This window comes from Amphritea balenae, assembly GCF_003858655.1.
GTDB lineage: Bacteria > Pseudomonadota > Gammaproteobacteria > Pseudomonadales > Balneatricaceae > Amphritea > Amphritea balenae.
This window is the reverse complement of sequence record NZ_RQXV01000001.1, coordinates 460,038-517,375: the sequence shown is the minus strand read 5'-3', so window position 1 is coordinate 517,375 and position 57,338 is coordinate 460,038. Positions and strand designations below refer to the sequence as shown.

At 46.9% G+C, this 57,338-nt stretch carries 53 protein-coding genes (2 of these 53 cut by a window edge); 28 read left to right on the top strand and 25 right to left on the bottom strand.

The annotated features are described in order from the left end of the window. Both EHS89_RS02375 and EHS89_RS02370 read right to left on the bottom strand, forming a co-directional pair. Positions 1 to 363, bottom strand: partial view of a hypothetical protein gene (locus tag EHS89_RS02375; protein ID WP_124924498.1) — the 5' portion only. It extends 78 nt beyond the left edge of the window; 363 of the gene's 441 nt are visible here — the first part of the coding sequence; it begins with the start codon at positions 361 to 363; the stop codon falls past the left edge of the window. A 234-nt stretch (positions 364 to 597) separates the two neighbouring features. After that, the gene (locus EHS89_RS02370) at positions 598 to 987 is read right to left on the bottom strand and encodes a YbaN family protein (RefSeq protein WP_124924497.1); all 390 of its coding nucleotides are present in this window, start codon (positions 985 to 987) and stop codon (positions 598 to 600) included. Positions 988 to 1,196: 209 nt separating this feature from the next. Here EHS89_RS02370 and EHS89_RS02365 point away from each other — a divergent pair, with 209 nt between their 5' ends. From EHS89_RS02365 to EHS89_RS02345, 5 genes are all read left to right on the top strand, one after another. Beyond that, positions 1,197 to 1,757: a recombinase family protein gene (locus EHS89_RS02365; RefSeq protein ID WP_170167388.1), complete on the top strand. Its 561-nt coding sequence runs from the start codon at positions 1,197 to 1,199 to the stop codon at positions 1,755 to 1,757. Between the two features lie 783 nt (positions 1,758 to 2,540). Beyond that, the gene (locus EHS89_RS02360) at positions 2,541 to 3,728 is read left to right on the top strand and encodes an acyl-CoA dehydrogenase (protein WP_124924496.1); all 1,188 of its coding nucleotides are present in this window, start codon (positions 2,541 to 2,543) and stop codon (positions 3,726 to 3,728) included. After that, the gene (locus EHS89_RS02355; RefSeq protein WP_124924495.1) at positions 3,728 to 4,936 is read left to right on the top strand and encodes a CaiB/BaiF CoA transferase family protein; all 1,209 of its coding nucleotides are present in this window, start codon (positions 3,728 to 3,730) and stop codon (positions 4,934 to 4,936) included. The genes EHS89_RS02360 and EHS89_RS02355 overlap by 1 nt, the downstream gene beginning before the upstream one ends. 106 nt (positions 4,937 to 5,042) lie before the next feature. After that, complete coding sequence (locus tag EHS89_RS02350) at positions 5,043 to 6,500, top strand: NAD-dependent succinate-semialdehyde dehydrogenase (protein ID WP_124924494.1); 1,458 nt, start codon at positions 5,043 to 5,045, stop codon at positions 6,498 to 6,500. Between the two features lie 259 nt (positions 6,501 to 6,759). Continuing rightward, positions 6,760 to 7,302 (top strand): cupin domain-containing protein, encoded by a 543-nt coding sequence (locus EHS89_RS02345; protein ID WP_124924493.1) that lies wholly within the window; start codon positions 6,760 to 6,762, stop codon positions 7,300 to 7,302. Between the two features lie 174 nt (positions 7,303 to 7,476). Here the strand turns inward: EHS89_RS02345 and aptA are convergent, their stop codons facing one another. Continuing rightward, positions 7,477 to 8,796, bottom strand: a complete 1,320-nt coding sequence (aptA, locus tag EHS89_RS02340; RefSeq protein ID WP_124924492.1) for an omega-aminotransferase AptA — start codon at positions 8,794 to 8,796, stop codon at positions 7,477 to 7,479. Between the two features lie 186 nt (positions 8,797 to 8,982). Here aptA and EHS89_RS02335 point away from each other — a divergent pair, with 186 nt between their 5' ends. Beyond that, a complete protein-coding gene (locus tag EHS89_RS02335) occupies positions 8,983 to 9,927 on the top strand; it encodes a LysR family transcriptional regulator (RefSeq protein WP_124924491.1) in 945 nt (314 codons plus the stop codon). 10 nt (positions 9,928 to 9,937) lie between these two features. On the opposite strand, the gene EHS89_RS02330 is transcribed toward EHS89_RS02335, so the two are convergent. The 4 genes from EHS89_RS02330 to EHS89_RS02315 all read right to left on the bottom strand — a co-directional run bounded on the left by EHS89_RS02330 (position 9,938) and on the right by EHS89_RS02315 (position 14,080). Next, positions 9,938 to 10,591: a DsbA family protein gene (locus EHS89_RS02330; RefSeq protein ID WP_124924490.1), complete on the bottom strand. Its 654-nt coding sequence runs from the start codon at positions 10,589 to 10,591 to the stop codon at positions 9,938 to 9,940. A 117-nt stretch (positions 10,592 to 10,708) separates the two neighbouring features. Further along, complete coding sequence (locus tag EHS89_RS02325; protein ID WP_124924489.1) at positions 10,709 to 11,038, bottom strand: hypothetical protein; 330 nt, start codon at positions 11,036 to 11,038, stop codon at positions 10,709 to 10,711. A gap of 161 nt (positions 11,039 to 11,199) precedes the next feature. Next, complete coding sequence (locus EHS89_RS02320; RefSeq protein WP_124924488.1) at positions 11,200 to 12,552, bottom strand: alanine/glycine:cation symporter family protein; 1,353 nt, start codon at positions 12,550 to 12,552, stop codon at positions 11,200 to 11,202. A 205-nt stretch (positions 12,553 to 12,757) separates the two neighbouring features. Continuing rightward, positions 12,758 to 14,080 carry a D-serine ammonia-lyase gene (locus EHS89_RS02315; protein ID WP_124924487.1) on the bottom strand — a complete coding sequence of 441 codons (1,323 nt, stop codon included), beginning with the start codon at positions 14,078 to 14,080 and terminating at the stop codon, positions 12,758 to 12,760. A gap of 145 nt (positions 14,081 to 14,225) precedes the next feature. Between EHS89_RS02315 and EHS89_RS02310 the strand changes: the two genes are divergently transcribed. Beyond that, the gene (locus EHS89_RS02310) at positions 14,226 to 15,128 is read left to right on the top strand and encodes a LysR substrate-binding domain-containing protein (RefSeq protein WP_124924486.1); all 903 of its coding nucleotides are present in this window, start codon (positions 14,226 to 14,228) and stop codon (positions 15,126 to 15,128) included. 11 nt (positions 15,129 to 15,139) lie between these two features. On the opposite strand, the gene EHS89_RS02305 is transcribed toward EHS89_RS02310, so the two are convergent. Then, on the bottom strand, positions 15,140 to 15,637 hold the full coding sequence (locus EHS89_RS02305; protein WP_124924485.1) for an Lrp/AsnC ligand binding domain-containing protein: 498 nt from the start codon (positions 15,635 to 15,637) through the stop codon (positions 15,140 to 15,142). A gap of 160 nt (positions 15,638 to 15,797) precedes the next feature. On the opposite strand from EHS89_RS02305, the gene EHS89_RS02300 reads away from it, so the two are divergent. The 5 genes from EHS89_RS02300 (at position 15,798) to EHS89_RS02280 (ending at position 22,238) form a co-directional block, all read left to right on the top strand. Continuing rightward, a complete protein-coding gene (locus EHS89_RS02300) occupies positions 15,798 to 17,057 on the top strand; it encodes a D-amino acid dehydrogenase (protein WP_124924484.1) in 1,260 nt (419 codons plus the stop codon). Positions 17,058 to 17,308: 251 nt separating this feature from the next. Continuing rightward, a complete protein-coding gene (locus tag EHS89_RS02295) occupies positions 17,309 to 17,695 on the top strand; it encodes a RidA family protein (RefSeq protein ID WP_124924483.1) in 387 nt (128 codons plus the stop codon). 11 nt (positions 17,696 to 17,706) lie between these two features. Next, on the top strand, positions 17,707 to 18,789 hold the full coding sequence (gene alr / locus EHS89_RS02290; protein ID WP_124924482.1) for an alanine racemase: 1,083 nt from the start codon (positions 17,707 to 17,709) through the stop codon (positions 18,787 to 18,789). A 386-nt stretch (positions 18,790 to 19,175) separates the two neighbouring features. Further along, complete coding sequence (locus tag EHS89_RS02285; RefSeq protein WP_170167387.1) at positions 19,176 to 21,335, top strand: ABC transporter substrate-binding protein; 2,160 nt, start codon at positions 19,176 to 19,178, stop codon at positions 21,333 to 21,335. An 18-nt stretch (positions 21,336 to 21,353) separates the two neighbouring features. Next, positions 21,354 to 22,238, top strand: a complete 885-nt coding sequence (locus EHS89_RS02280; protein WP_124924480.1) for a TraB/GumN family protein — start codon at positions 21,354 to 21,356, stop codon at positions 22,236 to 22,238. Between the two features lie 7 nt (positions 22,239 to 22,245). Here EHS89_RS02280 and EHS89_RS02275 read toward each other — a convergent pair whose 3' ends face one another. The 6 genes from EHS89_RS02275 to EHS89_RS02250 form a co-directional block, all read right to left on the bottom strand. Continuing rightward, positions 22,246 to 25,683 (bottom strand): autotransporter outer membrane beta-barrel domain-containing protein, encoded by a 3,438-nt coding sequence (locus EHS89_RS02275; protein WP_124924479.1) that lies wholly within the window; start codon positions 25,681 to 25,683, stop codon positions 22,246 to 22,248. 360 nt (positions 25,684 to 26,043) lie between these two features. Beyond that, positions 26,044 to 26,988: a homoserine kinase gene (locus EHS89_RS02270; RefSeq protein WP_124924478.1), complete on the bottom strand. Its 945-nt coding sequence runs from the start codon at positions 26,986 to 26,988 to the stop codon at positions 26,044 to 26,046. 56 nt (positions 26,989 to 27,044) lie between these two features. Further along, positions 27,045 to 28,013 (bottom strand): lipoyl synthase, encoded by a 969-nt coding sequence (lipA, locus tag EHS89_RS02265; protein WP_124924477.1) that lies wholly within the window; start codon positions 28,011 to 28,013, stop codon positions 27,045 to 27,047. 136 nt (positions 28,014 to 28,149) lie between these two features. Next, entirely contained in the window at positions 28,150 to 29,265 is a 1,116-nt protein-coding gene (gene gcvT / locus EHS89_RS02260; protein ID WP_124924476.1) for a glycine cleavage system aminomethyltransferase GcvT, read from the bottom strand. Positions 29,266 to 29,529: 264 nt separating this feature from the next. Then, entirely contained in the window at positions 29,530 to 30,915 is a 1,386-nt protein-coding gene (locus EHS89_RS02255; protein WP_124924475.1) for an alanine/glycine:cation symporter family protein, read from the bottom strand. Positions 30,916 to 31,518: 603 nt separating this feature from the next. After that, the gene (locus EHS89_RS02250) at positions 31,519 to 32,154 is read right to left on the bottom strand and encodes a helix-turn-helix domain-containing protein (protein WP_124924474.1); all 636 of its coding nucleotides are present in this window, start codon (positions 32,152 to 32,154) and stop codon (positions 31,519 to 31,521) included. 508 nt (positions 32,155 to 32,662) lie between these two features. Here EHS89_RS02250 and EHS89_RS02245 point away from each other — a divergent pair. The 4 genes from EHS89_RS02245 (at position 32,663) to gcvP (ending at position 38,938) form a co-directional block, all read left to right on the top strand. Beyond that, positions 32,663 to 34,042 (top strand): L-serine ammonia-lyase, encoded by a 1,380-nt coding sequence (locus EHS89_RS02245; RefSeq protein WP_124924473.1) that lies wholly within the window; start codon positions 32,663 to 32,665, stop codon positions 34,040 to 34,042. Between the two features lie 59 nt (positions 34,043 to 34,101). Continuing rightward, positions 34,102 to 35,406, top strand: a complete 1,305-nt coding sequence (locus EHS89_RS02240; protein ID WP_124924472.1) for a serine hydroxymethyltransferase — start codon at positions 34,102 to 34,104, stop codon at positions 35,404 to 35,406. 91 nt (positions 35,407 to 35,497) lie between these two features. Then, positions 35,498 to 35,887: a glycine cleavage system protein GcvH gene (gene gcvH, locus EHS89_RS02235; RefSeq protein ID WP_124924471.1), complete on the top strand. Its 390-nt coding sequence runs from the start codon at positions 35,498 to 35,500 to the stop codon at positions 35,885 to 35,887. 156 nt (positions 35,888 to 36,043) lie between these two features. Next, the gene (gene gcvP, locus EHS89_RS02230; RefSeq protein ID WP_124924470.1) at positions 36,044 to 38,938 is read left to right on the top strand and encodes an aminomethyl-transferring glycine dehydrogenase; all 2,895 of its coding nucleotides are present in this window, start codon (positions 36,044 to 36,046) and stop codon (positions 38,936 to 38,938) included. A gap of 416 nt (positions 38,939 to 39,354) precedes the next feature. Here gcvP and EHS89_RS02225 read toward each other — a convergent pair whose 3' ends face one another. Further along, on the bottom strand, positions 39,355 to 40,329 hold the full coding sequence (locus tag EHS89_RS02225) for an alpha/beta hydrolase (RefSeq protein WP_124924469.1): 975 nt from the start codon (positions 40,327 to 40,329) through the stop codon (positions 39,355 to 39,357). A 238-nt stretch (positions 40,330 to 40,567) separates the two neighbouring features. On the opposite strand from EHS89_RS02225, the gene EHS89_RS02220 reads away from it, so the two are divergent. Then, entirely contained in the window at positions 40,568 to 41,008 is a 441-nt protein-coding gene (locus tag EHS89_RS02220) for a DMT family transporter (RefSeq protein ID WP_124924468.1), read from the top strand. A 1,117-nt stretch (positions 41,009 to 42,125) separates the two neighbouring features. Here the strand turns inward: EHS89_RS02220 and EHS89_RS02215 are convergent. Then, positions 42,126 to 42,329, bottom strand: coding sequence for a hypothetical protein (locus EHS89_RS02215; protein WP_124924467.1), 204 nt, complete (start codon positions 42,327 to 42,329; stop codon positions 42,126 to 42,128). 340 nt (positions 42,330 to 42,669) lie between these two features. On the opposite strand from EHS89_RS02215, the gene EHS89_RS02210 reads away from it, so the two are divergent. After that, positions 42,670 to 43,251 carry an NADPH-dependent FMN reductase gene (locus EHS89_RS02210; RefSeq protein ID WP_124924466.1) on the top strand — a complete coding sequence of 194 codons (582 nt, stop codon included), beginning with the start codon at positions 42,670 to 42,672 and terminating at the stop codon, positions 43,249 to 43,251. A gap of 85 nt (positions 43,252 to 43,336) precedes the next feature. Next, complete coding sequence (locus EHS89_RS02205) at positions 43,337 to 43,936, top strand: DUF938 domain-containing protein (protein ID WP_124924465.1); 600 nt, start codon at positions 43,337 to 43,339, stop codon at positions 43,934 to 43,936. Between the two features lie 58 nt (positions 43,937 to 43,994). Here the strand turns inward: EHS89_RS02205 and EHS89_RS02200 are convergent, their stop codons facing one another. Continuing rightward, positions 43,995 to 44,201 carry a cold-shock protein gene (locus EHS89_RS02200; RefSeq protein ID WP_124924464.1) on the bottom strand — a complete coding sequence of 69 codons (207 nt, stop codon included), beginning with the start codon at positions 44,199 to 44,201 and terminating at the stop codon, positions 43,995 to 43,997. A gap of 550 nt (positions 44,202 to 44,751) precedes the next feature. Next, entirely contained in the window at positions 44,752 to 45,309 is a 558-nt protein-coding gene (locus EHS89_RS02195) for a DUF2058 domain-containing protein (RefSeq protein WP_124924463.1), read from the bottom strand. 534 nt (positions 45,310 to 45,843) lie between these two features. Here EHS89_RS02195 and EHS89_RS02190 point away from each other — a divergent pair. The 3 genes from EHS89_RS02190 to EHS89_RS02180 all read left to right on the top strand — a co-directional run bounded on the left by EHS89_RS02190 (position 45,844) and on the right by EHS89_RS02180 (position 47,326). Beyond that, positions 45,844 to 46,059, top strand: coding sequence for a cold-shock protein (locus EHS89_RS02190; protein WP_124924462.1), 216 nt, complete (start codon positions 45,844 to 45,846; stop codon positions 46,057 to 46,059). 167 nt (positions 46,060 to 46,226) lie between these two features. Beyond that, positions 46,227 to 46,775, top strand: a complete 549-nt coding sequence (locus EHS89_RS02185; RefSeq protein WP_124924461.1) for an LOG family protein — start codon at positions 46,227 to 46,229, stop codon at positions 46,773 to 46,775. A gap of 167 nt (positions 46,776 to 46,942) precedes the next feature. After that, the gene (locus EHS89_RS02180) at positions 46,943 to 47,326 is read left to right on the top strand and encodes an acyl-CoA thioesterase (protein WP_124924460.1); all 384 of its coding nucleotides are present in this window, start codon (positions 46,943 to 46,945) and stop codon (positions 47,324 to 47,326) included. A 99-nt stretch (positions 47,327 to 47,425) separates the two neighbouring features. Here EHS89_RS02180 and EHS89_RS02175 read toward each other — a convergent pair whose 3' ends face one another. From EHS89_RS02175 to EHS89_RS02165, 3 genes are all read right to left on the bottom strand, one after another. After that, complete coding sequence (locus tag EHS89_RS02175; protein WP_124924459.1) at positions 47,426 to 48,013, bottom strand: YceI family protein; 588 nt, start codon at positions 48,011 to 48,013, stop codon at positions 47,426 to 47,428. Beyond that, the gene (locus tag EHS89_RS02170; protein WP_124924458.1) at positions 48,010 to 48,576 is read right to left on the bottom strand and encodes a cytochrome b; all 567 of its coding nucleotides are present in this window, start codon (positions 48,574 to 48,576) and stop codon (positions 48,010 to 48,012) included. Before EHS89_RS02170 ends, EHS89_RS02175 begins: the two co-directional genes overlap by 4 nt. Before the next feature lie 105 nt (positions 48,577 to 48,681). Then, positions 48,682 to 49,260: a flavodoxin family protein gene (locus EHS89_RS02165; RefSeq protein ID WP_229753495.1), complete on the bottom strand. Its 579-nt coding sequence runs from the start codon at positions 49,258 to 49,260 to the stop codon at positions 48,682 to 48,684. 118 nt (positions 49,261 to 49,378) lie between these two features. On the opposite strand from EHS89_RS02165, the gene EHS89_RS02160 reads away from it, so the two are divergent. Both EHS89_RS02160 and EHS89_RS02155 read left to right on the top strand, forming a co-directional pair. After that, positions 49,379 to 50,290: a LysR family transcriptional regulator gene (locus EHS89_RS02160; protein WP_124924457.1), complete on the top strand. Its 912-nt coding sequence runs from the start codon at positions 49,379 to 49,381 to the stop codon at positions 50,288 to 50,290. A 92-nt stretch (positions 50,291 to 50,382) separates the two neighbouring features. Further along, complete coding sequence (locus EHS89_RS02155) at positions 50,383 to 52,509, top strand: NosR/NirI family protein (protein WP_124924456.1); 2,127 nt, start codon at positions 50,383 to 50,385, stop codon at positions 52,507 to 52,509. 8 nt (positions 52,510 to 52,517) lie between these two features. Here the strand turns inward: EHS89_RS02155 and EHS89_RS02150 are convergent, their stop codons facing one another. Together EHS89_RS02150 and EHS89_RS02145 are read right to left on the bottom strand one after the other, a co-directional pair. Beyond that, positions 52,518 to 53,117 (bottom strand): LysE family translocator, encoded by a 600-nt coding sequence (locus EHS89_RS02150; RefSeq protein WP_124924455.1) that lies wholly within the window; start codon positions 53,115 to 53,117, stop codon positions 52,518 to 52,520. 133 nt (positions 53,118 to 53,250) lie between these two features. Next, positions 53,251 to 54,159, bottom strand: coding sequence for a LysR family transcriptional regulator (locus EHS89_RS02145; RefSeq protein WP_124924454.1), 909 nt, complete (start codon positions 54,157 to 54,159; stop codon positions 53,251 to 53,253). A gap of 63 nt (positions 54,160 to 54,222) precedes the next feature. Here EHS89_RS02145 and EHS89_RS02140 point away from each other — a divergent pair, with 63 nt between their 5' ends. Beyond that, entirely contained in the window at positions 54,223 to 54,549 is a 327-nt protein-coding gene (locus EHS89_RS02140; protein ID WP_124924453.1) for a hypothetical protein, read from the top strand. A gap of 99 nt (positions 54,550 to 54,648) precedes the next feature. Beyond that, positions 54,649 to 54,930 carry a peptidylprolyl isomerase gene (locus EHS89_RS02135; RefSeq protein WP_124924452.1) on the top strand — a complete coding sequence of 94 codons (282 nt, stop codon included), beginning with the start codon at positions 54,649 to 54,651 and terminating at the stop codon, positions 54,928 to 54,930. Between the two features lie 300 nt (positions 54,931 to 55,230). Here EHS89_RS02135 and EHS89_RS02130 read toward each other — a convergent pair whose 3' ends face one another. Continuing rightward, positions 55,231 to 56,214: a ChaN family lipoprotein gene (locus tag EHS89_RS02130; RefSeq protein WP_124924451.1), complete on the bottom strand. Its 984-nt coding sequence runs from the start codon at positions 56,212 to 56,214 to the stop codon at positions 55,231 to 55,233. A 77-nt stretch (positions 56,215 to 56,291) separates the two neighbouring features. Here EHS89_RS02130 and EHS89_RS02125 point away from each other — a divergent pair, with 77 nt between their 5' ends. Further along, complete coding sequence (locus EHS89_RS02125) at positions 56,292 to 56,534, top strand: hypothetical protein (RefSeq protein WP_124924450.1); 243 nt, start codon at positions 56,292 to 56,294, stop codon at positions 56,532 to 56,534. Positions 56,535 to 56,537: 3 nt separating this feature from the next. Here EHS89_RS02125 and EHS89_RS02120 read toward each other — a convergent pair whose 3' ends face one another. Beyond that, on the bottom strand, positions 56,538 to 56,960 hold the full coding sequence (locus EHS89_RS02120) for a PilZ domain-containing protein (RefSeq protein ID WP_124924449.1): 423 nt from the start codon (positions 56,958 to 56,960) through the stop codon (positions 56,538 to 56,540). Positions 56,961 to 57,252: 292 nt separating this feature from the next. Here EHS89_RS02120 and EHS89_RS02115 point away from each other — a divergent pair, with 292 nt between their 5' ends. After that, positions 57,253 to 57,338 carry the beginning of an MBL fold metallo-hydrolase gene (locus EHS89_RS02115; protein ID WP_188885232.1) on the top strand. 886 nt of this gene lie beyond the right edge of the window, so the window shows 86 of its 972 coding nt (coding positions 1-86); it begins with the start codon at positions 57,253 to 57,255; its stop codon lies beyond the right edge, outside the window.

Here is a 57,338-nt window from a genome sequence, read left to right as displayed (position 1 = left end):
TTCACCCAGATCGTCAAGGCCTTCACGTTTTGCTTTTGCCAGATCATCTGGATGGTAAACACCCTTTCGGCAAAATAGTATGGTAACAAAGAACATTCCTGTAACGGCTAAAAAAATATGTAAGGTGTAGGTAAATGCCTTAAGTGATTCCGGGGTATTTACCTGTGTTGCGCTCATACCAAGAATTGCAGCGCAGGTCATCATGGCGACGGCAAAAATATTAATGGGTGTTTTGGCCCGGCTAACGACTTCCCAAGCGTTGCTGTGTTTATGTCGTGTGTTAAGTGGATGACCACAATTTATGCATGCCACCGAAAGATCGGAGATCTCATGCGTACAGTTTTCACAGTTAGTCATAGCCATAACTGGCTCCTGAATGATGTCCTTATCAGCGATCACTTATCAGCTGATGCTCCCACAAGCTCATGTGTTATTTTTATTCAAATGCATTCTACAGACTAGCTAACTCCTGAAGAATAAGGAAACGGATTGAGTTATCTGAGGTTCAAACGCAGTAGATATTGTCCGGCGATTGTAAGTTGCATCTATATAACTGTATTTACAGAGTGGGGGATCTGAAATTTTTTGCTGCTGTATTTATTTATCGGATAAAGGTCGTTCTGAAGGTCTGGACCAGACAAACCAGACGGCGAAAATAACCGTGGCTGCAGCAAAGGTTTTCAGACCCGGGTGAAAGGATTTGAAGATTAACGGATAGCTCACCATCAATAGCATCATGCTGGTGCCGATAATTTTTGCTTTAAGGGGGATAACACTGTGTTCTTCCCAATCTCGGATAAAGTGGCCGAACCAGGGGTGGTTCAGCAGGTACTGGTGTAATTGTTCAGAGCTGCGAGAAAAGCAGAAGGCAGCAACCAGTAAAAAAGGTGTTGTGGGCACCAGGGGCAGTATCACGCCTATCAGGCCCAGCAAAACAAAAAAGATACCGGCAGTGAGGTAAAGGGCTCGGATCAGGGTTTGGCGCACATTGTTTCCTTTAGGGTCTCTATCGGTACATCCTAACAGATGTTAATCCTTTTTAAGTACCGTAATTAATAGGGTTATGTTGTTGCACAATTAATGTACACAAAACAGGTAGTCTGATTCTTGCACAATAACTTATCACTGATTATTTTGAGGGGGTTAGTTTTAAACTTGTATGTCATAGAGCTAAATATGACGGAATGAGGTTAGGTATGACAGATATTGCTTATCTACGGGTGCCTCCGGTGGAACAGGATGTTGCCCCTCAGCTGGAAGTGATCGGCCAGCAGATGAAAAGAACGTTTATAGATAAATGCCGCAGTGGGCATACTGATCGCCCCGCATTACGAAAGCTACGTGCATACGTGCGCAAAGGTGATGTGCTGCATGTCAGTGCGATCGATCGACTGGCGCGTAACTTGTATGATCTGCGTGATCTGGTACGGGAATTTAACAGTAAAGGCGTTACTGTTCAGTTTCATAACGAGGGACTGACTTTCAATCCGGCGGATCGGGAAGGCAGCGGCAAAATGCTGAAGCTGGTCGAAGCGCTGACCGGTTTTGAAAAAGCGCTGGTGAAAGAAAAGCAGAGCGAAGGCATTGAAAAGGCCAAAGAGCGTAATGCCTATAAAGGTAGAAAGCCTACCCACAGTGTTGAGCGTATTCAGGCCGCACTGGATCGTAATGACGGTAATAAAACGGCGGCTGCCCGGGAACTGGGTGTTTCATACCGCACTATACTGCGTACCTGTCAGAAAGCCGGTATCGACTAAGCGCGTTTATAGCTCTGACTATTATTTTACACAGGAGGCTTAGGCCTCCTGTTTTGTTTATGCCCGCTTTTATTTTTTGTTAATAATTTTATACGTGCAGTCAAATTTCAGACGATCCTGCGTTGATCCCTGTTTTCACTAGTAGCCAGAATGACTAAATTGCTGCTCTCATCTCCTAGCCGCCCGCAACCCTTATTATTGTTTGTGATAGCGTTATCTTAGCAGTCATGATCTTTTTGTTAGTTTGTAATAACTATTTGTTTTTATGGATAAAAATGTAATTTAAATTGTTGTTTTGATCGCTTTAAATATTGAACTCCCCTAAGAGGGGCATATACCACTTGAAGGGTAGGAAGGTAGTATGACTCTCGGACGAAGTTGGGTATTTCCTGATTATGCCGGGATACTTGATTTTGTAAAAAATAATGAACATTATGCTGTTATTGTTCCAAGGAACCTGTGAATAAGTTCCAGACTTTCTCAGTGGACAGTAAATTGACTAATTGCGCGAAAGGCAGTGCAGTGGAATGGCGAGTCATTTCCAAGCTGTCTGACAAAGCAAGAAGTCGATTTAATGTCCACCCAGAGGGGCTTACAGAGCAATTCAATTTCTGTGTTAACGGTTTTCGCCAGGCAACAAGCATGCCTGTAACCGTTGCCTTAAACTTGAACCGCTCTGTAAGCCTGAGGCGTTTGGGACTTGTTCACAGGTTCCTCTAATTCAGTGGTTATCGCTACTGACAGCGGTAACTGCGTATAACTACAAAGCAAGAGGCGTGTTGCATGAGCAAATCTTCTACGAAGCCTGCATTTAACTGGGAAGATCCATTCTCACTTGATACTCAACTGACTGAAGAAGAACGTATGGTCCGCGATGCGGCGTACGAATACTGTCAGGGTCAGCTGTTGCCACGGGTACTGGAAGCAAACCGTAATGAAGTATTCCACACTGAAATCATGCAAGAGCTGGGCGAGCTGGGCTTCCTGGGTTCTACTCTGCCTGAGCAGTATGGTGGTGCTGAAGTAAACCACGTTTGTTACGGTCTGGTTGCCCGTGAAGTTGAGCGTGTAGACAGCGGTTACCGTTCAGCGATGTCGGTACAGTCTTCTCTGGTTATGCACCCTATTTACGCATACGGTACTGAAGAGCAGCGTATGAAGTACCTGCCTAAGCTGGCGTCTGGTGAGTGGATCGGTTGTTTCGGTCTGACTGAGCCGGATGTTGGTTCTGATCCAAACAACATGAAGACGCGCGCAACTAAAGTTGACGGTGGTTACATCGTTAAAGGCGCGAAGATGTGGATCACTAACTCTCCAGTATCTGACGTATTCGTTGTTTGGGCGAAGCTGGACGGCGTAGTTCGTGGTTTCGTTCTGGAAAAAGGCATGAAAGGCCTGAGCGCACCTAAGATTGAAGGTAAGTTCTCTCTGCGTGCATCCATTACTGGCGAGATCGTAATGGAAGATGTATTTGTTCCTGAAGAAAACCTGCTACCAGGAGTTCAGGGTCTGGCGGGTCCGTTTGGCTGTCTGAACAAGGCACGTTACGGTATCGCATGGGGTGCTCTGGGTGCGGCTGAATACTGCTGGACTTCTGCGCGTCAGTACACTCTGGATCGTATTCAGTTCCAGCGTCCACTGGCAGCTAACCAGCTGATCCAGAAGAAACTGGCTGATATGCAGACTGAAATCGGTCTGGGTCTGCAGGGTTGTCTGCAGATGGGTCGTCTGATGGATGAGAAGCAGTGTCCGGTTGAGCTTATCTCTCTGATGAAGCGTAATAACTGTGGCAAATCACTGGATATCGCTCGCGTTGCCCGTGATATGCACGGTGGTAACGGTATCTCTGATGAGTTCGGTGTAATCCGTCACGTGATGAACCTGGAAGCGGTTAACACCTATGAAGGTACTCACGACATTCACGCCCTGATTCTGGGTCGTGCAATGACTGGCATTCAGGCGTTCTTCTGATGCCAGCTGCCCTGTCCCATATTCGGGTACTGGATCTGAGTCGCATTCTGGCTGGCCCCTGGGCCGGTCAGATGCTGGCTGATTTTGGTGCTGAGGTAATTAAGGTGGAGCGTCCAGGTTGTGGTGATGATACCCGCGGCTGGGGACCTCCGTTTATTAAAGACCAGGATGGTAACCCAGGTGATGCAGCTTATTTTCAATCTGCAAACCGGGGCAAGCAATCTATTGCCATCGATATGACTGCACCCGAGGGGCAGGCACTTATTAAACGTCTGGCTACTGAAGTAGACGTTGTTATTGAGAATTATAAAGTTGGCGGCCTGAAAAAATATGGTCTCGATTATGAGAGCCTGAAGGCGGTCAACCCTAAACTGATTTATTGTTCTGTTACTGGTTTTGGTCAGGACGGTCCTTACAGTAGCCGTGCTGGTTATGATTTTATGATTCAGGCTATGGGTGGCCTGATGAGTGTGACCGGCGATCCGGATGGCCAACCGATGAAAGTGGGTGTCGCACTTGCTGATGTCATGACAGGCTTGTATGCCTGTAATGCCGTTCAGGCCGCGTTGTTACATCGTAATGAGACCGGTGTAGGTCAGCACATCGATATGGCATTGCTGGATGTTCAGGTAGCTACCCTGGCCAATCAGGCGATGAATTTCCTTGTTGGTGGTAAAGCACCCTCCCGGTTAGGCAATGCACATCCTAACATTGTGCCTTATGAAGCCTTTCCGACCAGTGATGGTCATATTATTCTGGCGGTGGGTAACGATGGTCAGTTTGCTAAGTTCTGCGAGCTGGCAGGTGCACCTGATTTAGCCACAAATCCGGCCTTTTTAACCAACTCCCTTCGGGTAGAAAATCGTGCAGATCTGACCCCCGTGGTTGCTGAACTGATGCGTACCCGACCGAGTGATTGGTGGTTAGAGAATCTGTCCGCGAAAGGTGTTCCTTGCGGGCCGATAAATACACTGGATAAAGTATTTGAAGATGAGCAGGTTAAGCATCGCAAGATGCAGGTCGAACTGGATCACCCTGTTGCCGGCAAGGTTCCGGCTGTCGCCAATCCGGTAAAGTTTTCTGAAACACCGATTGAATATCATTCAGCTCCTCCGATATTAGGTCAGCATACCGATAAGGTTCTGGCTGGGATGGGGCTGAGTGAAGAAGAGATCACACAACTGAAGGCTCAGAAGGTGGTAGCTTAAGTTTTAAACTACCTTTAGTGCCAGTAAAAATAACTTACAGTTCTGTCAAATTTTGTCGTCCCGCTATAGTCGCAGCAGGGCGGCAATTTTGTTTTTGGAGTCGCTCATGATTACCCTGAAAGATCCATCTCTGCTTAAGCAGCAAGCTTATGTTAACGGTCAGTGGATTGATGCCCTGAACGGCGAGACCAACCCTGTACTGAATCCTGCAACCGGTGAGCAGATTGCCACTGTTCCGGATCTGGGTACAGAAGAGACTGAGGCGGCAATTGCTGCAGCTGAAGTAGCCTTCAAAAGCTGGAAGAAGAAAACGGCGAAAGAGCGTTCAGCGTTGTTGCGCAAGTGGTTCGACCTGATCGTTGCCAATAAGGATGATCTGGCGATACTGATGACTGCAGAACAGGGTAAGCCTGTTGCTGAGTCTGCCGGCGAAGTTATGTACGGTGCTTCGTTTATCGAATGGTATGCTGAAGAAGGTAAGCGTGCTTATGGTGATGTGATCCCGACCCATGCTGCTGATAAGCGTATCATTGTTACTAAAGAGCCTATTGGTGTAACCGCTGCAATCACGCCCTGGAACTTTCCTAATGCGATGATTACCCGTAAGTGTGCGCCTGCACTGGCGGTGGGTTGTACTATGATCATCAAGCCTGCTGAAGATACACCGTTGTCTGCTCTGGCTCTGATGGAGCTGGCTGATCGCGCGGGTATCCCTGCTGGCGTTATTAGTGTGGTAACCACTAAGCGTCCGATTGAAGTTGGTAAGACGCTGACCGACAGTTCTGTGGTACGTAAGCTGTCCTTTACCGGATCTACACCGGTTGGTAAGCAACTGATTCGTCAGTGTGCAGATACGGTTAAGAAAACATCCATGGAATTGGGTGGTAATGCTCCGCTGATTATCTTTGATGACGCTGATCTGGATAAGGTTATTCCGGCTGCTATTGCATCTAAGTATCGTAATTCGGGTCAGACCTGTGTTTGTGCAAACCGTCTGCTGATTCAGAGCGGTATCTATGAAGAGTTTGCCAAGCGCTATGCTGCTGAAGTTGCCAAGATGCAGGTAGGTAACTGTCTGGAAGGTGAATATCAGCAAGGACCTATGATTAACCGTGCTGCTGTTGAAAAAGTAACTGCAATGGTTGATGACGCTGTCGCTAAGGGTGCCCGTATTATTGCCGGTGGTAAACCGCATGAACTGGGTGGTAACTTCTATGAGCCAACGATTGTGGCCGATGTTACCCCAGATATGCGCATGGCGAGTGAAGAGATCTTTGGCCCTGTCGCACCGTTATTCCGTTTCGAAACGGAAGAGCAGGCGGTTCAGATGGCGAATGATACCGAGTTTGGCCTGGCTGCTTACTTCTTTACCCGGGACTATGCCCGTGTGTTCCGTGTATCTGAAGCACTGGAGTATGGCATGGTTGCGGTTAACGAAGGTATTTTGTCTACTGAAGTCGCGCCTTTTGGTGGTGTTAAAGAATCCGGTACTGGCCGCGAAGGCTCCAAGTACGGTATGGATGACTACCTTGAGATTAAGTACACCCTGGTGGGTGGCTTATAATCACTTTTGACTAAGTACTCTTCAACCGATCCACTTCGGTAAAAAAAGGCCTGTTTTACAGGCCTTTTTTGTTTCTATAAAATATTTTACACGCAAACTGATTGGCATCAGCTCTTGAGCAGGTTTAGGCGTGTCTTGTAGCACAGATATTGCAGTATATGACAAATATGCCAGAATAGGCCTCGACTAAGGTCAGGGCCAGAGCTTCACTGGTAACCAGATAGTCATTTATACCACTAAAATAAAAAAGGCAGCTGCAGTGGACGTTGGTGAACGCTTAAAAACAATACGCAAAATGAAAGGTCTCTCGCAACGGGAGCTGGCTAAACGCGTAGGTGTGACGAATAGTACAATCTCAATGATCGAGAAGAATGGCGTGAGTCCTTCGGTCAGTTCTCTGAAAAAAGTCCTGTCAGGTATACCTATCTCTATAGGTGATTTTTTTACCCTTGAGATCGAAGAGATGGAACCTGAGAGTGTGGTCTACAAGCCTGAAGAGATGCCTGATATAGGTTCTAATAATGTTAACCTGTTTCTGGTTGGTGTTAGAAACAAAGGCCGTTCTATGGACCTGCTTAAAGAAAGGTATGAGCCAGGTTCAGATACGGGCCCTGAGATGTTACAGCATCCGGGTGAAGAGGGCGGCATTGTTATCAGCGGTGAGATAGAGCTAACCGTGGGCTTTCAAATACACCATTTGAAAGCGGGAGATGGGTACTACTTTAACAGCAACCGACCACACCGTTTCCGAAATGTATCCGATGAAGTGTGTGAAATTTTCAGCGCTAATCCATCGATATAAAACTGAATGGCTAGTCCAGAATTTGACTAATGGCTTAGTATAATCGATTGGGAGTTTATCGTGCTGGCGTTTTGCATATAAAAGAAAAAAACGGACCCTAAGGTCCGTATAAAGCTGGCCGGGTGCGCTGGGAGCGGCCCGGGACAGGCAGGTTAAACTGGTAAAAGCCATGGCTTAGCCGAACATCTCTTCCGCAGTTTCACGGATCGCATTAACAAGGCGATCAATGTGATTAGCTTCAATAGTCAGTGGTGGCGAGAAGGCAACGATGTTACCCATGGTGCGAACCATTACGCCACGCTTGTAACAGCCTTTCTGGAAGTCCAGACCGATAGGGCCGTTAGCAGCAACAGAGGCATCAAATTGAACAGCACCCACCAGGCCATAGTTACGCACATCGATTGCTTTCGGAGCGCTCTTCAAGCTATGCAGTGCTTTTTCGAAATGCGTACCGATCTCGCCGCCAGCTCGGGTAAGCAAACCTTCTTGCTCGAAGATATCCAGTGTTGCGATACCTGCAGCACAGGCAACCGGGTGCGCAGAGTAGGTGTAGCCGTGATAAAACTCGATACCACCGACTGCAACGTTGTTAACGATCTGATCGTGAATTTCGTCTTTAGCGAATACCGCGCCCAGAGGAATAACACCGTTAGTAATACCTTTTGCAGAGGTAATCATATCCGGTACAACGTCAAATTCTTCTGCGGCAAAAGCAGAGCCCAAACGTCCCCAACCTGTGATAACTTCATCAAAGATTAGCAGGATGTCATACTGATCACAGATCTCACGCATGCGCTTCAGGTAGCCCTGAGGAGGCATGATAACACCGCCAGCACCGCTCATTGGCTCGATGATGACTGCGGCAATACTGTCTGCGCCGTGGAAGTGGATCAGTTGTTCCAGGGCTTCAGCTTTATCAGCACCGTTTTCTGGCAGGCCTTTGCTGAATGCATTATTAGCAATATCCAGTGTGTGCGGCAGGTGGTCAACCGGTAATAGCGGTCCGAAACCTGTGCGGTTAGGGGTCAGGCCACCAACAGATATACCGCCAAAGTTCACACCGTGATATGCCATTTCACGGCCCAGCAGTTTAGTTTTGCCTGCTTTACCCCGGGATTTCTGGTACGTCAGGGCGATCTTCAGAGCTGTCTCTACGGCTTCAGAACCGGAGTTAGTGAAGAATACTTTATTGAGCGGATCAGGCGTGTGCTTAATCAAACGGTTTGCAAATTCAAAACCGATCTCGTGGCCGAAATTAAATGGTGAAGCGTAATCCAGATTAAGTAACTGCTTGTGAACGGCATCAGCTATCTGAGTACGGCCATGACCGGCGTTGACACACCACAAGCCAGCGGTTGCATCGAGAATCTCTTCGCCAGAATCGGTGTAATACATAACACCTTCGGCACGGTCAATAATACGAGGGTCGTTTTTGAAGTCCCGGTTAGCCGTAAAGGGCATCCAGAACGCATCCATATTGATGTTTGTGCTCATGCGAGAACCTTGTCTAAGTTTGCGTTTATTAGTATTGACCAGTTGTTATGCGTCGATTAATAGCAATATCGGGCGGAAAAAGTGGCCTTATGATGGAGACATAGTAGCGTCAGTGTTAAAGTCTTATAAATTACAAACATTAAATACTTACTTTAATGTTTATCAAACTAAATTTTGAGTGGTTTTATGGTCAGTAACGCGCTGCAGAGTATGGGTAAGGTAGGGGATTACGAGATCCGCCTGCTGAGGGTTTTTAAGACAGTGGTTGAATGCGGAGGGTTCTCTGCTGCTGAGGTAGAACTGAATATCAGCCGTTCCACTATTTCCGTGCATATGTCGAATCTGGAAAGTCGGCTTAAGCTAAAGCTCTGTAACCGTGGACGTTCAGGTTTTTCTCTTACGGAAGAGGGATTAACTATCTACAACGCGACTAAACAGTTGTTTTCCCGGTTGGCAGAGTTTCGTTCAACGGTTAATGCTCTGCATCAACAGATGACCGGAGAGGTGCGTATACTCACCTCAGATACCATCAGTCTTGATGAGCGTTGTGGGCTGGATCAGGTGCTGGCAGAGTTTGCCGCTCAGGCTCCGGATGTTTATATCAGCTTTGATACAGCGCCTCTGGGTGAGATTGAACGGCGGGTGATTAACGGTGATGCTGATGTGGGTTTTATTCCACATCATAGAGAGCTTGAAGGGTTAGATTTTCTGTTGATGTATCAGGATAAATCTTTGCTCTATTGTGGCGACCGGCATCCATTATTTAGCGAGCAGGATCAGAGCCTGATTGAAGCGTCGCTTAAAGACTGCAAGCTTGTACATGCCGGGGTACAGACTAACCCGCAAGCCAGTATGCAGCTGGCCGAGATGAATAAGGCTGCCGAGGCCTATTATTATGAAACCCGGGCCACCATGATTCTATCGGGTGTCTATGTTGGATTTATGGCCGAAAAATTTGCCCAGCAATGGGTTGATCGGGGTCGGATGAGAGCGTTGCTTCCTGAGCAACGCTATTATCAATTACAGATCGCTGCTATCAGCCGTCGTTCCGGTCAGTTGAACAAACCCAGGGATCTGTTTATGGATCTGTTAGCCAGGCACATTGAAGGGCTGGGAAGTGAGCTGGTTTAGCCCATGTATGCTAGTCCGTTATGTCCAAAAGCTGTTCTACCAGTCCCTGCGGGTTGTTCAGAAAGGGCTCGTGATGAATACGCATAATATGGTCACCTTGTTGCAGTAATAAGCAGGGTACACCATTAACCACGACCTGATTCATTAGTGCTATTGCCTTTCGTTGTTCGTCGCGGGCTTCTTTATCAATATCTGGATCATAGTGAAAATTCTTATGGAATTGATCTGCCTGTAAACCAATGGATTCTGCCAACTGGCAAAGCACTGAAGCATCAGTAATTACTTTTCCGTCTATAAATCGGGCCCGTTGCATGGCTTCAAAAAAAGGCAGTACTTTACTCTCATCATAGCGGCGTATGATCTGCGTCGCCTTTGCAGTGGGCCATGAATCGAAGATCAGATGATTACGGTAGAACAGATTGTCCCTGTAGGCCTGCGAAAAAGTCTGCCCACTTAGCTCTTGAATTCGCTGATCAGCCTCCATGACATAATCTGAGAAGCTGCGACTCATCCAGCGCGTCATTTGGCCGGTAAACAGCCCACGATGCAAAAGTTTAATATTGGGCAGATCTGGGCTTGCCGCTAAGGTTTTAATAATAGGGGCGACGGCATAACACCAGCCGCATAGTGGATCAGCAATGTAGATCAGTTTGTTGGTATTCATGTTCAACAATGCTAATGAGTTTCGGGTGGCTCGACAACCGGACCTATATATCAGCAAATAATAAAAAACCGCTTAGCAGCGGTTTTACTCTTTTGATCAACAATTCTTTTAATGGGCTTAGGTACAGCCAGCATCAAAACGTTGTTCTTCCATATGTTGTTGGGCGCTTTGCAACTCATTTTCCTGGCGGGTCTGTTTAAGCATATCTATCTGTTCTTGAGTCATGCAGGCAAAGGCTTCTCGCAGAGCGATAGTGAGCAAATCGGCAGCGATACAGTCGGCATCTTTACCGTGCATAGCCGCCAGTGTATGCAAGTCGTCGTAAAGATCGGTTGCTACTGCGGCTTTAAATTGCTGCACAGAGGAACTGGTAAGATCGCAGCTGGAAGGGTAATCGCTTTCATTGGCGCAAATTTTTGCCATCAATTGGCTTATTTCGTTGTTCATAGTTAGCTCCTGATTTTAGGGCAGGGAGTCTTTTGCTGGTTACTTAGTTATAGACAGTGAAGGCGGTTCGGTAAAGTGACGCTGGAATACAGTAGAGAGGAAAAACAAAAAAGGAGGCTGTTAAAGCCTCCTTTTAATTTACTTAAATTGCTTATGTATTCTTAAGCTTTGTCAGCAAAAAACTCTTTGGTCAGTTTGAACACTATAGGGCTCAACAGCGCCAGTGCAATCAGGTTAGGAATCGCCATCATAGCATTCAGGGTATCTGCTACCAGCCAGATGAAATCCAGACTCACACCTGCACCTACTGGTACAGCAATGATCCAGAGTACGCGGTATGGTGCAATAGCTTTAACCCCGAACAGGAATTCAACACAACGTTCGCCGTAGAAAGACCAGCCGATAATGGTAGTGAAGGCGAAGATTGCCAGAGATATAGCGACCAGGTAGTTACCGACGCCTGGCAGGGCCTGTGCGAATGCCGCAGATGTCAGGGCTGCACCGGATACACCCGAAGTCCACTCGCCGGAGGTAATGATTACCAAACCAGTGATAGAGCAGATGATCAGGGTATCGATGAATGTACCCAACATAGCGACCAGCCCCTGACGGACAGGGTTTTTAGTCTGTGCGGCTGCGTGAGCGATAGGTGCAGAACCCAGACCTGCTTCGTTAGAGAATACACCACGGGCTACACCGAAACGGATTGCCATCCATACAGCAGCACCGGCAAAGCCGCCTTCAGCAGCTGTTGAAGTAAATGCGTGAGTGAATACCAGGTCAAGTGCAGCAGGAATCGCTTCAGCATTAATGGCCAGAACTATCAGGCCAGCTACCAGGTAAGCGATTGCCATTATAGGAACCAAAGCACCGGCAACGTGACCGATACGCTTGATACCACCGATCAGAACAGCACCAACCAGTACCATCAGGATAACGCCGGTGACCCAAACGTTAAGGCCAAAGTTAGACTGCAGTACGTCGGCAACGGAGTTGGACTGTACCGTGTTACCAATACCAAATGCAGCGGCTGCGCCGAAAATGGCAAACATCGTACCCAACCAGGCCCACTTCGAGCCCAGACCGTTTTTGATGTAGTACATCGGGCCACCAACATGGTTGCCTTCTTCATCTACTTCACGGTACTTAACAGCCAGAACGGCTTCTGAATATTTAGTTGCCATACCAACAAGGGCTGTACACCACATCCAGAACAGAGCGCCCGGGCCCCCCAGGAATACTGCGGTAGCAACACCTGCGATGTTACCTGTACCTACTGTTGCAGATAGTGCCGTCATAAGAGCATTGAAAGGTGAAATCTCGCCTTCCTTCTCTTCACCTTCTTTAGTGCTGCGACCTTCAAACAGTAACTTGAAACCTGTACCCAGCTTAAGAATCGGCATTAGTTTCAGACCCAGCATCAGGAACAGACCGACACCGAGAATCAGAACCAGCATCATCGGCCCCCAGACGATACTGTTAATCGCGCCGATAAATGACGTGATAGCTTCCATTATGAACTCCTTAATTATTGTATTTCTCCAGCCTGGCAGGCTTATGGCCTGGCGAACCCGAACCGGAGAGCTTCCGCTTGTAGCGAAATATTAAATTTGCAGGTCACAAGTGGGTGACCGACAAACCTGCTTTAGTGATTAATATAGCTCAACTAAAGCTCAACGCCTGTTTCGGAAATATGAATCCGATAGGCGATGATTGGTATCACAGCCCGGCTAGTTCAGCACCACGCTGTTGAAATTTCTTCATCTCTTGTGCTGGGACAAACAATCCACCGGTGGTCCAGACCAGATGAGTGGCCTGATTGATTACGGTATCTAAGTGCTGCTGTTGCAGATACTGTTTACCTGAGTCTGTGTTGATAAGTTGGTGTAAACCCGAAAAGCCTGCTGCTGCAGAGGGTTCGACTTCCAACCCTTCACTTTGAAACAGATCGCTCAGATTACGGAACAACTCATTATCTGTGACTGTAAAAATACCCGACAGCATAGGCTCAATGACTGAGCAGACCCAGCCTGATGCCATGCTCACAGCCAGACCATCGGCTTCGGTCGCTACTTTTAAGCCAACATCGTAGACCGATTCTGGATGTTCTTTATCATTGGCCTGCATGCCCAGCAGGACGCAAGGTGCTTGTACCGGTTCCGCAAAGAAAACGTGTACATCAGGACCAAATACCTGCTTCAGGCCAAAATTGATGCCGCCAGGTGCGCCACCTACACCACAAGGGATATAAACAAACAGAGGATGTTCTGCATCGACGATAATCTGCTGTTCTGCTAGCTGTTCCTGCAAACGCAGAGCTGCCGCAGCATAGCCGAGAAATAGTCGGGGAGAGTTTTCATCATCAATAAAATAACTGTTTGGATCAGCATCAGATGCCGCCCGTCCTGCGGCGACTGCAGCACTGTAATCATCACTATGCTCTATAACAGTGACACCACGGTTACGAAGCCGCTCCTTTTTCCACTGTTTGGCCTCCACTGACATATGTACAACGACTTTGAATCCCAGTGCGGCACTGATAATACCGATGCTCAGTCCCAGGTTACCGGTACTGCTGACAGCAATTTCATAGTTGCTGAACAGTTGTTTGGCCGCTGGATGGCCAAACTTAAGGTAGTCATCCGAGGTGCTATCGATCAGGTTATTATCCAATGCCAGCTGTTCGGCATGACACAATACTTCGTGGATACCACCACGGGCCTTGATCGAGCCGGCTACCGGTAGCGAATGATCAGCTTTTATCTTTAGCCGGCCCGGTAGTTCAGGAAAAGAGTGCTGTTGCAGGGCTGGCGCAGACAGTAGTGCAGACTCGATTATTCCGTCCGATGCTTCAAGTTCAGGAAAAAGTCGCTTTAATAAAGGGGCAAAACGGCGCAAGCGGAGATCAGCCTGCCTGATATCAGTGATACTGAGACCGTCTCGATCATTATCAGTGCTAGCCTTGTAGGCAGGGTTGAGCCATAGAAAAGGTTGAGCCTGTTGTAACTGCTGGCCCAGCGGAGTATCGATCGTTGCTGTCATATTATTATCTGCGTTTGTTGTTTTGTTAGATGCAGGAAGGAGCATTCTGTTAGGGATAGTCAGACTAAACAATCGATCATTTCTATAGTATGTTTTAGTTTAACTAAACCATAATCTTATATCATCAGTCGGTGGCCAGAATATTATGCATCTGAATAGTCAGATTTTAGCCGCATTGAAAACTTTTGAAGCGGCGGCGCGATTACGCAGTTTCAGTCAGGCTGCGGCAGAGTTATCTATTACACCCGGCGCAGTCAGTCAGCAAATTAAGAATCTGGAGACTCAGATTGGTACGGGTTTGTTTACCCGTAAGACACGTCAGGTTGAGCTGACACCCCAGGGGGCTCAGTTATATGAAACCGCACGGCCGGCTCTGCTGAGCCTGGATAGCTGTTTAGGGCGTATTAAACGTTCTGATCTGGAGGGTAGTGTCCGGTTGCGGTCTATCCCGTCATTTGTATTTAAGTGGTTAATTCCCCGGCTGGGTGGTTTTCAAAAACGCTTTCCGGATATTCGAATAGAAACCTTTGCTGAGGGCAGTTTGCTGGACCTGCGAGCGCGCGATTTTGATATAGCGATTGATTATGGCGTTGGTGATTATCCGGGGCTTAGTAGTACCTTGATGATGGACGAATATCTGTTCCCGGTGGTGAGTCCTGAATATTTCAGTGCGATTGACTGGCAGATGGACGGTGCGTTAAACCGGGTGCCTTTGCTGCATGATACTGCTCCCTGGGCTAACGCTGAGCCTGATGCGGAGTGGCGGTATTTTCTGGATGTGAATGGTATGAAGGATATCGATACCAGCAGGGGGCATTACTTTAACCGGGGGGATATGGCCATTAAGGCCGCCGTAGCGGGGTTGGGCGCAGCTATTGCCCGGGAGTCGCTAATAACGGAAGAGATCATACGTGGCAGGCTAATTGCGCCCTATGAAAAACGACAGTGCCGGTGTAGCTACTATATTATTTACCCTCAGGGTGCGTTAAAGAACCCTCGTATTAAAGCGGTTCATGACTGGCTGCTAGAGATCGGCAACCAGCCCTGAATAAAAGGCTATTAAGCACGGGGTTGGTGAGGGTTAATAGGCAGACTGAGCGACTCTTTTACCTCTTCCATTACGATATAACTCTTAGAGTTCTTTACGCCTGGTAAGGTTAGCAGCATCTCACCCAGCAGGGCACGGTATTCTGACATATCGGCAATGCGCGCTTTGATCAGGAAGTCGGCATCACCGGATACCAGATGGCATTCCAATACATAAGGAAGGGATGCGACTGCCTGATTAAATTTCAGGAATGCATCGGGCGATTGGTATGAGAGTGAGATCTCGACAAATACCAGCATGCCATACCCCATTGCCTGGGGATCGATACGGGCGTAATAACCCTGAATCAGACCATCTTTTTCAAGCCGTTTGACACGCTCCATACAAGGCGTGGTACTCAGACCCACAATATCAGCAAGATCGACATAACTGATTCGACCGTTTTCCTGCAGGGTCTTCAGAATATTCAGGTCAATCTTATCCAGCTTACGTTTCTGACTCGGTTTCATAGCGCTACTCTGCTTTAGAGTTAAATTTTTTTATTTTTGGATTTTACTAGGGTAATAGTTTTGAAACTAGTTTAATTACAAAAAAATAAACTGTCAAAGCTGCAATATACTAGCCGAATTCTTTGTTGTTAATAAATATAAAAAACAGATAGGTAGTTTTATGCAAATTGTAATTTTGGGTAGTGGTGTCATTGGCGTTACCAGCGCCTGGTATCTGGCTAAGCAGGGCCATCAGGTGACTATCATCGACCGTCAGAGTGCTCCGGCTATGGAGACCAGCTTTGGCAATGCCGGACAGATCTCTCCAGGCTACTCAGCACCCTGGGCTGCACCTGGCGTACCTCTGAAAGCGATCAAGTGGATGATGCAGGACCTGGCTCCACTGATGATTAACCCTAAGGTTAATGCCAACACATTAAAATGGATGACTAAAATGTTGTCTAACTGCACCCAAAGCTCATACCACGTGAATAAAGCACGGATGATGCGTTTAGCTGAGTATAGCCGTGATTGTTTCAAAGATCTTCGTTCTGAAGTCGAAATTGATTATGATGCGAGAACCAATGGTACTTTGCAGCTGTTTCGAGCCCAGAAACAGGTTGATGCCGCTGCCAAGGATATTAAGGTTCTGGAAGAGTGCGGAGTAGACTACGAAGTGCTTGATCGGGACGGCTGTGTATCAAGAGAGCCCGCATTAAGTCATGTAAAAGATAAGATCGTGGGTGGCCTGCGTTTACCCGGTGATGAAACCGGAGACTGTTTTAAATTTACCACTGCGCTGGCTGAAGAATGTAAAAAGCTAGGTGTCGAATTTAAATTTGATACAGAGGTAGAAGGTCTGATCAGTGACGATGACAATATTGTTGGCGTCAAAACCAATAAAGGCACCTTTACTGCCGATCGTTATCTGATGTGTATGGGCAGTTACTCAACGCTGCTGTTGGCTAATGTGGGGGTTGTCGTACCGGTATATCCGATAAAAGGCTATTCACTGACTTTGCCTATTATTGATGAATCTAAAGCGCCGGTTTCAACCATTATGGATGAAACCTTTAAAGTCGCTGTTACCCGCTTTGAAGATCGGATCAGAGTAGGTGGTACCGCTGAAATTACGTCATACGATACGTCGCTACAAGAAAAGCGTCGCAAGAATGTTGAGCATACAGTAGGGGATCTGTTCCCCGGTGGTGGCGATCTTGAAAAAGCAGAGTTCTGGACCGGTTTACGGCCAATGACACCCGATGGTACTCCGGTTCTGGGTGGAACCCGCTATCCTAATCTGTATCTGAATACCGGTCACGGTACTCTGGGATGGACTATGTCACTGGGATCAGGAAAGTTTATTGCTGATGTGATCAGTGGTAACAGCACGGATATCGATCCGGAAGGCTTGTCCGCTGCACGTTATGGTCAGAAATAGGCCGCCCAATTATCTAAGGCTGGGCTACCTGAAAAGGTTGCACTGGCCCCTGTGCTGTAATTTTTTAACAGGCTATAATCTGTCCCGATTGACTGTCGGGGGACAGGCGGTAATTGTGCCGTTGCAATGAACAGATTGTAATCTTTAGAGTAAGGTGCGAATAAGCCCGGTGTTTTCTCTGTAAGCCAGAGACGAGGGATATATGCGTACCTTCCTTAGACTAATTTCTATTTTTTATACTGGATATGAACATGCCAACTAAGACTATTATCGCAACTGAAAATGCCCCATCCGCTATCGGTACCTACTCCCAGGCAGTGAAGGTCGATAACACTGTATACATCTCTGGTCAGATCCCTCTGGTTCCGGCGACGATGGAGATGGTAACCGAGTCATTTGAAGCTCAGGCTGTTCAGGTTTTTGAAAACCTGAAAGCGATTTCTGAAGCAGCAGGTGGCTCTATGAATGACCTGGTAAAAGTTACTATTCTACTGACCGATCTGGCTAACTTTGCCACCGTTAATGAAGTGATGTCACGTTATTTTGAACAGCCATATCCGGCCCGTGCTGCTTATGCTGTTAAAGCGCTGCCAAAGGATGCGGATATCGAAGTAGAAGCGGTAATGGTTACCGTTTAAGAGGAAGATTAATGAGTCGTGCTGCAAGAATCACTATCGATCTGGACGCTATCCGGCATAACTACCGGCTAGCCCGGTCGCTTAATTCTGCCGGTAAAGCCGTCGCAATAATTAAAGCGAATGGCTATGGTCATGGTGCTGTTGAGATAGCTAAATCACTGGAGCCTGAAGCTGATGCATTCGGCGTCGCCTGCATTGAAGAAGGTATCGAGCTGGTAGAGGCGGGTATTGATAAACCGATTCTGTTGCTGGAAGGTTTCTTTGAAGCGTCAGAACTGGAATACATCAGTGAAAAAGGTATGTGGTGTGCTGTTCACAGTGTTGCCCAGATAGATCAGATAGCTGATGCTAACCTGAGTAAGCCGATCAATATCTGGCTGAAAATGGATTCAGGTATGCATCGTCTGGGTGTACATCCGGATGATTACCAGCAGGCATATACTCGTCTTAAGTCGCTGGATAATGTGGCTGATGTAGTGCTAATGAGTCACTTTGCCTGTGCTGATGAGCTGGATAAAATAGCGACTCAAGAGCAGGTTGCTGTTTTTAATGCGGTAACCGCAGATATTGATGCACCTGTTAGTCTGGCTAATTCTGCCGGCGTACTGGCCTGGAACGATGCCCGTCGCGACATTATGCGTCCGGGTTTGATGTTGTATGGAGCAACGCCTTTCCCGCAAGCCCAGGAAAATGCGGATAAGCTGATTCCTGCGATGACGCTGACGTCTGAAGTGATCGCTGTACGTGAAATACAGCCGGGTCAATGTGTTGGTTATGCGGGCAGTTTTTGCGCCGATGCACCAACCCGTGTAGGCACGGTTGCACTGGGTTATGCCGATGGTTATCCTCGCCATGCTGGTACCGGAACCCCTGTGCTGGTGAATGGTCAGCGTTCCCGGATCATTGGCAGGGTATCAATGGATATGCTGGCGGTTGATCTTACTGATTTCCCGGATGCTGGTGTTGGAACTGAGGTTGAGTTCTGGGGTAAAAACCTGACAGCCGCTGAAATCGCACCGCACTGCGCTACGATTCCTTATACTCTGTTTACGGGCATTACCCGCCGGGTGCATAAGAAGTACATCAATAGCTAAGTTGTTAAAACAGTTAGATAAAAAGAGCGCTTTGCGCTCTTTTTTTATGCCTCAAATAATTTGTTTTGCCTGTCGGTCAGACCAGATGGTTTAAGAGTCATACAACCGTTTAAATATAAGGTTTAATTGAAAAATATGGATTACTGTTTTTATACTGTTATTGAGATTTTCTGCTAGATAGGTATTACCTTTTTGTGCTTTATCTGCGCTCAAAGGGTTAGGTTGGCAGACAAAACCAGGGAAGGTTTGCTATGCCATACGTACTCAGATTTGATTTGCTTTTTATCAGGTGTTCGCATTGCAGGTTAAATGCGCTGATATTTACCCTACTGTGTTTTTTCTTTACTCAACCGCTCTGTGCTGCTGAAACAGTCCGATTACAGCTGATGTGGAAGCATCAGTTCCAGTTTGCTGGTTACTATGCTGCCTTAGATCAAGGTTTTTACCAGGATGAAGGATTAGATGTTGAACTGCTGGAGTTCAGCAATGATCGGGACCTGGCAAAAATGGTGGTCAATGGTGAGGCAGAGTTTGCCGTTGGACGCTCATCAATACTGGTTGACTATTTACAAGGCAAGCCGATTACCGCGTTGTTTGCTGCATTTCAGCGTTCACCTTTAATGCTATTGACCCGGGATGATTCCGGCATAAGCCACGTTAAAGATCTGCGAGACAAGCGGATTATGATTACCTCAGATGCGGAACAAAATGCTGAAGTAATGGCGATGATGCTGCAGGCTGGAATAAAGCCCGGTGAATATTTACATCAGGATCACAGCTTCAATCTGCAGGATCTAATCGATCGTAATACGGATGCGATGGGTGCTTATATTTCGAATGAGCCCTACCAGATGATTAAGCAAGGGATTGGCTACAATATTATTCATCCGGGAACGAAAGGCTTCGAGATGTATAGCGATATACTGTTTACATCTAATCTGCTGCTTGAGCAGAAACCTGAATTGGTGGAACGTTTTCGTCGGGCCAGTATCAAAGGGTGGCAATATGCGTTCAATAATATCCAGGCCACCGCTAATCTGATCTATTCAAATTACAACACCCAGAATCGCTCATTGGAAGCGCTCTTTTTTGAAGGGCAGAGTCTTAAGGAGCTGGCTTATGTCGATGGTATTGAGTTTGGCAGTCTCTCATCTGAGCGTTTTAGTGCTATGGTCCCAATTTACAAGTTGCTTAGTCCGGATCTGCCTGACTACGATATAAGTGAGTTTATCTATCAGCCTGCGTGGAACAAACTACCGCTGTTATTGACTCGTTCAGAAAGAGACTTTTTAAAAAGTAATACTGAAGTAACTTTTTGTGCAGATCCTGACTGGCTACCTTATTCAGGCATTGCAGATAATGAGTTGATTGGAATTGATTCCGAATATGTTCAGTATTTGTCAGAACAGACTGGCATAGTTTTTAAACTGGTTTTAACAGAAAGCTGGCAAGAGAGTATTGATGCTTCCCGTTTAGGTCGTTGCCGGGTTTTATTTACCGGAATTAATACAGCTGAACGTAGAGAGTATCTTTCATATACTGCGCCTTATCGTCATGTGTCATTGTCACTGGCAACCCGGAGAGTTTTTTCAAAGATTGAAGGCTTTTCACAGCTAGAAGGGTTTCGAGTTGGAGTGCTTAAAGGTGATGCCTATGCTACGTATCTTGTACAGAACTATCCTCAGCTTGAATTGGTTTCTTTTGAGCATATAGTAAAAGGCGTTGAACAGGTGGCTCAGGGGGAGGTGGATGTAATGCTTGGGCCTTACGCAACGCTCAATTATACTTTTAAAGAGCTGAATCTAACCGATCTGATTATTCAGGGACCACTTATAGAGCAATGGAGTCTGGCCATCGGAGTGCGTAAAGAAGATGTCTTGCTCACTGGTATTCTGAATAGACTTTTGCTTAGGCTTGGCAGTGAAGATCATCTTCGTTTTGCGGCCCGTTGGATGGCCTATCAGCCTCAGACTATTAAAGTGGCCACTTATCTTTGGCCTGCCATTCTGATGCTGGTGTTAGGGTTGTTGTTGTTAATGGTTTACTTCGCCTGGCTTTCTAAACACAGGTATAAACCACTTTCCCATTATGTGTTGGAACAGGGCTTTGTATACTCAACGGATAAAGTTCTAAGTTATCTGGAAAATGTAGTTTCATGCGCCGGGAATAGGCCTGTTTCAGTGATAGTGATGGAGATTGAGAATGAAAGGACAAGCGATAGGCTAGGTAGCACGGCTGATTCACTAGAGGCGCTATTTCTCAATTTATTGCAGTTTGATGATGTTGTAGGGCAATGGGCTGGTGATCAGTTTGTTATTGTCTTGCCGGATACTGACCTGAGTCGCGCTATGTTGCTTGCAAGGCGGTTACAATCGTCTTTGATCGAGTTGAACCGTAAAGATAAAACCTTACTTAAGTGCAGTATTGGCGTTAGTTGTGAGCGGGGTGTTTCTGGCCCCTTAATCATTGAACAAGCTGAAGAGGCGTTGCAGGACGCTATTCAGGCAGGTGGTCATTGTATAATGCAGCGGTCTTATTCTGCTTAATCGATAAATCGAGAAAATATGCTAACTAAAGCAATCAGATCTGTGGTATTCCTGTGTTTATTTGCTGTGCTGGGGACGGTTCAGTTTGTCAGTGCGGCAAGCTCCGTATGGCAAATAAGCCAGGGCTCCAGTGTGCTTTATCTGGCAGGCACCATTCATATGCTAAGGGCCGATGATTATCCGTTGCCTGCCGAGTTTCAGGATGTTTATCAGGCATCTGATCTGTTGGTGTTTGAAACCGATCTGGCTCAGTTATTGGATCCGGTGATTCAGAATCGCTTACAGCAGTCTTTGATCTACCCTGAACACAATAATCTGAGACAGTTTATATCTGATGAGCTCTATCAAGAGATAGCCGAGCGTTGGCGGAAAGCTAATCTGCCCCCCATGCTGTTACCGTTCATGAAGCCCGGTGGTGTGGCGATGACACTGACAATGTCTGAATTACAGTCGATTGGGGTTGATACTCAGGGTATCGACCAGCACTTTCATCAACGGGCCAAGCGGGATAAAAAGCCTGTGCGCGGGCTTGAATCGGTAGATCAACAGATCTCATACCTGGCGACAATGGGCGAGGGCAACGAAGAGTTGTTCCTGAAGCAGTCTTTTTCTGAAATGGATCAGTCAACTGAGTTTATGGGGGAATTGATTCAAGCTTGGCGAGATGGTGATAAGGCCAGCCTGGAAAGGTTAGTCGTAACCGATATGCAGCAACAGTTTCCTGCGCTCTATAATCGCTTGTTGGTCGATAGAAATTTGCTTTGGTTACCTCAGATTAAGCAGATGCTCAAAAGCGAAAAGGAAACAGAGCTGGTGCTGGTAGGAGCGGCGCATTTAGTTGGGCAAGACGGTTTGTTACGACAGCTTGCCGCACGTGGATATACCGTACAGCAGCTGCCCTGATTGTTAGCTACCATACATGCCTGAAGCCCACGTTTAGCTGGTGCTCATGGTAATCATTGTTCATCGCGCCATCCAGACCAATAAAGAAATTACTGGTTGGGCTGTAATGACGGGTCCAGCCAATCCCGTAGCGCATTAATATACGGTTCTCATCATCTCCCTGAATGGTGAAGTCATCACCAAAGCCGATGAAGCTGGCATTATAGCGACGGTCATCCTTTTTTAGTCGTGCTGAAATTCCCAGACTGAGTGCCAGGGTCGAGTCAATCTGTTCAGAGTTCTCATCGGCACGCTGATCCATAGATACTTCGACAGCAACATCAGCTCTAAGCTCATCGAGCGTTTCTTCATCGAGTTTCAGACTGAAGTCGCCAGCACCTGTTTCCTGATAGGCGCTTTTCTGCATCCGGGACCAGCTTAGAGATGCGCTAGGTCTGGCATAGGTATCTTTTTCTGTTTGCCACTCCTCGCCAATAGTCGCTTTGGCAGCCAAGGTCCATGCATGGGGTCTGGCGCTACTTGTGACAGGAACTCCATCGATAGACACTCTACGTTCAAGGTCAAACTGGTTGTAACCTATAGCCAAAGAGAAATTATAGAATCGATCTTCTTCAAGATAGTCACGTTGCCAACCGACATAGATACTGTCTGCCTGATCTGTTCCCCAACTGTGTTTTTCCGCCTTGCTATTGATTAGTCCGATAGAGAAACCTTCAGACCAGTGTTCATCCAGAATTCTGGAGCGGCCTGCGATCAGACCTATAGTGTTGAAGTCGTAACCGCTGATACCTGGTTCGCTTTGTTGACTGCCTTGAGACAAAATTATGCGTCCCCAGGCTGGATTTCCGTCGGTATAACTAAGCAGGTTTCGTGAAGGGGTCAGGCAGTCGCTATGGCTGTGGCGGTAGGTTCCTGCACTGCGACCTTCTGCTTCGTTATTACTGCTGAAGCCGCAGCTACCGGAAAGAAATAGAGCGCTGTTATTTAAGGCGATACTGTCTGAAGCGTTCACCGCAACGGGGTTTGGATCGGTTGCAAAGCCAGCAAAACCCAGAGAGCCGGCATGGCCTGCAGCACTGAGCTCTTCAAAGTTACCCTTGATGCCATCTATTGTACCGATAAACGTAGCGCCGCCAGAGGTATCTATTATGCGGATCGGGTTGGTGCTGGCAGCATCGATCATATCCTTTGAAATAAAGCGAACTGTGCCGGAAATATCGGCACTTCCGGTAATAACCAGTAGATCGCTATTTGTACCTTCGTTACCCGGAGAGAGGTTTTGATCATAATCGACAAACATTGTGGCACCACTGTTTTGAGTCAGGCTGCCGTCTATATTTATCGTGTTTATGCTATTCGGAGATATTTGCAGTGCGCCATTGTTAGTTAGGTTGCCAGCGATATCATGATTAAGACTGAGGTCGCCATTGGCGTCGATATTCATTGTTAGAATATCAAAACTGCCTTCTGTGGAAAAATTACCGTTGATATTGACTGTCGTATCGGTACCGATAGTTGAACCAATAATACGTGCGTTATCACCGATGATATTAAGGTTTGTTGTACTGCTATCCAGATCAATATCGCCGTTGAGAATACCGCTGTTATTCAAGGTAGTCAGAGTGCCTGATGACACATAAATGGCATAATCATCACCGATGATAGTGCCGCTGTTATCCAGAGTGGTTATTACGCCACCGGAATCAATGATAATACCGCTACCATCGTTACTTGCATCGCTATCAGCATCCCCATCATAGCCAGAGATTATGCCACTGTTGGTTAGGCTGCTGATCAGACTGCCTGCCCCGGTAACAGTGATACCTGAGTCGGTATCATCTGATGTTGTTGATGGGCTGTCGCCACCATAAATCAGGCCGGTATTAGTCAGATCGTTGATAGTACCAGTGTCCAGGTAGATACCATGATCGGTGCCCCGGATACTGTTCATACTACTGTTAATAAGTGTGGTTATGGTTGAATCGGAAGCGTAGATACCTGAAGTGTCAAAACCTGAAGCTCCTGCGCCTTCAATAGTACCGCTGTTATCGAGTAAGGTGATGGTGGAAGCATCTATACGCAGACCATCATCATCCAGGCCGATGATGGTTCCGCTGTTATCGAGGCTGTTAATGGCCGCGTCTGCTCTGATATCAAGGCCGCTATCGCCGCCGCTGATGGTTTGGGTATTGTTCAGGAGGCCGATAAGTGTTCCGGTATCGGATAACTCAAGGCCATTATCTGTACCGGAAATAGTACCGGTGTTATTCAGGCTGGTGATAGTTGTACCGTTGGTCAGATCGATACCGTCGCCGCTACCGCTGGCTGTGATGCTGTCACTGTTAGTCAGGCTGGAGATAGTACTGTTATCGAGATAGATGCCGTCAGTGATGCCGGTGATGGTACCGCTGTTATTCAGGGTCGTGATAGTACTATCGATAATATCTAAACCCGTGTCGACTTCGCCATCAATGGTTCCGAGGTTGTTCAAAGTATGTATAGTCGAGGAATCAAGATTTATAGCGTCATCACCCTGACCGGTGATAATGCCGCTGTTGGTGAGTAGTGCTATAGAGCTATCGGAAATCTCAATACCTACATCCCCACCAATAATAATATTGTTATTAGTTATGGTGCTTAAGATGCTGCCATCAATAAGGTCGATACCATCGCCATTTAAGGCAGTGATTTGGCCACTGTTGTTAAGAGTGTCAATACTTGCAGCATTGTCTAGGTTAAGGCCGTCGTCTTCGGCAGTAATCGCTCCGCTATTATTCAGGGATAGAATAGAGCTGGCATCTATTTCTATCCCGTTATCGACTTCACTGACAATTAAACCGCTATTGTTCAAATTGTTTACTGTAGCATCATCGATCTGGATACCATCATCATCCTTGCCTTTAATTAAGCCTGCGTTGGACAGTGTGCCGACATGTCCTGTATAGGTACCACCATCAATCCGGACTCCATCATCGCCACCGATCAGCTGGCCGGTATCTGTATTGGTGAAAGTGCTTACAGTACCTTCGATGGAAATGGCATCTAGTCCATCGGCGGTCGGGTCACCGATAACACTGCCGCTATTAATAAAACTATCCAGCAGAAAATCGCCATCCATATCGATGGCCCCCTGCATATCCGGGTCACCAACTGGTGTCGCGGTAATGGTACCGTTATTGGTTAAACTATCGAGATTGCCATCCAGGACGATGGCATAATTGGAACTGGCATTATCATTATCGGCTGTAGCGCCAGCATCGATCTGAATACTTTGAGCAGTAGTACCGGTTACTCTGATGTTCGTTGCGGTGTTGCCGCTGGAAACGGTAAGATTATTGCCTACTGAGCTACCTTCGACGCTGATATCTGCCGAGGCTAAAGGCGACAGCATAAGCGCAGGCATTGCTGTGGCAAACATCGCGGCGTACAACATTTTTAATTTCAACGGTTAGGCCCTCCGAATAACTACTAGTAATCGATGTTACCACTTGATGGGAGGGGGGTGACAAATGAATATGTCATATTGGGAACATGCCTCTACCTGTAGCAGAGGTTAAAAAAAATAGGCTGAAGTATGCAAGGGGGCTGCTAATAATGCGGGCGCCTTAAGGCTTCCGCATTATTAGCGATAGTGCTTCTGGTAATTAAACCGTTCTTTGGGTCCAGTGGAGTACTGTTTAACTCGTTTTGTAAGGCATTTGTAATGCCAAAAAGAGGGCTTTTATATACCCTGGTCTCCTTCGCTAATGAGCTGAAGGCTTTAATATATCTGGTGGAGGGTTCTAACTTGCAAGCTGAAGGCTCTTTAACTAGCTAGCTGAAGGCTCTGACTCTCGCCCAGTAACTCAAGAAGTTGCATCTTTCCTTGTGGGTCTTTACGGGTCACCACTTCGCCGTCTTTAGGGAAGTGGATATCTCTGAGTCGCGATAGCCAGAATCGCATCGCAGCGACTTGTAGCATGGCACTAAAGCTCTTTTGCTCTTGTGCATTCAGCGGACGAACACTCTGATAGCTATCAAGAATCAGCAAGGCTTTATTAAAGTCATATTGCTGTGTTGCTTCGTCGTAGCACCAGGCGTTTAGTGTCACACAAAGGTCATAAAGGAAAGGGGCGGAGCAGGCATGATAGAAATCGATCAGGCCGCAAAGCTTGTCACCTTCAAACATCGCATTATCAGGGAACAGATCCGCATGAATCGGGCCGGTAGGCAGTGCTGCCCACTGGATAAGCCCGGTCTCCATCAGGTTGTGTTGCAACAACTGCTTTTCGGAATCCGTAATGTGCGGCATTAACAGACCGCCTAACTCAGCACACCACTGATGAATATGGATAAACTGATCGGCCGGCTGCTGTGACGCGAGTTGGTGCATACGTGCCAGTGTCAGGCCTATGACACTGGCTTGTTGGTCATCGGGTTGTTTGACAGGGCTGCCTGACAAACGTGACATCAGTACTGCTGGCCGCTGATTCAGTTCACCAAACAAGTGACTGTCATTGAGATGAACCGGGCTGGCACAGGCTATACCGTTCAGTGACAATTGCTCGATAAAGTTAAGAATGAAAGGTAGCTGGTCGGTCGAAACCGACTCCACCAGAGTCAGAACGTATTCACCTGCGCTGGTAGTGACAAAGTAATTAGTATTTTCTACGCCGGCTTCAATGCCCTGGAAACTGACCAGTTCGCCAACAGAATACTGCTGCAAATAAGTTTCAAGTTGTTCTTGGGTTACCGGCGTGTAGACAGACATTTGTCAGATCCTTTCCTTTGCTGCCGGTCATGGACCGGCCTGTTAATCAGTTTCTCTTATCCTGCGTGCTGTACTACAGCTGTTTTACTATCAGCGCTTTTGGCTTGTAAATCTGCATGATACGAAGACCGTACCATCGGACCACTGGCAACATTTTTGAAGCCCAGCTCATAGCCGATCTCTTCATACTCTTTAAACTCTTCCGGGGTGACATAACGCTCTACCGCAAGATGATATTTAGTCGGTTGCAGGTATTGGCCGATGGTGATCATATCCACCTCATTGGCCCGTAGGTCCTGCATAACCTTAATAATCTGTTGTTTTGTTTCGCCCAGTCCCACCATCAGTCCTGACTTAGTATCCACTTCTGGATGCAGGCGTTTAAACTGGTACAACAAATTCAGGGACCAGTGATAGTCAGCACCGGGACGTACTTTTTTATACAGATCAGGGACTGTTTCCATATTGTGGTTTAGTACGTCGGGCACATGCTTTGAAAGATTTTCAAGCGCGATATCCATACGACCACGAAAATCCGGAACCAGTATTTCTACTTTAAGTTCGTCATTCACAGCACGAGCTTCTTTTACACACTCGGCGAAGTGGCTGGCGCCGCCGTCTTTCAGGTCGTCACGGTCAACCGAAGTAATCACTACATAGCGCAGACCAAGTTTACTAATGGTGCTGGCTACGTTTTTAGGCTCGTCCTGATCCAGCCCCATCGGGCGACCATGCGCCACATCGCAAAACGGACAACGACGTGTACAGATCGCACCCATAATCATCAGAGTGGCTGTTTTGTGGCTAAAGCATTCCGCCAGATTAGGGCAGGATGCTTCTTCACAAACAGTGTGTAATTTAAGATCACGCAGCTGTTTTTTTACTTTTTTCACATTGGCATTGGAGCGTGAATCGATGCGGATCCATTCCGGCTTACGCAAGCGCTCACGGGTTGGGTCTGGTTTTTCCCGCAGACGGGACATTTTAGATTCACCTTTCAGCTCTTTTAATGGAATCATCTCCATAAGGGCCACCTCCAAATCATTAATAGCCAGTAAAAAAAGGAAGAGCCGGTTATCTCATAAAGAGTACTTTAACCGACTCATCTGTATAACAGTGTCAGAGACCAGAAATTATGGTCTCTGTGTTTACCGGGCTGAATTAACCGCGGTAGTAACGCTGCTCAATGAATGGTGCTTTAGAAACAACCATTGGCATCTGCTTACCGCGGACCAGAGCATATACTTCAGTCTCTAGCGTCGCATACTCAGTTGCGACATATCCCATCGCAACAGGAACGCCAACGGTTGGGCCGAAGCTACCGCTGGTAACTTCACCGATCTTAACGCCATCAGCATTAACCAGTTCAGCGCCTTCACGAATAGGTGCTTTGCCTTTTGCCAGCAGGCCAACACGCTTACGGGTGTAGTTCTTGTTAGCGATCTGATCGAAGATCTTTTCAGCGCCAGGGAAACCACCGGCACGCTCGCCGTCAGCTCGACGGTTCTTGCTGATCGCCCAGATCAGGCTGCCTTCAATAGGTGTTGTTTCCTGAGTCAGGTCGTGACCGTACAGGCACAGACCGGATTCCAGACGCAGTGAATCACGGGCACCCAGGCCAATGAATTCTACCTCAGGTTGTTCCAGGAACAGGCGGCACAGACGCTCAGTTTCTGAAGCAGGAATGGATATCTCGTAACCATCTTCACCGGTGTAGCCTGAACGGCTTACGAAGCAGTCAACGCCATCGATAGCGATGTGACGTGAATCCATGAATACCATATCGTTTACAGCAGGGCAGATGCGGGACAGTGCCTGTGCGGCTTCAGGACCTTGCAGGGCTACCAGAGCACGATCATCAAGGACTTCCAGCTCAACACCTTCACCCAGATTTGCGCGCATGTGAGCGATGTCCTGCTCTTTACAGGCAGCATTGACAACGACATACAGGTGGTCGCCATAGTTGGTAACCATCAGGTCATCCATAATGCCGCCGTTTTCATTGGTGAACACTGCGTAACGCTGTTTGCCGGCAGGCAGATCGATAATGTCGACTGGTACCAGTTTTTCCAGGGCGGCTGCTGCATTTTCACCGGTCAGAATAACCTGACCCATGTGAGAAACATCAAACAGACCTGCGTGATCACGGGTGTGAAGATGCTCTTTTTTAACGCCCAGCGGGTACTGAACTGGCATGTCGTAGCCTGCAAATGGCACCATCTTGCCGCCAAGTTCAACATGCAGGTCATAGAGGGGTGTTTTGTTCAGTTCGGACATTGTCTTCTCCATCGTTTCTGAGCGGTACCTTCATAGGGTTAGTCAGTACCGCGATGTTCTTTGCTTACCGGATCTATGTAGATAGCTTCATATACCCAGACAGGTTGTGGAAAAAGCTCTGTGTGCAGCAGCAACCTTTTCGACAAACAATCGATTAAATAAGAATCGTTTGAAAGATTATTTGTAACTAGTAATAAGTGTAGTAAGGGAAAGGCTCCCGGACTGAACCGCGAAGTGCCCAGGAGCCTTTAAGACTTTTAAGTATTACTTAGCAGCGTTGCTTTCTACATCAGCAGGAGCACCGTTGCGGGCAAAGAACTCTTTAGTCAGTTTGAATACCACTGGGCTCAGCAGAGCCAGTGCAATCAGGTTAGGTATCGCCATCATTGCGTTCAGGGTATCCGCTACCAACCAGATGAAGTCCAGGCTAACACCTGCACCTACTGGTACCAGAAGGATCCAGATTACACGGTATGGAGCAATTGCTTTAACGCCAAACAGGAATTCAATACAACGCTCGCCGTAGAACGACCAACCGATAATGGTAGTGAAAGCAAAGATTGCCAGAGAGATAGCTACCAGGTAGTTACCTACACCAGGCAGAGCCTGAGCGAACGCTGCCGAAGTCAGAGCTGCACCGGACACTCCAGATGTCCACTCACCGGAGGTAATGATTACCAGACCAGTAATAGAACAGATGATGAGAGTATCGATGAACGTACCCAGCATTGCTACCAGGCCCTGACGTACAGGATCTTTAGTTTGTGCCGCCGCGTGAGCGATAGGCGCAGAACCCAGACCTGCTTCGTTAGAGAATACACCACGTGCTACACCGAAACGGATTGCCATCCACACAGCGGCACCAGCAAAGCCACCTTCAGCTGCAGATGGGGTGAAAGCGTGGGTGAATACCAGATCAAGAGCAGCAGGGATCGCATCAGCATTAATCGCCAATACAACAAGACCTGCGGTCAGATAAGCGATCGCCATCAGAGGAACCAGAGCACCGGCAACACTACCAATACGCTTGATACCACCGATTAGCACAGCGCCAACCAGAACCATCAGAATAACGCCGGTTACCCAAACGTTTACACCGAAGTTTGCGTGCAGTACGTCTGCAACAGAGTTGGACTGAACAGTGTTACCGATACCGAATGCTGCAACAGCACCGAAAATGGCAAACATTGTACCCAACCACGCCCATTTGGAGCCAAGACCGTTTTTGATGTAGTACATCGGGCCACCAACGTGGTTGCCTTCTTCATCTACTTCACGGTACTTAACAGCCAGAACGGCTTCGGAGAATTTGGTAGCCATACCCACCAGGGCAGTACACCACATCCAGAACAAAGCACCAGGACCACCCAGGAATACGGCAGTTGCCACACCCGCGATGTTACCAGTACCAACTGTAGCTGAAAGAGCTGTCATCAGAGCCTGGAATGGTGAAATTTCACCTTCCTTCTCTTCGCCCTTCTTAGTATTGCGACCTTCAAACAGTAGCTTAAAACCTGTACCTAACTTAAGGATAGGCATCAGGCGTAGGCCAAGCATCAAGAACAGACCAACACCAAGGATGAGAACGAGCATTAACGGGCCCCAGACAATGCCGTTAATTTCGCCGATTATAGTGGTTAACGTTTCCATAAAACCTAGACTCCCAGAGGATTTTTTATTGTTATTGCCTGACTATTCCCAGAGGGTTGAATAGCCGACTTCTAAGGAAATATCCGGTAGACAGATGAGTCACCTCGAAACCCTGTTTATCAAAACTACCCTTGTGAGGAGTTAGAGAAACAAGAAAACGACAAGGGGAATATATTTCCAATAGGAAACAAAGCTAGACGATTGAGAAACTTAATGCAATAAAAAAATGCGTAAACAGGAAAGAAAGTGTCGTTCACAAATAGATCGAAATTAGTAAAGTAGTTGTTCGATAAGGGGTTTTTAGGAAAATGAAGTTCTGGTCATATTTTGTTCATATTGGAAACAAGGTATCGGAACGGCTCTGAGCGTTGTTGTGTGATTTTCCTGACGTAGCTATAGCCATTATTCGGCTGTAAGTCGAACGGCCAGTTAACTGGCAAAGCCTACGAGCCTCTTTATGAATGTAGGGGTAAAAGGAAGGTTAGCGCCGTGTGTTGAGCTGCAGTGGATAAATGTATGTCGGACAAAAAAAAAACCGCCAACAGGCGGTTTAAAGGGTTTTGATTGTTAAGCTAGCTGATAGGCACAGTATGGCGACAGCTCTTAAGCGGTAACCCAGAGGATGACTGCGTCTTCTTCGCTGGTAGAAACCAGTGCGTGGCCCATTTCACAATCGTAATAGGCACTGTCACCAACACTCAGTTCAATTGGCTCGTAAAACTCGGTATAGAACATGATGCTACCACTGAGAACGAACAGAAACTCTTCGCCATCGTGGCGTACCCAGTCTTCGTATTCGTCCCAGGAGTGAGTGCGTACCGTTGTTTTGAACGGTATCATTTTCTTGCTGCTGAGCTGAGTTGCTAAGAGTTCATGCTCATAGGTTGGTGTTGGATGGGGTTTGCCTTCACCGCAGCGGGTAATATCCCGACGGCCGCCGCTGCCGGGGGCCTTTTTGGTCGGTTGGGTAAACAGCTGGGGAATATCAATGCCCAGGCCTTTAACCAGTTTGTTGACAGCGGTAAAGGTAGGAGAGATTTGCTCATTTTCAATTTTTGACAGAGTAGAGCGGGCCAGGCCTGTGCGCTTGCTGGCCTCTTCTAAGGTCAGATTCTGGCTGAGTCGAATCTCCCGAACTCGTTTTCCCAGTTCAAGAGGTTCCACCATTGCTTCTGCATTGTCCCGGGTTACCGAGAAAAATTGCTGTTCTTCCTTAAGGAATGATGGTTTGTCTGACATCGGACTACTCCATGGTGTTTCTGTCGCCACTGTGACGGCCTGTGTAACGATAGTTGATTCCAATTCTACCAGTTTACTAGTGCAGGATCCTGATCCTGTAGTTATACCTAAGCGCTGTATATTTGGGTTGTTCAGATGCGACAGCCAGTGAAGATATTAGGTCACTGTGATATCTGACTCTGATTACGCGCCAGCAACAGGTTTCCAAAAAGAAATAGGTTATATAGCTAACATATTGTTCTGTCGTACAAATCCGCACTATTACTGCCTTTAATACTACACAAGGGGTTGGGGCTTGCAAGGAAGAGCTGCTACAACTGCAAAGATATCTTATTGAAAATAATGTTTCCTATAAGAAACTTTTTGTTGATTTTGGAAAAAGTCGCTGCTAATCTGAAATCAAGTTGCTGGTTAATTGATCAACGCCTGTACCAAAAACAGACTCTGATCAACTAACCTTAAGAGCACATAATAAGAAAAGCGGATAACCGCGGTGGAGAAGCTGTCAGTGCCTTTAAGTATTTTTGATCTCTATAAAGTTGGTATCGGTCCTTCCAGTTCTCACACAGTGGGGCCGGTAGTGGCAGCAAACCGTTTTCTTGATGAGCTTGAAGAGCGTGATCAGTTGGATCAGGTTACACAGGTTAAAGTAGGTCTGTATGGCTCTCTGGCAATGACCGGTAAAGGTCATGCAACAGATGTTGCCGTCATGGTTGGCCTGTTAGGCGAGAAGCCTGATCTGGTTGATCCTGATATGGTGCCTCGCTATGTCGAACAGATTGAGCAGACCGGTCAGTTAAATCTGGCGGGAAAGAAGCTGATTGATTTCTGTCCGGAAACCCACCTTCCTTTTAACTTTGGCGAATCACTGCCAAAGCATCCGAACGGCATGCGTTTTCAGGCATTTGATGCAGCGGGTATCGTGCTGCATGACAATATCTTTTATTCCGTTGGCGGTGGCTTTGTACTAAGCGATGTCGAAGCGGATAAGCAGTCCAAATCTGAGCCTGCTTTTAAACTACCCTATCATTTCAATACCGGTGTTGAGCTGCTTGAGTTGTGCGAAGCAAACGATATGTCTATTGCACAACTGGTACAGGCAAACGAGTTGCACTGGCACACAGAGGAAGAGCTGAAAGAGCGGCTGCGTAATATATGGCAGGTGATGGACCGTTGTATCAAGCGGGGTTGTGGTGAAGAAGGCGAACTGCCTGGCGGACTGCATATTAAGCGTCGTGCCCATGAATTGTTTACAGAACTTAAAGATAATCCAGAAGCCGGTTTGCGTGACCAACTGACAGTAATGGACTGGGTTAACCTGTTCGCTATCGCGGTGAACGAAGAAAATGCGGCCGGCGGTCGTGTTGTTACTGCACCGACTAATGGTGCGGCGGGCGTAATCCCTGCGGTATTAGCTTACTACGATCGCTTTGTGCCTGGTTCAAATGAGCAGGGTATTTTTGATTTTCTGGCGACCTCTGCTGCGATCGGCATGTTGTACAAAAAGAATGCCTCTATCTCTGCAGCTGAAGTGGGTTGTCAGGGAGAGATCGGTGTGGCCTGTTCTATGGCTGCGGGCGCATTATGCGCTGTAATGGGCGGAACTACCCTGCAGGTAGAGAATGCCGCTGAAATAGGTATGGAGCATAACCTGGGGCTGACCTGCGATCCTATTGGTGGTCTGGTTCAGGTGCCTTGTATCGAACGAAATACCATGGGTGCGGTTAAAGCGATCAACGCTGCCCGCCTGGCCCTGCGTGGTGATGGTCAGCATCATGTTTCACTGGATTCAGTGATCGAAACGATGCGTCAGACCGGTGTCGACATGCAGGATAAGTATAAAGAAACCTCACAGGGCGGACTGGCGGTTAACGTCGTCGCTTGCTGATTCTTGCTGAACTCTTATTGAGCTCTTATTAGAACAACTGAACAAGAGAATAAAAAACCATGAGTAATTCTGAACTGTATCGCGGCGACGCGACATGCGAAGCTTTCTTTACCCAGGATCTGGCAGCACGTGATGCTGATCTGATGGCCGCAGTAAATGAAGAATTTGAACGTCAGGAAATGGGCATTGAGCTGATCGCTTCTGAGAACATCGTTTCTAAAGCGGTTATGGAAGCTCAGGGCACTGTATTGACTAACAAGTATGCTGAAGGTTACCCGGGCCGTCGTTACTACGGTGGTTGTGAGTACGCTGATAAGGCTGAAGGTCTGGCAATCGAGCGTGCTAAACAGCTGTTCAACTGTGAATTCGTAAACGTTCAGCCTCACTCTGGTGCTCAGGCAAACGGCGCGGTTATGCTGGCGCTGCTGCAGCCTGGCGATACTGTACTGGGTATGTCTCTGGATGCGGGTGGTCACCTGACTCATGGTGCACGTCCGGCACTGTCTGGTAAGTGGTTTAACGCTGTTCAGTACGGCGTATCTAAAGCCGACAACCGTATTGATTACGATGAAGTTGAAGCATTGGCGGTAGAGTGCCAGCCTAAAATGATCATCGCTGGTGGTTCTGCTATTCCTCGCGAAATCGATTTCGCCCGCTTCCGTGAGATCGCCGATAAAGTAGGCGCGTACCTGTTCGTAGATATGGCTCACATTGCTGGCCTGGTTGCCACGGGTGTTCACCCAAGCCCACTGCCATTTGCTGATGTTGTTACAACGACAACTCACAAGACCCTGCGTGGTCCTCGTGGCGGCATGATCCTGTCTAACAACCTGGATATCGGTAAGAAGATTAACTCTGCTGTATTCCCGGGTCTGCAGGGTGGACCTCTGATGCATATTATCGCTGCTAAAGCGGTTGCATTCGGTGAGGCGCTGCGTCCTGAGTTCAAGACCTATATTGAACAGGTTGTAGAGAACGCTAAAGTTCTGGCCAGCGTAATGGTTGAGCGCGGTTGCGATATCGTCACTGGCGGTACTGATACACACCTGATGTTGGTTGACCTGCGTCCTAAAGGCCTGAAAGGTAACGTCGTTGATGAGGCGCTGGAGCGTGCCGGTATCACTTGTAACAAGAACGGCATCCCGTTTGACCCTGAAAAGCCGATGGTAACGTCTGGTATCCGTCTGGGCACGCCGGCTGGTACCAGCCGTGGTTTCGGTACTGATGAGTTCCGTCTGATCGGTAACCTGATCAGTGATGTTCTGGATGGCCTGGCTGCTAATCCGGAAGATAACTCTAAAGTTGAAGCTGAAGTACGTGCTCAGGTAGAAGAGCTGTGTAAGCGCTTCCCTCTGTACAAGTAATCTTTTGTAAAACATTAATTAAGTTCAGGGTGGCAGAGTCCATACAACAGCTTAGTCACCCTATAAGCATTGATCTTAAAGGAAAATAATTATGAGCATTCCATCTAACTACCGTTTTGCACCAAGCCACGAATGGGTTCTGGATAATGGTGACGGCACAGTCACTATGGGTGTTTCTGATCACGCACAAGAGCTGCTGGGCGACGTAGTATTCGTTGAGTTGCCAGAAGTAGGCCGTGAAGTTGATGCGGGTGAAGAGTTCTCTCTGGTTGAGTCTGTAAAAGCGGCTTCCGATATCTATGCGCCGGTTGGCGGCGAGATTATCGCTATTAACGAAGCACTGGAAGATGAGCCTGAAACAGTAAACAGCGAGCCGTTCGACGGTGGCTGGATTGTTAAAATTAAGCTGGCTGATGCCGCTGAGCTGGATAAGCTTCTGGACGCAGAAGCATATGCAGCTACGATTGCAGAAGAGGCCTGATCTAAGCTGACAGTGGTTTCGCCGTAGGCGGAGCGACTGTCACTGTCCCCCGATCAGATCTTTTCGCGCAAACGCGGGGTGGTTGTGCAGGACCACCCCGCACCCAAGAATAATGATTAGTAGCTTCTGGCTGCTATGTTAGAACAGGTTATTGTTATGGCTAATGATACTCGCACACTGAGTGATCTTGAGCAGACTACGGACTTTACCCGTCGTCATATCGGTCCCGATGCAGAACAGACACAAGCGATGTTGTCTGATCTGGGCGTTAATTCAATTGAAGAGCTGATTACTCAGACCGTTCCCGATTCTATCCGCCTTGATGATGCACTGGCGATGGAAGATTCTCTTACTGAGACCGATGCACTGGCTTACCTGCGCTCTCTGGCAGACCAGAATAAAGTCAATAAATCTTATATCGGTATGGGCTATAACAATACCCAGGTACCGAACGTTATATTGCGTAACGTGTTTGAAAACCCAGCCTGGTATACAGCGTATACGCCGTACCAGCCTGAGATCGCTCAAGGCCGTCTTGAAGCGCTGCTGAACTTCCAGCAGGTAGTCATGGATCTGTCTGGTATGGATCTGGCTAACGCTTCTCTACTGGACGAAGCGACTGCTGCTGCAGAGGCAATGACTCTGTGCAAGCGTTCTAATCGCAAGAAGAGCGACACATTCTTTGTTGCTGATGATGTTCATCCGCAGACAATTGACGTTATTAAAACCCGTGCTGAATATTTCGGTTTCGATATCGTTGTGGGTAACCCTCATACAGATCTGGATAACTGTGATGCCTTTGGTGTGCAGCTTCAGTATCCGGGTACTTACGGTGATATCACTGATATCAAGACCCTGATTGAAAAAGCTAAAGGCCAGAAAGCAATGGTTTCCGTTGCCGCAGATCCTCTGGCGCTGGTATTGCTGAAATCACCAGGCGAGCTGGGTGCTGATGTTGTGTTGGGTTCTACCCAGCGCTTCGGTGTACCTATGGGCTTTGGTGGTCCACATGCGGCTTTTTTTGCTGCCAGTGAAAAACTGAAGCGTTCTGTTCCTGGTCGCATCATCGGCGTATCTGTTGATGCCAGCGGCAATCAGGCTCTGCGTATGGCGATGCAAACCCGAGAGCAGCATATCCGTCGTGAGAAGGCGACCTCTAACATCTGTACTTCTCAGGCATTGCTGGCGAATATGGCTTCTTTCTACTGTGTTTACCACGGTCCTCAAGGTCTGAAGACTATTGCCGAGCGCGTTCACCGTCTGACCGCTATTCTGGCAAACGGCCTGACAGCTAAAGGTGTCGCGGTTAACGATACATATTTCGACACCCTGACTCTGACGTTGCCAGAAACAGCTGCTGATGTTTATCAGCGTGCCTTGGATGCCGGTTGTAACCTGCGTCAGACTGCTGCAGATAAGTTGGGTGTTACGCTGGATGAAACGACTCGTCCTGCTGATATCGCACAGTTGTTAGATGTTGTTCTGGGCGAAGGTCATGGACTGTCTGTTGCTGACCTGGATGCTGAAATTGTGGCGGGTAGCGCAACCGGTATTGCGGCTGAGATGCGTCGTGAAGATGCGATTCTGACGCACCCGACGTTCAACAGCTACCACAGCGAAACCGACATGCTGCGCTACATGAAGAAGCTGGAGAATAAAGATTACTCTCTGGTTCACGGTATGATCCCGCTGGGTTCTTGTACCATGAAGCTGAACGCAACGGCAGAGATGATTCCGGTTACCTGGCCTGAGTTCTCCAGCATTCACCCGTTTGCACCTGCCGATCAGGTGAAGGGTTATCATAAGATGCTGAACCTGCTGGAAGAGCAGCTGGTTGAGATCACCGGCTACGATAAGGTTTCTCTGCAGCCAAACTCCGGTGCGTCCGGTGAATATGCTGGTCTGCTGGCGATCCGTAAGTATCAGGAATCTATTGGCGAAGGGCACCGTAATGTGTGTCTGATCCCTTCTTCTGCACACGGTACTAACCCTGCATCAGCAGCGATGATGGATATGAAAATCATTGTTACTGCTTGTGATGAGAAGGGTAACGTGGATGTAGCTGATCTGCGCGCTAAAGCAGAACAGCACAAAGATAGCCTGTCTTGTCTGATGATTACTTACCCATCCACCCACGGTGTGTATGAGGAAGATATCGTTGAGATCTGTGATCTGATCCACAAAAACGGTGGTCAGGTATACATGGATGGCGCCAACATGAACGCTCAGGTAGGTATTTCTAAGCCGGGTGTAATTGGTTCCGACGTATCTCACCTTAACCTGCATAAGACCTTTGCTATTCCTCATGGTGGCGGTGGTCCGGGTATGGGTCCTATCGGTGTTAAGAGTCATCTTGCTCCATTCCTGGCAAGCCATAAGGTGAGCCCGGTTGAAGGCCTTAGCACTGAGAACGGTGCGGTTGCTGCTACGCCTTACGGTTCAGCTTCAATCCTGCCTATCACCTGGATGTACAACCTGATGTTAGGTAAGTCCGGTCTTAAGAAGTCTACTCAGATGGCGATCCTTAATGCCAACTACATGACTGAGAAGCTGGCTGAACACTACCCGGTTCTGTACCGCGGTCGTAACAACAAAGTCGCGCACGAGTGTATCGTTGATATTCGTCCGCTGAAGGAAGCATCTGGTGTAACAGAAGAAGATATCGCTAAGCGTCTGATGGACTACGGTTTCCATGCGCCAACTATGTCTTTCCCTGTAGCAGGTACGCTGATGATCGAGCCAACTGAATCTGAGTCTAAAGTTGAGATCGATCGTTTCGTTGAAGCGATGGCTAACATCCGTCAGGAGATTGAAAAGGTTCAGTCTGGAGTATGGCCTGCAGATAATAATCCACTGTGCCGTGCGCCGCACACTCAGGCAGACATTATGACTGCTGAGTGGGATCGTCCTTATACCCGTGAAGAAGCGGTATTCCCGAATACTGCAACCCGCGAGAATAAGTTCTGGCCTATGACTAACCGGATCGATAACGTTTTCGGTGATCGTAACTTTATCTGTTCTTGTCCGGCTATTGAAACGTATATGGATTAATCGAAGCTGCCTGAGGGGCTGTAACTACGTTAAAACTTTTTTTAAGATGCTCACTTGCAGCAGCAAGCTGCGCTCTTTCAAAAAGTCTTGCCTTGTTCCAGCTCCCTCAGTTCAACTTCTTTATCTCTAGAGCGTTTGGGGCTGGCAGACATCTCTCCCTGCCAGCTTGCAAGTATTGAAATAGCTGTTGTACCAAATAGTTCGATTTGTAACGGTTGCTCTGACCTTGTTAGAGCGCCGTCTTTTTCCTCGTTATCGATGGAAAACCGGATAGGTTCTTACTGTTGTGTGGATTGACACTCCTTGAGTGTTGGTCGTTAAGAGTCTATCTCGCTTTCTAGCGAACCTGTAAAAGCGAAACCTTTAGGCGGATCAATCAATTGATCCGCTTTTTTTTTGCTTGTTATAAGTGAAGTTTAACGCCCAAGTTTTATGCTCATTTCCTGGGCTGTAAAGCGTATCATTCGTTCTTGTAGTGTTATGCCATCAACCTCAATGCTGGCAATAGGTATGCTTTTGAAGCTGTGTTTGGCGCCGCTAATCGGATAAAAATCTAAGTTGTTTTTCTTCTTCTTCTCTTGCAGCCGGTCTACCAGCAGAGTCGAAGCTGAGAATGGCACTGTTTTGTCTTTAGTGCCATGCACAATAAACAGAGAGCGTTTGTGCTTATCAACAGCACTGATTTGGGTCAGGGCGCCCCAAAGGTTGATAACCACTTTCGGTTTTGGTGCTTTTTTATATAAGTGAAGATCGGGTAACAGATAAGCCAGATTTAACGCTGTAATTGCACCTGCAGAGCCGCCGGCAAAGGCTAGTTTATGGGTGTTTAGGTTGTAGCGTTTCTTCTGCTTAACCAACCACTTAACAGCTTGATAAGCATCCTGCGCGGCTGCTGCAGCGGCGCCACTTATCGCTAAAGCTAATGCGGGGTCGCTTGAGAAGCGGCCGCCATTGAAGTCAATATCGTTGTCCAAAGCGCCCTGATAAAAAGCGGTGGCTATTATTTCCCCTTGATTATCAATAACCGGTTGGCTGGTTTGGGTCAGTAATCGATAGTCGATAGCGGCAACAGCAAAACCGGTGGCAGCATAATCATGTGCGATGCTAACGATCTCTTCCTGTTTGCGGGTGCCTGAGGTAAAGCCTCCGCCGTGAATTAATAGCACAGTAGGGTGGCTACCGTTGCATGACTTTAGCTCACCGGTCGGTAGATAGAGATCCAGATAAAGGTCTTTTTCTCCTGTTGAGGTTGGCGCTGTGCCGTAGATGAGGCTTTTATGGGTTTGAACTGTGCAGCCGTAAATTGAATTATTCTCTTTAGGACTGGCCAGACAAGCTGTACTTATGAGAGTGGTGAGGGCTATTGAAATCCATTTCATCGATAAACTCATAGTATTCTCCTGACTAAGAGTGATTGATGCCGAAGCGGCTTATCAGCCTCAATCCTATGCATAAACAGAGGCGTAGTAAAATTTTGTTGTCTGTGTGTTTATGATCTTTGGGTCAGCCTATTCCCGGTCGAATATTTCATTGCCGAATGATGAAATCACATTAGTAAGTTTTCCTGAAGTTTAGTGCTAGCCGGTGTTACTCTGGCTTGAATAAATTAAGGTGTTAGAAGGGAAGGGGATGAACTGGTTTCTATTATTAGGGGCGATTGCGGTGGGCGCGGTAATTCCGGTTCAGGGGGCTTTGAATGCACGCCTTGGCGCAGAGTTAATACATCCAATGCAGGCAACGCTGGTTTCATATATAGGCGGAACGCTGGCTTGCATACTGGCATTGGTCGTTGTTCAGGCAAGTTTGCCGGACTGGAAAAGGCTGGTAGGGATTGACTGGTATCTCTATTGTGGTGGTTTTCTGGGCGTTATTTTTGTCAGTGGTATGCTCTACCTGATGCCTAAAATTGGTATCGCAAATATGCTTGCTGCTGCGATTCTTGGTCAGTTGGTCATGTCGCTGATATTTGATCACTTTGGATTTTTTGGCGGACTGGTGATTGAAGTAACCCCATCACGTATTTTTGGCGTGTTATTGCTATTACTAGGCTTGTATTTTATTCAACGATGAACCACTGGGTAGTGGTCTGATCCCTTATAGACGTTTTTAGAATTGTTACTGACGCAGACTGACAAATGTAGAGCATGGAGGCTAGGTACTATGCTGTTACAGGCTTTTATTTGTGTGGATTCTAAGCTCTGTCTTGAATCGTAAAAGTTTGTGTCGCCAACGGCGAACCTGTAAAGCGAAAATTTATGCGGACCAGTCTGACTGGTCCGCTTTTTTTTTGCCTGTTGAAAGCGCTATCTGACTTATCCCTTTAATGCTTGATTACCTCTGATCAGAGCTGTGTCATTCTGTCGCAGCTTGGATACAAGGCTATAAGTATTGATATTTGGTTGTTATCTTTAATACTTTTATCGGCTTTGGCGCTATAGCAGTGGTGCTTTAATTTTATCGCCTGGCTGGCAAGCGATTTATGTTCGTAAACAAGATTAGTGCTAAAAAAGGCAGGGGGTCTGTTAACAGGCCTAAAAAAACCGCCAAAGGCGGTTTTTTTAGTCATTGTTCTGGCTGTAGCACTCTAATCACTAAGTTCAATGGGGGGGAGGCTTAACTTTCGAGTGACTAACAGCCAAAACTACTAATACATATATCAATTACTATGCCTGATAATGTTTTTTTAAATAAAATCAATCAGTTATATTTGATGTTGGTCTTTGTGTGTCTAATTGATATTGTTGTTTGATGAAATACTGTCTCTAATTAAAGACTCTATTTTGCTATAACGTCTATAGTTATTATAAATCAACGACTTACACTGTCGCCAAAAGCTTTCACTTGCTTTAAAAACAATAGGTTAGCTCGTATTGAGGCGAACAATACTGAATAACAGGAAAACAGCGTGAATAGAGAGGGCAAGTGATGGTATCTGGTAGGAGCTGTATCTGTGTATAAGTTCTGGTGAAATACGTAAGTTTTATAGCGCATTCATGAACCAGTGAAACTGAAGTTATAGGACTTTTGTAAACTTGCTACGCTGGGGAGAGCAAAGGAGGGCTTTGCTAAAAAGGTTCAGACAAAAAAAACAGGCCCGTAGGCCTGCTGAAAAAAAAGAGCGAATGAGATTTGCCTGTGCTGGTCTAAACCAGACTGCAATAAGCTCTTAGAGAGAAGAGGGTAGTATTTAAATAGCAGCTGAGCGCTTGTTCATGGCTTTCATACACAGCTTGTAGTTGGCTGTGCTATACAGAGGGCCAAATGCAGGTACCTTTGATTTAACAGAGTCCTTGATAAACATAAATGCGTTGATAATCAGCTCAGCCTGTACTTCTGCACGCAGTGTTGCTGCCTGGTTATAAATGTCGCGATGATCTGTAACTGAGTTCATTTCTTGTACCATAAATCTGTAGATATATTCAGGCCTGGAACCATATTCTGCGCTTCGACCCGCAGCCAGGCTATTGCGATACTCTCTGTAACAGTTGAAAGTATCAAATGTGAAATGCATTTTAGACTTTGGTATAAGATTAAAAAAGTGATCAAATTTCAAACAAAAGGTGAAATTAATTCACCTATCTACTTCTTTGGGTTGGTATCCTGATTGTCTATCCCCAGCTTGGGTAGGTCATGTGCTTCAGACCTGCAGAGAAACCGTTACTATAGCCATAGGTGTAGCTTATCAGTTTAGTGAGCAGTTACTGAGTGTTGTTCTACCCGGAGATTATTGGATGAAAATTCTTGCGTTAGCAGGAAGTACCCGGCAGGAGTCTTTTAACAGGCTATTGTTAAAGGTTTCGGTTGAGGGAGCCCGTCAGGCAGGAGCGGAAGTTACGCTGGTCGATCTTACTGAATATGAGATGCCGCTCTTTGATCAGGATCTTGAGTATCGCGAAGGTGTGCCAGATGCTGCAGTTGAGTTAAAACAACTATTGATAAACCATCAGGGTTTATTGATTGCATCACCGGAATATAACGGTTTTCCTGCGCCTCTGTTAAAAAATGCCTTTGACTGGCTTTCCCGTCAGCAGAATGGGCATGAGCCTCCCTTGTTTGCTTTTAAAGGCAAAGTTGCATCTATAATGTCAGCATCACCCGGTACTGGCGGAGGAGCCCGTGGTTTAACGATGCTCAGGATTTTACTGCAAAACCTGGGGGTTATGACCATGCCTGAGCAAGTCGCTCTGGGACAGGCGGCGCAGGCGTTCAGAGAGGATGGTCGGCTTCATAATGATGAGATGCAGTTGGCGGTAGGAGCGCTGGGTTCAGATCTCTTTGATATGTTGTCAAAGCAGGCGACCCTTTTTGATTAAGAATATTTGAATAGATCGGGCCGACTTAATCAGATCGACTAAATCTGTGTGATTATTTCAGTTAAATTAATGGTGGAGCAGACTAGTGACATTGATTAATTTTGCGCCTGCGGCTGAGCGTAATGGCAGGGTCATTCTTGAGCAATTACAGAGTCTGCTTCAGCCTGATAGTCGCGTACTTGAGTTGGGCAGCGGCTCAGGCCAGCACGCCCTGCTGTTTAGTCAGTATCTGAAGACTGTTCGGTGGTTCCCGTCAGAGACCTCTGAGGCTTTTTCAGCGTTAGCGTGTAACTTGAAGCGGCATACAGAGGGCTTAATAGAGCAACCATTGATAATCGATGTCGGTGAGCGTAGCTGGCCTCTTGAGTATAGAGTTGATGCAATTTTTACGGCAAATACCCTGCATATTATTAGTTGGGATAAGGTTGAGGCGTTGTTCAAAGGTAGTGGCTTGTATCTTTTGTCAGGAGGGCTTTTGATTACCTATGGTCCTTTCAGATATCAGGGGGAGTTTACCAGTGAAAGTAATGCACAATTTGATACATGGTTGAAGCAGCGAGATAAGAAAAGTGGGATCAGGGATATCTCTGAGCTTGCAGAGGTCGCGGAAAAGGCCGGTTTAAAGCTGCTACAGGATATAGCCATGCCTGCGAATAATCAGTTATTGGTCTGGCAGAAGTTGTAATTTAACTGGAGAGAAAACAGACTGTAGCCGGTGTGGCTACAGCCGGCATTTGCGTCAGTTACAGAATAGTAACATTTTCCGCTTGTGGGCCTTTCTGGCCCTGAGTAACTTCGAAAGAAACCTGCTGGCCTTCGTTCAGGCTTTTGAATCCGTCAGAGTTGATTGCACGGAAATGAACGAATAAGTCAGGACCGTTTTCCTGTTCGATGAAGCCATAACCTTTATCGGCATTGAACCATTTAACGGTACCAGTAGATGTAGACATAGTAGTATTTCCTACAGAAGTATTTTTTTAAAATTATAGTGTACGAATTTGTTCCGTAACACGGGTTAAGCTAAGAATGTAGGATCTACTATTTATGCCGCAGATAAGAACGCACTGGCTTGAGCAACTGTCGATCTGTTCAGGGGCATAAAAATCAGGCCGTACTTTCAAGCTGAACTCATTCTATGCGATTTATTATAAGAGTAAAAGTCTTATTTTATAGCTGTGATTGCCTTATAACTTGTTGTTAAATAATGTGTTTTTTGATTTTGTTATGCAGCTGATAAATCTTATAGCGCATCACTTGACGGCTATTTTGCTGATGTTTGTAGTTTTAGACTGAGAATAAGTCTTATTCCTTCTAAGTCGTTATCATTTAACGAATTTTTATGATTCTGGTGTCGGGCTTAAAAGCTCAGGGGGCTTGTAGCCTGATTAGCTTGTTCTTGAGACCGGTATGGCTGCTTGGCAGGTAAGGCTGAAGGGGGGACTGACATCAACGGAGCTAATTTCCGCTCCGTTGATGGGGGCATTTATAGCGAAGGTATAGTTACCACATCAGATCATCAGGGATCTGGAAGTCGGCATAAGGATCGTCGGGATCGATCTCTTCAACTTCTTGACGGCTAACAATCAGTTCTGGTCGGCGCTCGGTAATTTTGTCGGCAATGCCTGCCGGAATCAGAGTATAGCTGTCATTATTGTTAGCGATCGCGAGGTTGCCTTTTGCCAACTGATCCTGCAATTCTTTATCGACGTAAAGTTTTTTGATCTTAGTGCCATCAACAAAGTTGTATTCAACATCTCCATGCTCTGGAATGGCAATCAGGTTTTGTTTAATCATCTGTAAACAGGATGCATCGATAGAGCGTCGGGTCAGGTCATCTTCGCGTTGACGATTGAGCTCACGATCCCGTTCCAGTTTATCTGTTTTAGCTTTGGCGATCGCTTCTTCCCGCGCCAGGTCTTCCTGGTCTTTATAGACTTCGCCTTTTTTAACCGCTTTAGCTTTCTTGGTTTTTTTACGTTTCTCAGCTTTAGCTGTATTGGCCTGCTTTTTATTTGCCAGGCCGGCTTTTAATAGTTGATCTTGCAGAGAACCTGCCATCTTTCCTGTCCTGTATATTTCTCTTTCTGCTGCGCACTATAGCGAAGTATGTAATTGAGCTCCAGATGTGCTTTTTCTGATTGGGCTTAGGCCAGGCTATAGAGGGATCATCTGCTCTGTTAGGCAGTTTGCAAAAGTCCGGGTGTTTCACTGGATTGCCCTTCGCGCATTAAGTCGAATCCCGGCCATTGAAAAAGTATTTGAATTGTAGGCAGGCTTCTAAGACCAAAGTTAAAGATAGGGTGGTTGATATTTGATCTGGTACAAAACTATTACAAAAATTAGGGTTAATATCTTGAAAACAGAGGGCTTTAACAGTAAAAGGTTTAATCGGTTTGAAAAATAGCCAGGCTTCTTTGTAATAATTTTCTGAGTGATTGCTCATTTGGAAACTTTGTTGTGATGATGTTTGCGTATCTGCTTTGATTTTTATCAGTAGTTGTTGGTTATTGCCAACCTTCCAGATCGGTGTAATACCAGCGTTCTGTTTCAGGAATGCGGTGATAGTTATAAAAATAAAGTATTGGGGATTTTATGTCTGATCAACTTCTTTCAGGTGTCGTTAAATGGTTTAACGATGAAAAAGGTTATGGCTTCATTGAGCGTGAAAGTGGTGCTGATGTTTTCGTACATTATCGTGCTATTAACGGTACAGGTCGTCGCAGCCTGGCTGAAGGGCAGCAAGTGACTTTTGAAGTTACTCAGGGCCAGAAAGGCTTACAAGCTGAAAACGTAACTGTTACCGGCTGATTGAATCTGGTCTTCGGTGAGCCTTCACCGGAGACCTGCTTTACCGCCTCATAAATCGTTGTTAATTCGTTCTCGATTACCTCTGTCTTGTTTTATTCCCAGTAATACTTTCATATGTCTGCCTGATGGTATTGAATAGCCGCTGGCCTTTTATATAGATGATAAATATGACGATTAAACTGGCGGTATATTGCGGTGCATCCTCTGGCCGGAAGGGTGGTTCTTATCAGCTTCTGGCTGAACAACTTGGTGTTCTATTAGCGAAGCATAATATTGAGTTAGTTTATGGTGGTGCCAGTGTCGGATTGATGGGTATTGTTGCCGATGCGGTTTTATCTGCCGGAGGGCAGGTACATGGGGTTATGCCGCAGGTGCTGATAGATAAAGAACAGGCCCATAACAAGCTATCTGAATTACATGTGGTTGAAGATATTCATCAGCGTAAGGCGATGATGATGGAACTGTCTGATGCCTTCATTGCGCTGCCTGGTGGTACCGGCACCCTGGAAGAGTTATTCGAGGTCTGGGCCTGGCGTCAAATAGGCATTCACTCTAAGCCATTTGGCTTACTCAATATCGATGGGTACTACGATCATTTGCTCCGATTTCTGGACCATGCTCAGCAAGAGGCCTTTATTCGCTCTGAATATAGGGAGTATCTGTTAACCGGGTCGGATCCTGAAGCTTTGTTACAGAAATTGATCAATGCTGTTTAATCCTGAGTAAGATTACTGGATTATCCCTTCAGTATTAAGCTCTGGTCTGTTCGGGAGAATAATTGCCTCCTGTTATACTTTCACTGTTAATCCGATGTAATCGTTTCAGATACGGAATAGCCCGAGCTTTTTTAATATGCTTATTTGAATTAGAGTCTGGAGTACTAATGCAAACAATGCCGGCTGGAATTCCAGCCTTGAGAACCGTCGCGATGCCGGGAGATACTAACCCAGATGGTGATATTTTTGGTGGTTGGACAATGTCACTAATGGATCTTGCCTGCGGTACTTTTGCCTCTCAGGAAGTAAAGGGGCGGGTAGTGACTGTCGCGGTTGATGCGATGACGTTTCATAAACCCGTTAATGTGGGAGATGATGTCAGCTGCTTTTGCCATGTTGAACGTTTTGGTTCCACTTCGCTGGTCGTGCATGTGGAAACCTGGGTGCAAAGGCATCACAGTGAGCTGATAGAGAAAGTGACAGAGGGTAAATTCACCATGGTCGCCATTAATGAATATGGCAAGCCGAGACCTATTCTGGCACCTATCTGATTAACCCATATGACTATCGATTCTAAGAACTAAAAAACGCGCTATCACCTGAGTGACTAGCGCGTTTTTTTTGTCGGCTATTAATCTTTAGTCAATTGCTTACTGACGAATACCTTCGACATGCAGTTCCATGTAAACCGTTTCTGATGCCGGTCCAAGGTTCTTGGTAATGCCGAAATCTTTCATTTTAAATTCAGTCGTCCCGGTAAAGCCTGCGCGATAGCCGCCCCATGGGTCCTGACCTTCGCCAATTTTAGAAACCTTCAGCTCAACAGCTTTAGTTACACCGTGTAGCGTCAGGTTGCCATTCATTACCGCAGTGCCATCAGCGTTGGCGTTGAAGCTAGTGCTCTTAAAGGTCGCTTTAGGGAAGTTGCTAACATCAAGGAAGTCGCCGCTACGAATATGCTTGTCACGTTCAGCGTGATTTGAGTCAACGCTGGCTGTATCGATCTCTACATTGACATTTGCAGCAGATGGATTAGCTTCATCGTAGCTGAATTGTCCGCCAAACTCGTTGAAACGACCTTCTAACCAGCTATAACCCAGGTGGCTAACCTTGAAGTTAATTGAAGCGTGAGCGCCTTTAGTATCAATGGTGTAGTCTGCAGCCTGAACAGTAGTAGCAAAAGTGCCAGCCAGAGTGCCTGTCAAAATAGCGCCAGCAATCAAGTTCTTCATTTTCATGAGTTAGTCTCCTGATGCATGCCAAGCATGCGTTTAAGGGTGTTGTCTTTGTTTATATAGTGGTGCTTAAGCGCTGCAAGTGCATGCAGGCCAGCCAGAATAATAAGGGTTGTGGTGCTTAAGTAATGGATCTCGCCAGCAATATCTTCCTGGTTTTCAGTAACGGCAGGCAGTGCAGGTACTTCAAACCAGTTGAACACAGCAATAGCTCTGCCGTCGGCGGTTGAGATCATGTAACCGGAAACCAGTGCTATCAGTAGCAACAGATAAAGTCCTGAATGGGCTAGCTTAGTAATAAGCAGCAGTAGCTTTGGTTGCTCTAAAGCCTGTGGCTTTTTATTAATCGTTTGCCATAGCATCCGTACTATCAGTAGGCTCATTAGGATCAGGCCGATACTTTTATGCCATTGAGGAACGGTACGATAGGCAGGGTCGTAATAATCCAGCGTATCGATGTAGAGTCCTAACGGATACATCCCGATGATGATCAGCGCCATGCCCCAATGGATGGCAATAGAGCCCAGGCCATATTGGTGGGTGTCATTTTTTACAGGTAATGCCATAAATAATCCGGATGTAACAAACTGATTTATTGAGTTATTTTGTGACAATGCTAACAAGAAACAGTTCTCATTAGCATTGTTGTTTTTTTATGAACCGATTACAAATTACTGTTTCCAGCGCAGTGCAGCAATTGCAACGCGGGCGCCCAGTGCTTGCGCGGTATCCCTGTCGGCTTGAGGTGGCGTGATTTCAGCACCCTCATCGGCATTGCTTTGTGCCATAGCGCCTAAGTAACTACCGATACGATTCAGGTCTTCAGGGCTACCCTGACTGCTGTTATTACCGGCGGTCAGGCCCAGGCTGACCCAGTTCATACCTTGTTGAGCGGCGTAAACCGATAGTTGTATCAGGGTGTTGAGTTTATCACCGCTCTGGCTCGCTGAGTTGGTAAAGCCGGCAGCAAGCTTGTCTTTCCAGCCCTGCTCCATCCAGACTTTAGAGCTGGCATCCATGAAGGTTTTAAACTGACCGCTGACACTGCCCATATAGGTTGGTGAGCCAAAAATAATTGCATCGGCTTCTGCCAGAGCGTCCCAGTTCAGATTATCTAAGTCAGCTACCGAAATGGTTTGTGCTACTGCACCTGCGTTTTCAACGCCGGTGGCAACTGCTTGTGCCAGTACTTCGGTGTGGCCGTAACCGCTATGGTATGCGATAGCTACTTTTACTTGTTCAGTCATCATATTCTCACTGTATCTTTTAAAGTTCTGTTCTGACGTTTTGTTCGGGCCGGCCGGGCTGGATGAAAACAATATACTGGGGCATACTTAATTCATAAAATGAATAAAAGTGATTTTCATTATGCGTGAAGTGAATTTGAGGTCGGTTGACCTCAATCTGTTGGTGGTATTGTTGCAGTTGCTGGAGACTCGACACGTCACCCGGGCAGCTGAAATGCTACATATGAGTCAGCCAGCTGTCAGCAGGGCTTTGCAGCGGTTAAGGACAACCTTTGATGATCCTTTGCTGGTGCGGACTACTCAGGGTTTTGATCTGAGCGCCAGGGCTGAGGAGTTGCTGCCCCGGCTGCAACAATTATTGGCAGGCCTGAGCCAGCTGATAGCAGAGCCTGAGTTTGTTCCTTCTGAAGCTAAAGATGTGGTTCGGGTTTATGGTCTTGATTTGGAAGTCGCATGTTTTGTGTCACCTTTAATTCAGGTGTTGCGTCGTGAAGCGCCCTGGATGCGGCTAGAGGTCAGAACTGAGCCCAGGGATCACTTTGAACTGCTGGAACAGGGTGATGTGCATTTTTGTGTAACGGGAATGTCGCCAAAAACAACAGAGGATCAGTATCGTCGGCTGTTGATTGGTCAAACAACGTCGGTGTGTGTGATGTCGGCAGATCACCCTCTGGCGGATTCAGATCTGACCTTAGATAAATACCTGACAGCCAGCCATGGGCTGGTCTCCATTACTGGTCGGGGGCCTGGTGTTGTAGATGACAGGCTTGCAGCATTGGGCAAAAAAAGACACCTGGCCCTGCGATTATCTAACTTCATGACGGTAGCTGATTTTTGCGAGCACACCGATCTTTTGTTTGTTTTACCTGAAATAGTTGCTCAAAAAGTTGTGCAAGGACGGAATATCGTTTTGAAGCAGGTACCGGAAGAGTTACATAGCCCGGTGATTAATTTTTATCTTTACTGGCATGAGCGTTACCACCGTGACCCGATGTGCCGCTGGATACGGCAGCGGATTTTAGAGGTGATATAGCACCAAAGTGCTGTCTTAGCAGCCTGAAAGTAGAATGGCTCCTCACCGCCTTATTACCGGATTATCAAAGATCGGTCAGGCGGAGTCAGAAGATGCGTTGCTTATCATTCATTAAACATATTGCCCTGTGTGGTTTGCTGATATTCAGCAGCTTATTACAGGCGAATCCTTCTGAAGCAGATATCCGTTCAATTTTTCCAAAGCTGACGCGTATAGGCGAGCCGCAACAGAACCCTCCTGTGTTGCCTGTATACCAGTTAGATCAGCTGTTAGGTTATATTTTTGAAACTAACGACCTGACTGATTTGCCAGGCTTTTCCGGTGAACGTATCAACATGCTGATCGGGCTGGATCCTCAGGGGCTGGTAGCTGGGCTAAAAGTGTTAAATCATCATGAGCCAATATTTATGCATGGCCTGGGTGAAAAGCCCATGGTCGGTTTTGTTAATCAGTATAAGGGCTTATCTGTTGCCAGCAGGATCATAGTAGATAGCAGACAATCCGGTAAGGATGATGGGAGTGGCACGGTCTTCATCGATGGGGTGACAAAAGCAACTGTCTCTGTGCTGGTGATGAATGATACGGTTCTGGCGTCGGCTTTAAAAGTTGCTCGGGCTTATCTGGATGGCTTTTACCAGCCGCCGGAAGCAGTCGTTAAAGAGACGGTCTTTCAACCCTATAACTGGCAGGCACTGCTGGAAACAAAACTGGTTAAGTCCTGGCCGCTATCGCTGACGGAGCTGGATCAGGGATTGCCACAAGAGCTGGCAGACTATCCGGATCCTGAATTAGAGCAGCTGACCGAAGAGCTTGATGTTGAAATGGGGGAGCTTGCCGGACAATATTTTTATACTTACCTGAATACACCTGTCACTGGACGCAATCTGTTAGGCGATTCAGAGTTCGGGCGATTGAAGCAGGTGCTGAGGCCTGGTGAACATGCATTGCTAGTCGCTTCAACGGGAATGTATAGCTTTCTGGAGCCAGGCTTTCGTCGGGGGACAGTACCGCAACGGCTAGGATTGCAGCAGAATGGTCTGCCTGTTGATATTCGTGATCTGGATTTCTTTGATGCGGGTATGCCTGATCTGGGTATTCCGGGTATGCAGCAGATGCGGATATTCAGGATCAAGGCACAGTCAGGCTTCAACCCTTCGCAGCCAATCACCCTGACCCTGAATCTGGATCTGGCCCGTAACCATCTACTCAGGGATCAGGCTCAATTTGAAAGTCGTCACCAGATGCCCGGTGAACTGTTTGATATTCAGGAGATCGTCGAGGTAAAGCCACAGCCGCTTTGGCAACGTTTATGGCAGGACCGGATACCGCAGGTGGTTTTATTGTTGGTGATTCTGACAGTAGTGAGTGCTGCCTTTATCTGGCAGCATCGGTTATCTGCCCATAGTCAGCTGATGCATAAAGTACGTTGGGGCGTTATGTTGCTGACCTTTGGATTTATTGGCATCTATGCGCAGGGGCAGCTGTCAGTGGTCAATATCTATACTTTGCTGTTGGAGCTGACTAATGGTTTTGATCTGCAGGTATTTCTACTCGACCCGGTTCTGTTTGTGCTCTGGAGCTATGTTTTTATTACGTTGTTCTTATGGGGGCGAGGCGTATTTTGTGGCTGGTTATGCCCGTTTGGAGTGTTGCAGGAGATTGTAGGTAAGCTCGCTAGCTGGCTCAAAATAAAGCAGTGGAAGGTTGCTCCGTTATGGCACAAGCGTTTGCAAAAGCTGAAGTATCTGATTCTTGTGGTGCTGGTGGGGAGTGCGTTCTGGTCTGTCAGTCTGGCAGAACGTCTGGCAGAAATAGAACCCTTTAAAACGACGATCACCTTGTACTTTGACCGTAGCTGGCCTTTTGTTGTTTATGCGCTGTTGCTGTTAGGCAGCGGTTTGTTCATTCATAAGTTTTTCTGCCGCTACCTTTGCCCTCTGGGTGCAGGTTTATCTGTACTGGGACGGTTGAGCTTATTCCGTTGGTTATATCGTCGTAGAGAGTGTGGTTCTCCTTGTCAGTTATGTAAGGTCCGTTGCGAGATTGATTCGATAAACCGGGACGGTAGCGTTGACTACAGCGAGTGTATTCAGTGTATGGAGTGTATCGTTATTCTTAATAATCCGGATCAATGCGCGATTGAAATGTCGCAAAACAAACAACGAAACAGGCAGCAACGTAACAAGGCGCAACAATCGATAGAGGCAGTGCAGCTGTAGTGCCTTTGTTACCCTAAGCCTAACTTTACACCCAATAGAACTAAGCCGCCGCCCACTATCCGCTCAAGGTTAGTGCGGATGCGCAGCATGGTCTGTTGAATGCCTGGTTGGGTCAGGATCATGATAATCAGGCTAAGCCAGCTAAGTTCAACAATGACCGGGGTTACGTAGTAAAGGATTTGCATCCACAGGCTGGTTACATCGGCCAGAATATGGCTGAAGATAGCGATGAACATGATCAGAATCTTTGGATTAAAGAGGCTGATCATCATGCCGGCAATAAAGGGGTTGCCACTGGCGTTCTGCTCAGTGTCATTATTGTTGTCCAGTGTGCGTGCAGCCAGATAGGTGAGACCCATATAGATAAGGTAGGCACTGCCCAGCCAGCGAATAGCATGGTACAGACCTGGTGTCTGTTCTATCAGGGCTGCCAGTCCAATTACTGAAAGCAGCACATGTATTGCCAGTGCTGTCGCCAGGCCTAAAGCGGTAATAAAGCCTTTGCGACGCGAGCCCTGCAAGGTATTGCGCAAAATAATCGCCGTATTCGCGCCGGGTACCATAGCCCCCATTAGCATTATGCCGGTAAAGATAAGCCATTCAGACATTGTAACTCCTCAAATAATGGGCAGAGTTTATCTGTTCAGTGATGGCTGTTCGAATGCTGAATATCTATAAGGGTTATAACTAAAACTGATGACCTTGTGTGTTCATAAATATGAAGAGTAGGCCTATGGATTGTTAGCGATAGTTTCGTAAACTGTGTAGCAGTCTTTCGCGCAGATAACGGTGGGCAGGATCGCCCTGTAGTCGTTGATGCCATATCAGATAGTAGTTGCTGGTCGGGACCGAAAGCCCTTCGGGTAGAGGTTTTACTTTAAGGTTGTATTGTGCGGCCAGGTGATTTGCAATATGGCTGGGCAGGGTGAGTATGTAATCAGTTCTGGCGGTTATCGCCATTGCTGAATGAATAAAGGGTACGGTGAGCATCATTCTTCTATTTAGCTTCAGTGCTTCTAATGCTTCATCCACGGCTCTTATTTTGTCTCCGCCGGCGCTGATTCCTATATGTCCGGCTGCTGTATAGTCGCTGATGCAAATGGCCTGTTGAGCCAGGGGGTGTTGTTGTCGTACCAGGCAACTATAGCCATCGCTACCCAGTTGCTTACCGTAGATATCACTTGGGACTGTATCTAGGATGCAGGCTGCCAGATCCATTCGTCCCTGGCGTAAACTATCAATCATACCCGGGTGCCAGAGATGAAAATGCAGGCTCAGACCGGGAGCGTCTTGTTGCAGGTCAGCCAGTAGCGAAGGCATCAGGTCATGGGTGATAAAGTCTGTGCTGGCAATATTGAACTCTCCGGTAAACCCGGCCGGTTCAAACTGACTGGGAACCAGTAAATTTTCCAGTTGGTTCAGAGCGGGAGGTAGTTGCTGCCAGAGTAACTCTCCCTTAGGTGTGAGTTGCATAGTATTACCTACGCGCACCATTAATTGATCATCAAATATGGATCTTAGCTGGCTAAGATTCCGGCTCATTGCCGGTTGAGTAATATGCTGTGCTGTGGCTGCAGCTGTCACGCTGCGGGAATACAGCAGATGATACAGTGAAATGAGCAGGTTTAGATTAATGCGGGAAAGTTCCATCGCCTAAGCATATCAGTATCAGTTATACCTAGAAAGCTCCTCAGAGGTATGAGCGGTTAAATTATGTATGACAAGATCATGTTATCAGTCCCGGACTTAAGTGATGAGCATTGGCTAAAAAGATCCTGGCTTAAACTAATCAAGCCGGTTGCGATTGATCTGAAATATATTCCTGATGCTAATCGTTGGCCGGAGCTTATTCTGCTGGCAAGAACTATCAGAGAGCAGCATAATGTGCCGGTATGGTTCTTGACTGATGCACCATTGGTTGAGGTTTACTCTGATCTGTGTGATCTGTTAGCTGGCGGGTTTGGTATTCGTCTTTATGCGGGTCAGGGGGATTTCTGTGAAGTGGTGAAGGCTTATAATAAGTTAAAGTCTGAAACATAGTGTAGGTTTACAATTCATAGTGCTGTTTGAGTTAGGCTTAAGAGAGCATCACTCGTAATATTGAATTTTTTTGAAAGATAATTGTAAGGATTAAGAAACATGGCTAGAGCAAGTGCCCGACATCTGTTGGTAAGTAGTGAAGTGAAGTGTGCAGAGCTGAAAGCTGAAATTGAAGCCGGTGCCGATTTTGCTGATGTAGCACGTCAAAATTCAAGCTGTCCTTCCGGCGGCCAGGGTGGTGATCTGGGTAGCTTTGGTCCGGGTCAGATGGTACCTGAGTTTGATAAGGTTGTTTTCTCAGCACCTATTGGTGAAGTGCAAGGGCCGGTTAAAACTCAGTTTGGTTATCACCTGTTGGAAGTAACCAGCCGCGAAGACTAATTACCTGCTTTAAAAGGTAATTAGTCCAAGGAACCTGCGAATAAGTCACAAGCTTTCTCAGTGAGCAGTAAATCGACTTAGTGCGCGAAAGGGAGCGCAGCGGAATGACAAGTCCTTTCCAAACGACCTGACAAAGCAGGAAGTCGATTTAATGCCCACCCCTTCTTTTTAGGGGGCTAGCAGAGCGATCCAATTACATTGTTAACAGTTTTCGACAGGCAACCAGCATGCCTGTAACTGTTGCCTCGAACTTGAATCGCTCTGTAAGCCTGAGGCGTTTAGGACTTGTTCGTAGGTTCCCTAATGCTCCGCTGTCTTTCTGAGCGGAGCGCAGTAGTCCTGATCACTGTATTTTGGTGTAAACATAATATAATCAGCAATTTGTGGGCTGGCGAAAGGATAGTCCTGAGCTGTTAATGCATGTTCATCTGCTTCTACCAACTGCACAGTTATAATCTCTCTTTTGTCTGCACCTAGTTGTACAAGGTGTTGTGCCACACCGGTATCTTTTCGTCCATGAAACCCTCCGGTAAACAGGATTGCCTGTTGAGTACTTGTTAGTTTTTGTGTGAGATTGTAGGCCATGCTGGCATCTCTGCTGATCTGAATTTCGACCATCGGTGCTAACTGATCAGTTGCGATGGTTTTGCAGTGACTTTCATATACCTGTTTCAGAATGGTTTGCTTAATATCTGATGATATCTTCGACACCGTAGTAAAGCGGGCTTCGTCTGGTTTAGCTCCCCGATAGATATCCATTAGTAGAGAGCGCTTCAGGTTGCCGCCCCGAATGTCGTTATTATTCTGGAGTGCGCTAACAACCAGACCTGAGTAATCCTTCCAGGGCCAGCCTTTGTCCGGCCAGTGTAATGCATCCTTTATCTCTTTATTGCTGCTACTTGCATTCAGTTGATTAAAGCCTGAGCTCTGTTGCTGGTTTAACATTTCAAGTACAACCCGTGTTGCACTGCTCTGTTGCAGGTCACCTAATAATTGACGCTCTAGTTTGTGGTGATCTGGATTGTCATGTTTTTCGCCGATCAGGATATAGCGATAGTTACCCAGTTGATTAATGAGTTGGGAGTAGCTGATATTGCTGTTGTTTTTAATATCAAAGATCTGACCGTTGAGGGGGTGGTCCTTTAACAGGGGGGATTGCCATTCTGTTTGAATGGTTTGAGACTGCTGTAGGCAGCCACTTAAAATAAGCAGTGAACAAATAGTAACCAGTATTTTGCTGAAAGCCGGCGTTAACCTGAATTTGTCAGCAGGTTTTGAAACCATTTTGATCTGATCCCCTTTTCAGCTGCGCGCAGCTGGAGTAACGTATTGGTAAAGTGATACTTCAAGAGGAACATAGCATGAAACAGGGGATAAAGGTCAGTGTACGCAAAAAAGGCGAACAGGGGCCCGGTGGTCAGGTTGATCCGGAAATGCAGAAGAAGATCGACGAGGCTGTCCACTTTGTGCATGGTTTGCGCAAAAAAGGGGATAATGTAAAGCAGATGATGGAGAAGTTGAACGATCACGACCACAAGCAGCCTGATGGAAGTGACTGGAGTTATGAATCACTACATGACTTTATAGAACAGCATCACCTCTGATAATTATTGAAGGCGCTCCATTGCGGGAAAGTCCGCTGCATGGCCGCTTATCCATTCTTTAGCCGCCTGCTCTGTTGAGAGCAGGCGTCCTTTTCTGTGTTGCTTCAGACGATAGCTCTCTATCTGGCATACCTGTTCGGCCATGCGGGCCGAGTATGCCTGTTCAGGATCATCAAAGCCGATTCCGATCAGATAACCTGACCTGCTTGTTTGGCACCAGATGATATGTCCGCTTACCGAAATAGGGGACTCTGTCAGGGTGATACTGATATCTACCACTGATCCCGGCTCAATATAATGCTCAGAAATACAACTAAGGCCACCGTCGCTCATCTCTCTGCTGAGCTCTGTCAGCGGTAAGGGGTGTCCTGCTGTCTGTAGCAGAATTGGTATTTCAATCGGGTGACGCCAGTAATGTCGTGGCATGAATCCACCTCACGGAGTCGATTGCTTAGAAGGGTTATCGGCGATGACTAGCCAGGCTTAACATTATTTTTTGCCTATTGTCTCTGTGAAGACCTGTATGCGACCTTAAGAAGTCCTTGCCTTGCTGTTATCAGAGAGTGCTTTAGCAGTGCTTGAATGGGCGTTTAAGAAAAGGACTAGGAACGGATTTAAACTGAAGTGTTAGCTCGGGATTAACCTATAGGCTTATATATCCCTAATAGTTATATCTATATAACTGTATTGGATAAGAAATGGCCAACAGGATGGATCTATGTCTGCACGATTACTAACCCGATTGAAGAAAGCGGTACTTGTTGCTGTGTTGTTTAGCCCTATGGGGCTGGTTCAGGCTTCCCC

What these genes read in the sequence shown, in the direction of transcription:
- EHS89_RS02330 (WP_124924490.1), bottom strand. Translation starts at nt 10,591, where the DNA reads ATGAATACCAACAAACTGATCTACATTGCTGATCCACTATGCGGCTGG.
- alr (WP_124924482.1), top strand. Translation starts at nt 17,707, where the DNA reads ATGAGTCGTGCTGCAAGAATCACTATCGATCTGGACGCTATCCGGCAT.
- EHS89_RS02180 (WP_124924460.1), top strand. Translation starts at nt 46,943, where the DNA reads ATGCAAACAATGCCGGCTGGAATTCCAGCCTTGAGAACCGTCGCGATG.
- EHS89_RS02255 (WP_124924475.1), bottom strand. Translation starts at nt 30,915, where the DNA reads ATGGAAACGTTAACCACTATAATCGGCGAAATTAACGGCATTGTCTGG.
- aptA (WP_124924492.1), bottom strand. Translation starts at nt 8,796, where the DNA reads ATGAGCACAAACATCAATATGGATGCGTTCTGGATGCCCTTTACGGCT.
- EHS89_RS02135 (WP_124924452.1), top strand. Translation starts at nt 54,649, where the DNA reads ATGGCTAGAGCAAGTGCCCGACATCTGTTGGTAAGTAGTGAAGTGAAG.
- EHS89_RS02210 (WP_124924466.1), top strand. Translation starts at nt 42,670, where the DNA reads ATGAAAATTCTTGCGTTAGCAGGAAGTACCCGGCAGGAGTCTTTTAAC.
- EHS89_RS02335 (WP_124924491.1), top strand. Translation starts at nt 8,983, where the DNA reads ATGGTCAGTAACGCGCTGCAGAGTATGGGTAAGGTAGGGGATTACGAG.
- EHS89_RS02270 (WP_124924478.1), bottom strand. Translation starts at nt 26,988, where the DNA reads ATGTCTGTCTACACGCCGGTAACCCAAGAACAACTTGAAACTTATTTG.
- EHS89_RS02280 (WP_124924480.1), top strand. Translation starts at nt 21,354, where the DNA reads ATGCTAACTAAAGCAATCAGATCTGTGGTATTCCTGTGTTTATTTGCT.
- EHS89_RS02130 (WP_124924451.1), bottom strand. Translation starts at nt 56,214, where the DNA reads ATGGTTTCAAAACCTGCTGACAAATTCAGGTTAACGCCGGCTTTCAGC.
- EHS89_RS02155 (WP_124924456.1), top strand. Translation starts at nt 50,383, where the DNA reads ATGCGTTGCTTATCATTCATTAAACATATTGCCCTGTGTGGTTTGCTG.
- EHS89_RS02220 (WP_124924468.1), top strand. Translation starts at nt 40,568, where the DNA reads ATGAACTGGTTTCTATTATTAGGGGCGATTGCGGTGGGCGCGGTAATT.
- EHS89_RS02315 (WP_124924487.1), bottom strand. Translation starts at nt 14,080, where the DNA reads ATGACAGCAACGATCGATACTCCGCTGGGCCAGCAGTTACAACAGGCT.
- EHS89_RS02325 (WP_124924489.1), bottom strand. Translation starts at nt 11,038, where the DNA reads ATGAACAACGAAATAAGCCAATTGATGGCAAAAATTTGCGCCAATGAA.
- lipA (WP_124924477.1), bottom strand. Translation starts at nt 28,013, where the DNA reads ATGGAGATGATTCCATTAAAAGAGCTGAAAGGTGAATCTAAAATGTCC.
- EHS89_RS02310 (WP_124924486.1), top strand. Translation starts at nt 14,226, where the DNA reads ATGCATCTGAATAGTCAGATTTTAGCCGCATTGAAAACTTTTGAAGCG.
- EHS89_RS02250 (WP_124924474.1), bottom strand. Translation starts at nt 32,154, where the DNA reads ATGTCAGACAAACCATCATTCCTTAAGGAAGAACAGCAATTTTTCTCG.
- EHS89_RS02240 (WP_124924472.1), top strand. Translation starts at nt 34,102, where the DNA reads ATGAGTAATTCTGAACTGTATCGCGGCGACGCGACATGCGAAGCTTTC.
- EHS89_RS02120 (WP_124924449.1), bottom strand. Translation starts at nt 56,960, where the DNA reads ATGCCACGACATTACTGGCGTCACCCGATTGAAATACCAATTCTGCTA.
- EHS89_RS02175 (WP_124924459.1), bottom strand. Translation starts at nt 48,013, where the DNA reads ATGAAAATGAAGAACTTGATTGCTGGCGCTATTTTGACAGGCACTCTG.
- EHS89_RS02225 (WP_124924469.1), bottom strand. Translation starts at nt 40,329, where the DNA reads ATGAGTTTATCGATGAAATGGATTTCAATAGCCCTCACCACTCTCATA.
- EHS89_RS02185 (WP_124924461.1), top strand. Translation starts at nt 46,227, where the DNA reads ATGACGATTAAACTGGCGGTATATTGCGGTGCATCCTCTGGCCGGAAG.
- EHS89_RS02355 (WP_124924495.1), top strand. Translation starts at nt 3,728, where the DNA reads ATGCCAGCTGCCCTGTCCCATATTCGGGTACTGGATCTGAGTCGCATT.
- EHS89_RS02295 (WP_124924483.1), top strand. Translation starts at nt 17,309, where the DNA reads ATGCCAACTAAGACTATTATCGCAACTGAAAATGCCCCATCCGCTATC.
- EHS89_RS02160 (WP_124924457.1), top strand. Translation starts at nt 49,379, where the DNA reads ATGCGTGAAGTGAATTTGAGGTCGGTTGACCTCAATCTGTTGGTGGTA.
- EHS89_RS02215 (WP_124924467.1), bottom strand. Translation starts at nt 42,329, where the DNA reads ATGAACTCAGTTACAGATCATCGCGACATTTATAACCAGGCAGCAACA.
- EHS89_RS02190 (WP_124924462.1), top strand. Translation starts at nt 45,844, where the DNA reads ATGTCTGATCAACTTCTTTCAGGTGTCGTTAAATGGTTTAACGATGAA.
- gcvT (WP_124924476.1), bottom strand. Translation starts at nt 29,265, where the DNA reads ATGTCCGAACTGAACAAAACACCCCTCTATGACCTGCATGTTGAACTT.
- EHS89_RS02305 (WP_124924485.1), bottom strand. Translation starts at nt 15,637, where the DNA reads ATGAAACCGAGTCAGAAACGTAAGCTGGATAAGATTGACCTGAATATT.
- EHS89_RS02365 (WP_170167388.1), top strand. Translation starts at nt 1,197, where the DNA reads ATGACAGATATTGCTTATCTACGGGTGCCTCCGGTGGAACAGGATGTT.
- gcvH (WP_124924471.1), top strand. Translation starts at nt 35,498, where the DNA reads ATGAGCATTCCATCTAACTACCGTTTTGCACCAAGCCACGAATGGGTT.
- EHS89_RS02165 (WP_229753495.1), bottom strand. Translation starts at nt 49,260, where the DNA reads ATGATGACTGAACAAGTAAAAGTAGCTATCGCATACCATAGCGGTTAC.
- EHS89_RS02285 (WP_170167387.1), top strand. Translation starts at nt 19,176, where the DNA reads ATGTGGAAGCATCAGTTCCAGTTTGCTGGTTACTATGCTGCCTTAGAT.
- EHS89_RS02140 (WP_124924453.1), top strand. Translation starts at nt 54,223, where the DNA reads ATGTATGACAAGATCATGTTATCAGTCCCGGACTTAAGTGATGAGCAT.
- EHS89_RS02195 (WP_124924463.1), bottom strand. Translation starts at nt 45,309, where the DNA reads ATGGCAGGTTCTCTGCAAGATCAACTATTAAAAGCCGGCCTGGCAAAT.
- EHS89_RS02150 (WP_124924455.1), bottom strand. Translation starts at nt 53,117, where the DNA reads ATGTCTGAATGGCTTATCTTTACCGGCATAATGCTAATGGGGGCTATG.
- EHS89_RS02145 (WP_124924454.1), bottom strand. Translation starts at nt 54,159, where the DNA reads ATGGAACTTTCCCGCATTAATCTAAACCTGCTCATTTCACTGTATCAT.
- EHS89_RS02360 (WP_124924496.1), top strand. Translation starts at nt 2,541, where the DNA reads ATGAGCAAATCTTCTACGAAGCCTGCATTTAACTGGGAAGATCCATTC.
- EHS89_RS02350 (WP_124924494.1), top strand. Translation starts at nt 5,043, where the DNA reads ATGATTACCCTGAAAGATCCATCTCTGCTTAAGCAGCAAGCTTATGTT.
- EHS89_RS02125 (WP_124924450.1), top strand. Translation starts at nt 56,292, where the DNA reads ATGAAACAGGGGATAAAGGTCAGTGTACGCAAAAAAGGCGAACAGGGG.
- EHS89_RS02320 (WP_124924488.1), bottom strand. Translation starts at nt 12,552, where the DNA reads ATGGAAGCTATCACGTCATTTATCGGCGCGATTAACAGTATCGTCTGG.
- EHS89_RS02200 (WP_124924464.1), bottom strand. Translation starts at nt 44,201, where the DNA reads ATGTCTACATCTACTGGTACCGTTAAATGGTTCAATGCCGATAAAGGT.
- gcvP (WP_124924470.1), top strand. Translation starts at nt 36,044, where the DNA reads ATGGCTAATGATACTCGCACACTGAGTGATCTTGAGCAGACTACGGAC.
- EHS89_RS02170 (WP_124924458.1), bottom strand. Translation starts at nt 48,576, where the DNA reads ATGGCATTACCTGTAAAAAATGACACCCACCAATATGGCCTGGGCTCT.
- EHS89_RS02300 (WP_124924484.1), top strand. Translation starts at nt 15,798, where the DNA reads ATGCAAATTGTAATTTTGGGTAGTGGTGTCATTGGCGTTACCAGCGCC.